The 57,671-nt window shown below is 73.3% G+C and carries 45 protein-coding genes (2 of these 45 running past the window's edge); 29 read left to right on the top strand and 16 right to left on the bottom strand.

All coding sequences use genetic code 11. From position 1 onward, the window contains the following. Window positions 1-1,413, bottom strand: partial view of an ATP-dependent helicase HrpB gene (gene hrpB / locus K2224_RS25625; RefSeq protein WP_221908854.1) — the 5' portion only. Its footprint begins 1,191 nt before the window's first position; the window shows 1,413 of its 2,604 coding nt (coding positions 1-1,413); it begins with the start codon at window positions 1,411-1,413; its stop codon lies beyond the left edge, outside the window. A gap of 67 nt (window positions 1,414-1,480) precedes the next feature. Beyond that, window positions 1,481-2,314, bottom strand: coding sequence for a class I SAM-dependent methyltransferase (locus K2224_RS25620; protein ID WP_221908853.1), 834 nt, complete (start codon window positions 2,312-2,314; stop codon window positions 1,481-1,483). Window positions 2,315-2,686: 372 nt separating this feature from the next. On the opposite strand from K2224_RS25620, the gene rpsA reads away from it, so the two are divergent. Continuing rightward, complete coding sequence (rpsA, locus tag K2224_RS25615) at window positions 2,687-4,195, top strand: 30S ribosomal protein S1 (RefSeq protein ID WP_018536792.1); 1,509 nt, start codon at window positions 2,687-2,689, stop codon at window positions 4,193-4,195. 218 nt (window positions 4,196-4,413) lie between these two features. On the opposite strand, the gene K2224_RS25610 is transcribed toward rpsA, so the two are convergent. Continuing rightward, window positions 4,414-4,887 carry a hypothetical protein gene (locus K2224_RS25610; RefSeq protein ID WP_221909982.1) on the bottom strand — a complete coding sequence of 158 codons (474 nt, stop codon included), beginning with the start codon at window positions 4,885-4,887 and terminating at the stop codon, window positions 4,414-4,416. Between the two features lie 436 nt (window positions 4,888-5,323). Here K2224_RS25610 and K2224_RS25605 point away from each other — a divergent pair, with 436 nt between their 5' ends. From K2224_RS25605 to K2224_RS25590, 4 genes are all read left to right on the top strand, one after another. After that, window positions 5,324-6,277 (top strand): PAC2 family protein, encoded by a 954-nt coding sequence (locus K2224_RS25605; RefSeq protein ID WP_221908852.1) that lies wholly within the window; start codon window positions 5,324-5,326, stop codon window positions 6,275-6,277. A 312-nt stretch (window positions 6,278-6,589) separates the two neighbouring features. After that, complete coding sequence (gene coaE / locus K2224_RS25600) at window positions 6,590-7,180, top strand: dephospho-CoA kinase (protein ID WP_221908851.1); 591 nt, start codon at window positions 6,590-6,592, stop codon at window positions 7,178-7,180. A 23-nt stretch (window positions 7,181-7,203) separates the two neighbouring features. Beyond that, complete coding sequence (locus K2224_RS25595; protein ID WP_260693199.1) at window positions 7,204-7,659, top strand: cupin domain-containing protein; 456 nt, start codon at window positions 7,204-7,206, stop codon at window positions 7,657-7,659. Between the two features lie 207 nt (window positions 7,660-7,866). After that, window positions 7,867-8,277 (top strand): tetratricopeptide repeat protein, encoded by a 411-nt coding sequence (locus K2224_RS25590; protein ID WP_221908850.1) that lies wholly within the window; start codon window positions 7,867-7,869, stop codon window positions 8,275-8,277. Between the two features lie 57 nt (window positions 8,278-8,334). Here K2224_RS25590 and K2224_RS25585 read toward each other — a convergent pair whose 3' ends face one another. Both K2224_RS25585 and K2224_RS25580 read right to left on the bottom strand, forming a co-directional pair. After that, window positions 8,335-8,640: a DUF6343 family protein gene (locus tag K2224_RS25585; RefSeq protein ID WP_221909921.1), complete on the bottom strand. Its 306-nt coding sequence runs from the start codon at window positions 8,638-8,640 to the stop codon at window positions 8,335-8,337. A 46-nt stretch (window positions 8,641-8,686) separates the two neighbouring features. Continuing rightward, window positions 8,687-10,252, bottom strand: a complete 1,566-nt coding sequence (locus K2224_RS25580) for a UvrD-helicase domain-containing protein (RefSeq protein ID WP_221908849.1) — start codon at window positions 10,250-10,252, stop codon at window positions 8,687-8,689. A gap of 623 nt (window positions 10,253-10,875) precedes the next feature. Here K2224_RS25580 and K2224_RS25575 point away from each other — a divergent pair. The 4 genes from K2224_RS25575 (at window position 10,876) to K2224_RS25560 (ending at window position 19,762) form a co-directional block, all read left to right on the top strand. Further along, window positions 10,876-13,872 (top strand): DEAD/DEAH box helicase, encoded by a 2,997-nt coding sequence (locus tag K2224_RS25575; RefSeq protein ID WP_399019644.1) that lies wholly within the window; start codon window positions 10,876-10,878, stop codon window positions 13,870-13,872. After that, window positions 13,869-15,491, top strand: coding sequence for an SWIM zinc finger family protein (locus K2224_RS25570; RefSeq protein ID WP_221908848.1), 1,623 nt, complete (start codon window positions 13,869-13,871; stop codon window positions 15,489-15,491). The genes K2224_RS25575 and K2224_RS25570 overlap by 4 nt, the downstream gene beginning before the upstream one ends. Window positions 15,492-15,505: 14 nt before the next feature. Then, the gene (locus K2224_RS25565; protein ID WP_260693190.1) at window positions 15,506-17,446 is read left to right on the top strand and encodes a helicase-associated domain-containing protein; all 1,941 of its coding nucleotides are present in this window, start codon (window positions 15,506-15,508) and stop codon (window positions 17,444-17,446) included. 132 nt (window positions 17,447-17,578) lie between these two features. After that, window positions 17,579-19,762 (top strand): NB-ARC domain-containing protein, encoded by a 2,184-nt coding sequence (locus tag K2224_RS25560; RefSeq protein WP_260693189.1) that lies wholly within the window; start codon window positions 17,579-17,581, stop codon window positions 19,760-19,762. Window positions 19,763-19,849: 87 nt separating this feature from the next. On the opposite strand, the gene K2224_RS25555 is transcribed toward K2224_RS25560, so the two are convergent. Both K2224_RS25555 and K2224_RS25550 read right to left on the bottom strand, forming a co-directional pair. Then, a complete protein-coding gene (locus K2224_RS25555; protein ID WP_221908845.1) occupies window positions 19,850-21,595 on the bottom strand; it encodes a CDP-glycerol glycerophosphotransferase family protein in 1,746 nt (581 codons plus the stop codon). A 305-nt stretch (window positions 21,596-21,900) separates the two neighbouring features. Further along, complete coding sequence (locus tag K2224_RS25550) at window positions 21,901-23,532, bottom strand: FAD-dependent monooxygenase (protein WP_221908844.1); 1,632 nt, start codon at window positions 23,530-23,532, stop codon at window positions 21,901-21,903. A 723-nt stretch (window positions 23,533-24,255) separates the two neighbouring features. On the opposite strand from K2224_RS25550, the gene K2224_RS25545 reads away from it, so the two are divergent. From K2224_RS25545 to K2224_RS25525, 5 genes are all read left to right on the top strand, one after another. Further along, window positions 24,256-25,200 carry a zinc-binding dehydrogenase gene (locus K2224_RS25545; protein WP_221908843.1) on the top strand — a complete coding sequence of 315 codons (945 nt, stop codon included), beginning with the start codon at window positions 24,256-24,258 and terminating at the stop codon, window positions 25,198-25,200. 87 nt (window positions 25,201-25,287) lie between these two features. Beyond that, a complete protein-coding gene (locus tag K2224_RS25540; protein WP_221908842.1) occupies window positions 25,288-26,169 on the top strand; it encodes an IclR family transcriptional regulator C-terminal domain-containing protein in 882 nt (293 codons plus the stop codon). Between the two features lie 106 nt (window positions 26,170-26,275). Beyond that, the gene (locus K2224_RS25535; RefSeq protein WP_221908841.1) at window positions 26,276-26,722 is read left to right on the top strand and encodes a hypothetical protein; all 447 of its coding nucleotides are present in this window, start codon (window positions 26,276-26,278) and stop codon (window positions 26,720-26,722) included. Between the two features lie 41 nt (window positions 26,723-26,763). Continuing rightward, complete coding sequence (locus K2224_RS25530; RefSeq protein WP_221908840.1) at window positions 26,764-27,405, top strand: uridine kinase; 642 nt, start codon at window positions 26,764-26,766, stop codon at window positions 27,403-27,405. A gap of 172 nt (window positions 27,406-27,577) precedes the next feature. Next, window positions 27,578-28,039 carry a type II toxin-antitoxin system PemK/MazF family toxin gene (locus K2224_RS25525; RefSeq protein WP_221908839.1) on the top strand — a complete coding sequence of 154 codons (462 nt, stop codon included), beginning with the start codon at window positions 27,578-27,580 and terminating at the stop codon, window positions 28,037-28,039. A 46-nt stretch (window positions 28,040-28,085) separates the two neighbouring features. Here the strand turns inward: K2224_RS25525 and K2224_RS25520 are convergent, their stop codons facing one another. From K2224_RS25520 to K2224_RS25510, 3 genes are all read right to left on the bottom strand, one after another. After that, window positions 28,086-28,628: a DUF1697 domain-containing protein gene (locus K2224_RS25520; protein ID WP_221908838.1), complete on the bottom strand. Its 543-nt coding sequence runs from the start codon at window positions 28,626-28,628 to the stop codon at window positions 28,086-28,088. A gap of 100 nt (window positions 28,629-28,728) precedes the next feature. Beyond that, window positions 28,729-29,328 (bottom strand): methylated-DNA--[protein]-cysteine S-methyltransferase, encoded by a 600-nt coding sequence (locus K2224_RS25515; RefSeq protein WP_221908837.1) that lies wholly within the window; start codon window positions 29,326-29,328, stop codon window positions 28,729-28,731. An 88-nt stretch (window positions 29,329-29,416) separates the two neighbouring features. Continuing rightward, on the bottom strand, window positions 29,417-30,298 hold the full coding sequence (locus tag K2224_RS25510; RefSeq protein WP_221908836.1) for a glycerophosphodiester phosphodiesterase family protein: 882 nt from the start codon (window positions 30,296-30,298) through the stop codon (window positions 29,417-29,419). Between the two features lie 503 nt (window positions 30,299-30,801). Here K2224_RS25510 and uvrB point away from each other — a divergent pair. The 3 genes from uvrB to K2224_RS25495 all read left to right on the top strand — a co-directional run bounded on the left by uvrB (window position 30,802) and on the right by K2224_RS25495 (window position 36,426). Next, complete coding sequence (gene uvrB / locus K2224_RS25505) at window positions 30,802-32,940, top strand: excinuclease ABC subunit UvrB (protein WP_221908835.1); 2,139 nt, start codon at window positions 30,802-30,804, stop codon at window positions 32,938-32,940. A 373-nt stretch (window positions 32,941-33,313) separates the two neighbouring features. Continuing rightward, entirely contained in the window at window positions 33,314-35,272 is a 1,959-nt protein-coding gene (locus K2224_RS25500) for a TerD family protein (protein WP_221908834.1), read from the top strand. A 155-nt stretch (window positions 35,273-35,427) separates the two neighbouring features. Continuing rightward, on the top strand, window positions 35,428-36,426 hold the full coding sequence (locus K2224_RS25495; RefSeq protein WP_221908833.1) for a TerC family protein: 999 nt from the start codon (window positions 35,428-35,430) through the stop codon (window positions 36,424-36,426). 60 nt (window positions 36,427-36,486) lie between these two features. On the opposite strand, the gene K2224_RS25490 is transcribed toward K2224_RS25495, so the two are convergent. The 3 genes from K2224_RS25490 to K2224_RS25480 all read right to left on the bottom strand — a co-directional run bounded on the left by K2224_RS25490 (window position 36,487) and on the right by K2224_RS25480 (window position 39,617). Beyond that, on the bottom strand, window positions 36,487-37,143 hold the full coding sequence (locus tag K2224_RS25490; protein WP_221908832.1) for an MBL fold metallo-hydrolase: 657 nt from the start codon (window positions 37,141-37,143) through the stop codon (window positions 36,487-36,489). 10 nt (window positions 37,144-37,153) lie between these two features. Next, entirely contained in the window at window positions 37,154-37,894 is a 741-nt protein-coding gene (locus K2224_RS25485; protein ID WP_221908831.1) for a maleylpyruvate isomerase family mycothiol-dependent enzyme, read from the bottom strand. Between the two features lie 172 nt (window positions 37,895-38,066). After that, entirely contained in the window at window positions 38,067-39,617 is a 1,551-nt protein-coding gene (locus K2224_RS25480; protein WP_221908830.1) for an FAD-dependent monooxygenase, read from the bottom strand. 108 nt (window positions 39,618-39,725) lie between these two features. Here K2224_RS25480 and K2224_RS25475 point away from each other — a divergent pair, with 108 nt between their 5' ends. Then, window positions 39,726-40,424, top strand: coding sequence for a TetR/AcrR family transcriptional regulator (locus K2224_RS25475; RefSeq protein WP_221909919.1), 699 nt, complete (start codon window positions 39,726-39,728; stop codon window positions 40,422-40,424). A 242-nt stretch (window positions 40,425-40,666) separates the two neighbouring features. Continuing rightward, entirely contained in the window at window positions 40,667-43,765 is a 3,099-nt protein-coding gene (gene uvrA, locus K2224_RS25470) for an excinuclease ABC subunit UvrA (protein WP_221908829.1), read from the top strand. A gap of 91 nt (window positions 43,766-43,856) precedes the next feature. On the opposite strand, the gene K2224_RS25465 is transcribed toward uvrA, so the two are convergent. Then, a complete protein-coding gene (locus K2224_RS25465) occupies window positions 43,857-44,822 on the bottom strand; it encodes a carbohydrate kinase (protein ID WP_221908828.1) in 966 nt (321 codons plus the stop codon). Continuing rightward, window positions 44,819-45,889, bottom strand: a complete 1,071-nt coding sequence (locus tag K2224_RS25460) for a LacI family DNA-binding transcriptional regulator (RefSeq protein ID WP_221908827.1) — start codon at window positions 45,887-45,889, stop codon at window positions 44,819-44,821. Before K2224_RS25460 ends, K2224_RS25465 begins: the two co-directional genes overlap by 4 nt. Before the next feature lie 197 nt (window positions 45,890-46,086). Between K2224_RS25460 and K2224_RS25455 the strand changes: the two genes are divergently transcribed. From K2224_RS25455 to K2224_RS25445, 3 genes are read left to right on the top strand one after another with little or no spacing between them, the layout of a single operon-like run. After that, window positions 46,087-47,091 carry a zinc-dependent alcohol dehydrogenase family protein gene (locus K2224_RS25455; RefSeq protein WP_221908826.1) on the top strand — a complete coding sequence of 335 codons (1,005 nt, stop codon included), beginning with the start codon at window positions 46,087-46,089 and terminating at the stop codon, window positions 47,089-47,091. A gap of 5 nt (window positions 47,092-47,096) precedes the next feature. Then, window positions 47,097-48,533, top strand: a complete 1,437-nt coding sequence (locus K2224_RS25450) for a sugar porter family MFS transporter (protein ID WP_260693175.1) — start codon at window positions 47,097-47,099, stop codon at window positions 48,531-48,533. A 14-nt stretch (window positions 48,534-48,547) separates the two neighbouring features. Then, window positions 48,548-48,961: a Rieske (2Fe-2S) protein gene (locus tag K2224_RS25445; protein WP_221908825.1), complete on the top strand. Its 414-nt coding sequence runs from the start codon at window positions 48,548-48,550 to the stop codon at window positions 48,959-48,961. A gap of 21 nt (window positions 48,962-48,982) precedes the next feature. On the opposite strand, the gene K2224_RS25440 is transcribed toward K2224_RS25445, so the two are convergent. Then, the gene (locus K2224_RS25440; protein WP_221908824.1) at window positions 48,983-49,942 is read right to left on the bottom strand and encodes a hypothetical protein; all 960 of its coding nucleotides are present in this window, start codon (window positions 49,940-49,942) and stop codon (window positions 48,983-48,985) included. Window positions 49,943-50,181: 239 nt separating this feature from the next. Between K2224_RS25440 and K2224_RS25435 the strand changes: the two genes are divergently transcribed. The 7 genes from K2224_RS25435 to gap form a co-directional block, all read left to right on the top strand. Then, a complete protein-coding gene (locus tag K2224_RS25435) occupies window positions 50,182-50,772 on the top strand; it encodes a papain-like cysteine protease family protein (RefSeq protein ID WP_221908823.1) in 591 nt (196 codons plus the stop codon). Window positions 50,773-50,776: 4 nt separating this feature from the next. Next, a complete protein-coding gene (locus tag K2224_RS25430) occupies window positions 50,777-51,667 on the top strand; it encodes a hypothetical protein (protein WP_221908822.1) in 891 nt (296 codons plus the stop codon). A 116-nt stretch (window positions 51,668-51,783) separates the two neighbouring features. Further along, window positions 51,784-53,883: an excinuclease ABC subunit UvrC gene (uvrC, locus tag K2224_RS25425; RefSeq protein ID WP_221908821.1), complete on the top strand. Its 2,100-nt coding sequence runs from the start codon at window positions 51,784-51,786 to the stop codon at window positions 53,881-53,883. Continuing rightward, window positions 53,880-54,833: an RNase adapter RapZ gene (gene rapZ / locus K2224_RS25420; RefSeq protein WP_221908820.1), complete on the top strand. Its 954-nt coding sequence runs from the start codon at window positions 53,880-53,882 to the stop codon at window positions 54,831-54,833. Before uvrC ends, rapZ begins: the two co-directional genes overlap by 4 nt. After that, complete coding sequence (yvcK, locus tag K2224_RS25415) at window positions 54,830-55,891, top strand: uridine diphosphate-N-acetylglucosamine-binding protein YvcK (RefSeq protein WP_221908819.1); 1,062 nt, start codon at window positions 54,830-54,832, stop codon at window positions 55,889-55,891. Before rapZ ends, yvcK begins: the two co-directional genes overlap by 4 nt. Continuing rightward, complete coding sequence (gene whiA, locus K2224_RS25410; protein ID WP_018536829.1) at window positions 55,882-56,871, top strand: DNA-binding protein WhiA; 990 nt, start codon at window positions 55,882-55,884, stop codon at window positions 56,869-56,871. The genes yvcK and whiA overlap by 10 nt, the downstream gene beginning before the upstream one ends. Window positions 56,872-57,121: 250 nt before the next feature. Further along, a protein-coding gene (gene gap, locus K2224_RS25405; RefSeq protein ID WP_221908818.1) for a type I glyceraldehyde-3-phosphate dehydrogenase crosses the window boundary here: on the top strand, window positions 57,122-57,671 show its 5' portion. 455 nt of this gene lie beyond the right edge of the window; only the first 550 of its 1,005 coding nucleotides appear in the window; it begins with the start codon at window positions 57,122-57,124; the stop codon falls past the right edge of the window.

Below are 57,671 nucleotides of genomic sequence, written 5' to 3'. Positions count from 1 at the left end.
CAGTGCCACCACCTCCGCGGCGCGCCGCACGCCGACCTCGGGCGCCCCGTCCAGCAGTGCGCGGGCCAGCCGCGGGTGCAGTCCCAGCCGCGCCATCCGGACGCCCCGCCCGGTCGCCCGGCCGCCGGCGTCCACCGCGCCGATCGCCGTCAGCACCTCCCGGGCCGCGGCCAGCGCCCCGGCCGGCGGCGCATCGAGCAGCGCCAGCCCGCTCGCGGACGGATCACCCCAACAGGCCGTCTGCAGGGCGAACGCGGTGAGGTCGGCGACCTTGATCTCCGGGTCCGGGAAGCGCGGCAGCCGCCCGTCCTCCCCCTCGGCCCAGCAGCGGTAGACCACCCCGGGCCCCTGCCGCCCGGCGCGCCCGGCCCGCTGCCGCGCCGCCGCCCGGGAGGCACGTACGGTCGCCAGCGCGCTGAGCCCTCGCGCATGGTCCATCCGTGGCACCCGGGCCAGCCCGCCGTCCACCACGACCCGCACGCCCGGCACGGTCAGGCTGGACTCCGCCACGGAGGTCGCCAGCACGACCCGGCGGGCCCCCGCCGCGCCGCCCGCCAGCACCGCGTCCTGCACCTCGGCCGGCGCCCGCCCGTGCACCTGCAGCACCTCGGCGTCCACCCCGGCCAGCTGCCCCGCCACCCGTGCGATCTCCCCGACCCCGGGCAGGAAACACAGCACATCGCCGGACCGCTCGCGCAGCGCCCGCCGCACCACGGCCGCGACATGCGCCAGCAGCGCCGGATCCACCCGCATCCCGTGCGGGGGCTCCACCGGCCGCTCCGGCGGCGCCCACACGACCTCCACCGGGTGCGAGACGCCCTCCGCCGCCACCACGGGCGCCGGCTCCCCGGCGCCGCCCAGCAGCCGCGCCCACCCCTCCGCATCCGTCGTCGCGGAGGCGGCGAGCAACCGCAGCTCCGGCCGCAGCGCCGCCCGTACGTCCAGCAGGAAGGCCGCGCAGGTGTCGGCGTCCAGATGCCGCTCGTGGCACTCGTCCAGCATCACGACGTCCACCCCGGCCAGCTCCGGATCGCGCTGCAGTCGCTGCAGCAGCACTCCGGTGGTCACCACCTCCACCGTCGTGCGGGGCCCGGCCCGCCGCTCCCCGCGCACCGTGAAGCCGACGCGGTCGCCCACCCGCTCACCGAGCAGCCACGCCATCCGCCGCGCCGCGGCCCGGGCCGCGATCCGGCGCGGTTCGGCGACGAGCACCCGCCGCCGCGGCCCCGCGCCGGTCAGCCCGGCCAGCTCCAGCGGCACCAGCGTCGTCTTGCCAGTGCCCGGCGGCGCGCACAGCACCGCGGTACCGGTCGTGTCGAGGGCGCTGCGCAGCGCGGGCAGCGCACTGCGGACGGGCAGTTGGGCGAGGGCGGCGCCGGGTGTACCGGCGGCCGGGGAAGGGGTGCGGCTCACCGCTCCAGTCTGCCGCCCGGGCACCGGTCCCCGGCCGCCCGCCCCGGCATGATCCGCCCCGGGAGCGCTACGCCCCGGCCGCCTCGCACACGAAGATCGCCGTCCCCGGGATCAGATGCCCCCGCAGCGGAGACCAGCCGCCCCACTCCTGGGTGTTCCACTCGGGCCACTCCGGTTCGACGAGGTCCACCAGCCGGAAGCCGGCCGCCACCACGTCGCGCACCCGGTCGCCCAGCGTCCGGTGGTGCTCCACGTACACCGCCCGGCCCTCCTCGTCCTGCTCGACGTACGGCGTGCGGTCGAAGTACGAAGCCGCCACCGACAGGCCCGCCGGCCCCGGCTCGTCGGGGAACGCCCAGCGGATCGGATGGGTCACGGAGAAGACGAACCGCCCGCCCGGCCGCAGCACCCGGCGGACCTCCCGCAGCACCCGCACCGGATCGGCCACGAACGGCAGCGCCCCGTAGGCGGAGCACGCCAGGTCGAAGCAGCCGTCGCGGAACGGCAGCGCGCCCGCGTCCGCCTCCACCAGGCCGACGGGGCCGCCGCTGTCCGCGCCGGCGAGCCGCAGCGCGTGCTGGAGCTGCCGGTGGGAGAGGTCCAGGGCCACCGGGAGTGCGCCCTGGGCCGCCAGCCAGCGGGAGCACTGCGCAGCGCCGGCACCGATCTCCAGGACCCGCCGGCCCCTCAGCTCCGCGGCCGGCCCCAGCAGCGCGGCCTCCGCCTCGTCGAGCCCCTCCGGGCCCCACACGAACCGGTCGTCCCCGAGGAAGGCGCCGTGCTCCCTCTGGTACTCGTCCGCGTTGCGGTCCCACCAGCCACGGCTGGCCCGGCTGCTCTCGGTGTCCGACGCGTCACGACGCGTCGCCTCCGGCTCGCTGTCCCTCACGTATTGGCTCATCGCGCCCGTCGTCGTAGTCTTCGCTGTGCTTGTCGCAGCGGGGGACTGCGAGGTCGTACGACCTCGCAGAACAATCGCGTGCGCCGGTTACGGGGCGTTCCGCCCCGGCTGTGCGCCTTTGGCGCATTGACCCTGTCCGGCTGCCCCCGTATGCTACAAGTTGCGCTGCGGGCCTGCGCGCCTCGGACGGAGCAGGCCGCGCTCGCATCTGTATGAATGTCCCCTCGGTTTTGAGGCGTTTCGGTTGGCTCCGGTTTTGCGGGGCTCCGGAGGGTGCGCCTTAGACGCTGTCCGGTCTGATGCAGAGGCGATACGGGCTCTCGGCGTAGCAGTACCTACGACTTCAATGTCCGTACCGGAGCCCTTTCCCACATGACGAGCAGCACCGAGACCACCGCCACCACCCCGCAGGTTGCGGTCAACGACATCGGTAACGAGGAAGCTTTCCTCGCCGCGATCGACGAGACGATCAAGTACTTCAACGACGGCGACATCGTCGACGGCGTCATCGTGAAGGTCGACCGGGACGAGGTCCTGCTCGACATCGGTTACAAGACCGAAGGCGTCATCCCGAGCCGTGAGCTCTCGATCAAGCACGACGTCGACCCCAACGAGGTCGTCGCCGTCGGTGACGAGATCGAAGCCCTTGTTCTCCAGAAGGAGGACAAGGAAGGCCGCCTGATCCTCTCGAAGAAGCGCGCCCAGTACGAGCGTGCCTGGGGCACCATCGAGAAGATCAAGGAAGAGGACGGGATCGTCACCGGTACCGTCATCGAGGTCGTCAAGGGTGGTCTCATCCTCGACATCGGCCTCCGCGGCTTCCTCCCGGCCTCCCTGGTCGAGATGCGCCGTGTCCGCGACCTTCAGCCCTACGTGGGCAAGGAGCTCGAGGCCAAGATCATCGAGCTGGACAAGAACCGCAACAACGTGGTCCTGTCCCGCCGTGCCTGGCTGGAGCAGACCCAGAGCGAGGTCCGCCAGACCTTCCTCACCACCCTCCAGAAGGGTCAGGTGCGCTCCGGCGTCGTCTCCTCCATCGTCAACTTCGGTGCCTTCGTGGACCTGGGTGGCGTCGACGGTCTCGTCCACGTCTCCGAGCTGTCCTGGAAGCACATCGACCACCCGTCCGAGGTCGTCGAGGTCGGCCAGGAGGTCACGGTCGAGGTCCTGGACGTCGACATGGACCGCGAGCGCGTCTCCCTGTCGCTCAAGGCGACCCAGGAAGACCCGTGGCAGCAGTTCGCCCGGACCCACCAGATCGGTCAGGTCGTCCCGGGTAAGGTCACCAAGCTCGTTCCGTTCGGTGCGTTCGTCCGCGTGGACGAGGGCATCGAGGGCCTGGTCCACATCTCCGAGCTGGCCGAGCGCCACGTGGAGATCCCGGAGCAGGTCGTCCAGGTCAACGACGAGATCTTCGTCAAGGTCATCGACATCGACCTGGAGCGCCGCCGCATCAGCCTCTCGCTGAAGCAGGCCAACGAGTCCTTCGGCGCCGACCCGTCGGCGGTCGAGTTCGACCCGACCCTGTACGGCATGGCCGCGTCCTACGACGACCAGGGCAACTACATCTACCCCGAGGGCTTCGACCCGGAGACCAACGACTGGCTGGAGGGCTACGAGGCCCAGCGCGAGGCGTGGGAGCAGCAGTACGCCGAGGCGCAGCAGCGCTTCGAGCAGCACCAGGCCCAGGTCATCAAGTCCCGCGAGGCCGACGAGCAGGCTGCGGCCGAGGGCGCTGCCGCTCCGGCGGCCGGCGGCCAGGGCGGCGGCAACGTCTCCGGTGGCTCGTACTCCTCGGAGTCGGCGGACAACTCCGGCGCCCTGGCGTCGGACGAGGCCCTCGCCGCGCTCCGCGAGAAGCTGGCCGGCGGCCAGAGCTGAACGGTCCCACCGTCAGCGCTAGCCGGTTGAGGTAGCTGAAGACGCGAGGCCCGCCCCCTTCGGGGGGCGGGCCTTCGTCATGCGCGGGCTGCGGTGGTGGGCTGCGGGGTGGTGGCCGGGGGCGGGCCGACCGGCGTGCTCCTGCCCCGCCGTGTCCGGTGGCTGGAGCAGCCCTGGAGCGAGGTCCGCCAGACCTTCCTCACCACCCTCCGGAAGTGTCAGGCGCGCTCGGGCGTCGTCTCGTTCATCGTCAACTTCGGGGCCTTCGTGGACCTGGGGGCGCCGGGAAGACCCGTGACAGCAGTTCGCCCGGACCTGCCAAAGCGGAAGGCCGGCGCGCCGGACCGCAGGACGAGCTGGGTGCGGGGCTCGCAGCCGTCGTTGGTGGTGCGGACACTGGGCCTGTTCTCGACGAGCACCTCGTCGGCCTTGATGCCGGCCGTGTCGGCCGTGGCGGCCCATGAGGCGTCGAAGCGGAGGCCGGGCGGACTCCTGCCGCCGAAGGCGTTGCCGATGATCGGGGCGCCGGTCGTGCCCTGCTCGATGCCGGCGTTCTCCCCGCCGACACCCGCGCCGATCATGTCGTTCAGGATTCGCCCGCCCTTGCTGGACGTGCGGCAGTGCACGCCCTCCTCGGCCAGGTCGTGGACGGCGACCGCGTCGATCACCGTGCCGCTCGCGGCGTCCGTCACGATGCTCTTCCGGCCGCCGGTGACGGTGATGCCCGGGACGGTCCGGCGCCCCGTCCAGATGGCGCCCGTACCTGCCGTCGGCTGCGGGGGCCAGGTGTGCGGCGATGGAGAAGGCGCCCAAACGTCCGGTGCGCAGTCAACTTCCTTTCTGTACATGAATATTGGGCGGGTAGGTGAATCGACGGGGCGTGGTGAAGCTGGAGATACGGACTGAGTGGTGCCATGGGTTCGCGTGGGGATGCGGGCGCCGTGCGGTGGGGGAGCGGGGCGATCGGTCGCGGAGGGCGAGGGTCCATTGACGTGAATGGTGGGTGGTGAGGAGGGGGCGGAGAAGGTGTGCGGGGCGGTGGCGGTGCGGGGACCGGGGCGGCGGGGCGGGAATGCCTGGGGCCGCTCGGGACGTTGTCACCCATGGACACGAGGAGGAGCGGTCACTGTGTTGGATCCGCAGGGGTTGTACGAATGGGAACCGAGCGGGCTGGCGGCGGTCGAGGCGATCACGGCCAGGGACTCCGCCGGTCTGGTGCTGCTGTACCACTTCGAGGGTTACATCGACGCCGGTGAGACCGGTGAGCAGATCGTGGAGCGGCTGCTGGACGGCCTGCCGCACCGGGTCGTGGCGCGCTTCGACCACGACCGGCTGGTCGACTACCGCGCCCGCCGGCCGCTGCTCACCTTCGAACGCCACCGCTGGACGGCGTACGAGGCCCCGAGCATCGAACTCCACCTGGTCGAGGACGCCACCGGAGCGCCCTTCCTGCTGCTGTCCGGACCCGAACCGGACGTGGAGTGGGAGCGGTTCGCGGCGGCGATCCGGCAGATGGTGGAGCGGCTCGGCGTCCGGCTGTCGGTCAACTTCCACGGCATCCCGATGGGCGTTCCGCACACCCGGCCCGTGGGCCTCACCCCGCACGGCAACCGCACGGACCTGATGCCGGGTCACAACAGTTTCTTCGACGAGGCTCAGGTGCCGGGCAGTGCGGAGTCCCTGGTCGAGTTCCGGCTGGCCGAGGCCGGTCACGACGTCCTGGGCGTGGCGGCGCATGTGCCGCACTACATCGCCCGGTCCGCGTACCCGGACGCCGCGCTGACCGCGCTGGAGGCCGTGACGGCCGCCACGGGCCTGGTGCTGCCCAACGCCGCGCACTCGCTGCGCACCGAGGCGCTGCGGACACAGGAGGAGATCGAGCGGCAGATCTCCGAGGGCGACGAGGAACTGGTCGCCATGGTGACCGGCCTTGAGCACCAGTACGACGCGGTGGCCGGAGCGGAGACCCGGGGCAACCTCGTTGCCGAGCCGGTGGAGCTCCCGTCGGCCGACGAGATCGGCCGGGAATTCGAACGCTTCCTGGCGGAGCGCGAGGCGGAGGGCGGCGGGGGCGCGATCTGAGGCGGGCTGGGCGGGACCGAGTGGCTTGGGGCGGTTGGTGGGGCCCCGGTTGGCGTCGGGACCGGCCGGTTTCCGGGGCCGGTCGGCTGGGTGCCGCGGTGGCTCGTCGCCGGGCTTGGTGTGCCTGCCGGGCCGGGCGCGCCCGTTGCGGCCCTCGGGATCGTCGTGCGCTTCCTTCCTTGGCCTCGTTCGTCTCGTTCGCTTTCCGTGCGTCCTTGGTCGATGAGGGGCGTGGCGCGTCTGCGGCGTCGGCCTTGTGCGGGATGCCCTCCCGGGCGCTCCGCGATGGCGTCGGGCGTATAGCGTGGGGCCATGGTGAAGGTGGGGCTGACCGGCGGGATCGGTGCCGGCAAGAGTGAAGTGTCGCGGCTGCTGGCGTCGTACGGTGCGGTGATCGTGGACGCGGACAAGATCGCACGCGAGGTCGTCGAGCCCGGAACGCCCGGACTCGCGGCGGTGGTCGAGGAGTTCGGGGAGGACGTCCTCGCCGCGGACGGCACTCTGGACCGGCCGAAGCTGGGCGCGCTGGTCTTCTCCGACCAGGAGAAGCTGAAGGCGCTCAACGCCATCGTGCACCCGCTCGTGGGCGCCCGGTCGGCCGAACTCGAGGCGTCGGCCGGACCGGACGCCGTGGTGGTCCACGATGTACCGCTCCTGACGGAGAACGGCCTGGCACCGCTCTACGACCTGGTCGTGGTCGTCGACGCGGCACCGCAGACTCAACTGGACCGGCTGGTGCGGCTGCGCGGCATGGCGGAGGACGAGGCTGGGCGTCGGATGGCGGCGCAGGCCACCCGCGAGGAGCGACTGGCCATCGCCGATCTGGTGATCGACAACGACGGTCCGCTGGAGGCGCTGGAGCCCCAGGTCCGCAAGGTCTGGGAGCGCCTGCGGGGCGTCTGAGACCGGGCGATAGCCTCACCGCCATGACAACACCCACCGAACTCGCCCCCAAGACCGCCGGTACCGGCAGCGGGCCCGATTCCGCTGCCGCGGACTCCTGTCCCGCGGCAGGCTCCGTCGACGCCGCTCCTGCCTCCTTCGTGGTGAACGTGCCCGGCCTCGCCGACACCGACCTGGAGCCGGAGCCCCTCGACCCCGAACAGATCGTCTCCGGTGACCCGGTGGTGACCGGCAAGGTGCTGTGGGAGGCGCCGGACGGCCGCCAGATCCGCGGCATCTGGCAGATCACACCGGGCGTGGTGACGGACACGGAGGCGAACGAGCTCTTCGTGGTCGTCAGCGGGCGCGCCACCATCGAGGTCGAGGGCGGCCAGGTCCTGGAGGTCGGGCCGGGCGACGCCTGCGTCCTGCGCGAGGGCGACCGCACACGCTGGACGGTGCACGAGACACTGCGCAAGGCGTACCACATCAGCCTCTAGCGACGGATGCGTCGGCCTCAGCGTGAGGGGCTGACGTCGGTGCGGGACGCGCCACCGGCAACGGGCACCCGACGGACGGGACCGTCGCACGGGGAATGCGGCACCGAACCCCAGTGTTGACGACGTGGTTGGTGCACTGCACAGATCGCGGTGCGGAGCATGGCCGTCCACGGCCTGCCCCGACGACCCCCGGAGAGGAGACGGTCCGTGCCCGAGCGCAGTCCCGAGACACATGTCATCGACTACCGTGCCGCGGAGCAACTACTGGCCGCCCGCGACCCGCGCGGCGCGATCAGGCTGCTCGATTCGGTCATCACCGCGCACCCGGAGCACACCGCGGCGCGACTGCTGCGGGCCCGCGCCTTCTTTCTCTCCGCCCAACTCCGCCCTGCGGAGCTGGAGTTCCAGATCGTCCTGGAACGCGAACCGGACAACGCCTTCGCACACTTCGCCCTCGCTCGCACACTGGAACGTGCCGGCCGTCCCGACGAGGCCCTGCGCCACTTCCGCCTGGCGGCCGCCCTGGAACCGCGCCCGGAGTTCCTCGAAGCCGCCCGTTTCGGCCCCGACCGGGGCAACGGAGGCCGTGCGGCCGGTCCGGACGACGGTGCTCCGTGACCGCGGCCACCAGCGTCCGTGAGCCCGTCACCGCCCACCGCTGGTGACGTGCTGCGGCTACGGTCTGGAGTCGCGCCGCCGACCGGAGTTGTCACGTATCTCGTTGTGTCCCCGGTCGGGCTCGTAGGGCGGTATGTTCCTGCCGGGTTGGTAGTGCGGTCCCTGGTGGATGTGCCGGATCACCATGGCCAGGTCCGCGAGGGTCACCGCGGCCAGTGCGGCACAGGCGGCCGCCCACTGCGGCCGGCCGGCCATCACGAACGCCACGGCGCCGGCAACCGTCCACAGCAGTCCCCACAGGGCCAGCCCGAATCGCATACGCAGTGGGCTGCGCGCGTGGAGAGGCTCATCACCTGTGCGCATGGCCATCCATCTCCCGTCTCCAGCATCCTCCTGATCGTCACGTCCGTCACGTGCCGTTGTGCTCCTCCCCGGCCTCCCGTGAGGGGGCCTTCCGGTGTTGCCCGTCCCGCCCCGGCGGGGCGTCGCCTTCCGGGCGGGGGTCGCCGGCCGGGTGGGCGTTGATCCAGGACAGTCCACCGATGTCGAGCCGGGACCGGGCGCGGGTCACCGCGACATAGGCCAGGCGGGCCTCGTCGAGGTCGATGGGACCCGGCAGCGGCGTGCCGTCCGCGTCGCGCTCGTCGAGATCGTCGGGGCCGGTGAAGTCGTCGGCGATGCGCACACCGGACCACTCGCGGCCCTTGGCGCGGTGGGCCGTGGACACCGTGACCTCTGCGGACGCCTCCGGCGAGAGGTGCTCCAGTGCCCGGAGCACGGCGTCCGCGCCGTGTTCGTCGATGAGCTCCACCAGGGGCAGCAGGTCGCGTCCTGCCGGGTCGAACTCGGCGTACTCACGGAGCTCGGACCAGCTCTCGAAGAGCATCAGCTCGGGGTGTGCGGTGCGCCGGCCCGCGGCGAGGTCCTGGGCGGCGCGGGCCAGGGCCCGCAGCGGCTCACCGCCGCCCGCGAGCGCGACCGTGCGGTCCGCCTCCAGCTGCCGTATCACCTCGACCATGGCGCCCACATTCGTCCGGCACAGGATCGCCTCGGCCCTGGGGAGTCGGCACAGTTCGGTCTCCTGGTGGGGCGACCCCGTGAGGCGGATGGGGGCGTCGACGATCGCCAGCCAGCGGTTGGCCTCGTCGGCGAGCGCAGGGCCGAAACGGAAGGAGCGAGAGAGGCTGAGATGGGTGCCGTCGAAGCCGGTCATCACATCGCGGGCACCGCGCCAGCCGTAGATGGCCTGCGCTGAGTCCCCGACGAGGACCAGCTGCGCGTGCTCGCGCTGTGCGGTGAGGACCTGTTCGACGACCGGGTTGGTGTCCTGTGCCTCGTCCAGGAGGAGGAAGTCCGCCGGGATGACGGGGGCGCTCAGCGCCCACATCTTGAGGTAGTGATCGTGCTCGAAGCGGACCACGCCGTGGTCGGGGTGGTGCAGATCGGCCCAGGCCCTGCGGGCGTAGGGCAGGACGAGACCGGCGAGCTGGGCGTGCAGTGGCTCGGACTCGGCTCCGCGCAGCGGCGGGACGTGATGGTGGGCGATCTCCTTGTCGGCCGACTGGCAGAAGCGGGTGACGGTGCGCAGGACGGTGTAGGAGAGGGCCTTGTTGTCGACCTTGCGCGGGCCGATGCGTAAGCACATGCCCTCTTCGATCCCGAGGGCGGCGCCGGTGCGCCAGCCCGCCCGGCGAGGGGCGTTCAGACGCGCTTGGTAGCGCCTGCCCACGGCCGTGTAGGCGAGCGCGTGGGCGGTGCCGCAGCTCACCTCGGCGGGGAAGGTGCGGGCGGCGTGGCGGGCGACAGAGCGGTTGAAGGCGAGATAGCGGCCGGCGCGGCGCTGCCGGCGCGCGGTGTGCGCCAGCATCGCCAGGGTCGTCGTCTTGCCCGTGCCGGCGCCGGCCTGGATCACGAGGTGCGCTCCGGTCGGAAAGGCTTCCGCCGCGGCGGTCTGCTCGGGGGTCAGGATGTGCATGGGGGCTCCCGTGTGTGGTGTCGTCGTTCGTGTCGGTTGGTGCCTTGGCTCGGGTCTTGGTTCGGTGTTCGTGCGGTGGGTTGCGGTGCGTTGTTGCGGTCAGGTGTCCGCTGCGGCAGGCGCCGTATGCGATTTCGTCACTGACTGTAATCGAATCGATGCAGGCGTGGGCGGAGTGCGCTCGGCCTGTGGATAACTCCGTAGCGAAGTGGCCGCGCGTCGTCCGTGAGGCTCCGGCGGCGGGGCTTTGTGCTGGTCGGACGGCCGATGCCGGAAGGTGCCGAGTTGCTGCGGGGGTGCCTGCGGGTCGGGCGGGAGGCGGCGCGCGGGCGGATTGTCAGTGGCGTCTGCTTTCCTCGACATCACGCAGAGCCGCGATGGCGCGGACGGCGCGGGAGGTCGCGGGAGAAGGGGGAGGGCGCGGAAGGAGGGGCGCGGGACCGACCGGTCGAAGAGCGCGCCGTGATCGCCTGAGATCGCCGCGGCCGTCGGAGAGCGACGGGGGAGACGACATGAGGACGACCGTAGACTCGCAGGTCGGGGACGTAGCAAAAGGTGACCGGATGCGACGGGCCCGGTGGGCGCCGTCAGCGGCGTCGAACGATCCGATGGCAGGGGACGGCATGACGAGGTGGCACGAGGCGTCGGGAGGGACGCCTCGGTCGTCCGTCACCCCTGCCGGCGGTCGGCCTGTGGCGGTGAAGAGGGCCGGCACGGCGGACGCCGGGGTCGAGGACCGGGCCGCGGAGGTGACGGGCTGTGCCGCACTCTTCCTGCCGGCCCGGACGCCGCGTGCCGGAACGGTCGCCTTCTGGCGGCCGGACGGCGGGGCGCTCCCCGACACCGCGGCCGGATCGGCCGAGGCGGGCGACGACCGGCGGTCGTGGCCGCGCGGCGAGATCACGCGACTGACCGTGGCCCGGCGCCATGGCGGCGGTGCGCGGAGCCGTATCGTGCCCGCACTGGTGCTGCCCCTGCCCGAGGCGGTTCCGGTGCTGGTCCGGGCCCGGCACGCATCGGAGGCCCACCCGGCCGCGGCCTGCTGGGGCGCGGCCACCCTGCACGCGCTGCACCTCGCCGCCCGGGGGCGACTCCTGCCGGGCCTGACCGGTGAGGACACCGACGCCTGGCGGGCCGGCCCGCTCGACCCGGACGACATCGCGCACCTCCGGGCCATCGCCGCCGCCATGCCGGCAGAGGCGTACGCGGCCCCCCTGCCCGACAGCCGGCCGCTCCGCCTGCCCGACCCGGCCGCCCTGGTGAGGGAGTTCGTGGACGCCGTCGTCGACACCCTGCCGCGCACCCCGGCCGCCGCGCTGGTGGCCGGTGCCCCGTTCGCCGCGACGGCGCCGCAGTACCTCCCGGCCGCCCGGGAGTGGGCGAGCGAGGTCGCGGCTGGTACCGATGCCGGAGTGCGGATCTCGCTCCGCCTCGACCTCTCCCCGTCCCGGCTCTTCGACACCACGGGGGAGGGCGCGGCCGAAGGCGAGGGGGCAGGGCGTACGGCCGGGGGCGGCACCGTCGAGGAGCGCCGGGCGGCGGCGGCCGTCCTCCAGGTCCACAGCCTCAGCGATCCGACGCTGATGGCCGATGCCCGCCAGCTGTGGGAAGGCGGGGCGCCCGACGCCTTCGGTGCGCGGTCCCGCGCCGATGCGCTCCTCGCGCTGCGTCGGGCCACCCGTGTCTGGCCCCCGCTCGGCCGCCTCCTGGAGCGCCCGGTACCCGACGTACTCCCGCTCGGCGAGGACGAGTTGTACGACCTGCTGGGGGAGGCGACCGCTCGCCTGGGTACCGCCGGGGTCGCCGTCCACTGGCCTCGGGAGCTGACCCGCGGCCTGACCGCGACGGCGGTGCTGCGCCCCGCGCCGGGCTCGGCCGCGGACGGCTTCGGTTTCTTCGATGCCGGTCAACTGGCGGAGTTCCGCTGGCAGTTGGCCATGGACGGTGTGCCGCTCAACGAGGCCGAGATGGACGCGCTCGCCGAGGCGCACCGCCCGATGGTCCGGCTGCGCGATCAGTGGGCCCTCGTCGACCCCGATCTGGTCCGCAAGGCACGTAAGCGCGAACTGGGCTATCTGGACCCGGCCCGGGCGCTCGCCGCGACGCTCGACGGCACCGCGGAGGTGGACGGCGAGGAGGTCGAGGTGGTGCCGCTGGGCGTGCTCGCCGACCTCAGGGGCCGGCTCACCACCCGGGAGCGCCGGCTGCCCCAGCCGCCCGGTCTCCACGCGACCCTGCGCGACTACCAACTGCGCGGCATGGCCTGGCTCGACACCATGGTCGCCACCGGAGTGGGCGGCTGCCTGGCCGACGACATGGGCCTGGGCAAGACCATCACCGTCATCGCGCTCCACCTCCACCGGCGGCCCGTCGCCCCCGTACTCGTCGTCTGCCCCGCCTCCCTGCTGGGCAACTGGCAGCGCGAGATCGAACGCTTCGCTCCCGGCACGCCCGTGCGCCGCTTCCACGGCGCCGGCCGCAGCCTCGACGGCGTGGACGGCGGCTTCGTGCTGACGACCTACGGGACGATGCGCAGCAGTGCCGCCGAACTTGCTGGCCGCACCTGGGCATGGGTCGTCGCCGACGAAGCGCAACACGTGAAGAACTCGCGTTCCTCCACGGCCAAGGCGCTGCGCGGCATCAAGGCACCCGCGCGGATCGCCCTGACCGGCACGCCCGTGGAGAACAACCTCTCCGAGCTGTGGGCGCTGCTGGACTGGACGACCCCCGGACTCCTCGGCCCGCTCAAGACGTTCCGGGCGCTGCACGCCCGGGAGGTCGAGGGCGGTGAGGACCCCAGGGCGGCGGAACGGCTGGCCGCACTGGTGCGGCCGTTCATCCTGCGCCGCCGTAAGTCCGACCCCGGCATCGCGCCCGAACTCCCGCCCAAGACCGAGACCGACCACCCGGTCCCGTTGGGGCGCGAACAGGCCGCGCTCTATCAGGCCGTGGTCCGCGAGACCCTCGCCCGGATCGAGGGCGCCGAGGGCATGGCGCGGCGCGGCCTGGTGATGAAGCTGCTCACCGCCCTGAAGCAGATCTGCAACCACCCCGCGCAGTACCTCAGAGAGGCCGCCCCGGGCCTCGCCGCGCGCTCCGGGAAGCTCGAACTGCTCGACGAACTCCTGGACGCCATCCTCGCGGAGGACAGCGCCTCGCTGGTCTTCACGCAGTACGTCGGGATGGCGCGACTGCTCGAACGCCATCTCGCGGTCCGGGGCATCCCCCACCAACTCCTGCACGGGGGCACGCCGGTGGCCGAACGGGAGAGGATGGTCGACCGCTTCCAGGAGGGCCGGACGCCGGTCTTCCTGCTGTCCCTGAAGGCGGCCGGCACGGGACTGAACCTCACCCGTGCCGGACACGTCATCCACTACGACCGCTGGTGGAATCCGGCGGTGGAGGAGCAGGCCACCGACCGTGCCTACCGCATCGGCCAGACCCAGCCCGTCCAGGTCCACCGGCTGATCACCGAGGGCACGGTGGAGGACAACATCGCCCAGCTCCTCACCGCCAAGAAGGCCCTCGCCGACGCGGTGCTCTCCGGTGGCGAGAGCGCACTCACCGAGCTGACCGACGCCGAACTAGCCGATCTCGTCTCCCTCAGGAGCGCCCGATGAGCCCCGGGCAGCGGCGTCGGGGCGCCGGCTCCGGGAACACCGTGGCGGCGGACCGACTGCTCCGCGCCGACCGTTCTCGCACCTTCCCGCCGCTGCCGCGCCCCGACGGCGCCGACGGGCCCCGTGCGGCGTCCTGGTGGGGCCGTGCCTGGCTGGAAGCACTGGAGAGCAGTGCGCTCGACGCCGCCCGCCTCGCCCGCGGCCGGACCTACGCCGGCGACGGCCATGTCGACACCATCAACGTCACCCCGGGCCGGGTGATCGCCACCGTACGGGGCAGCCGGCCTCGCCCGTACACCGCCGAGGTGCGGGTCAGAACGCTCGACGAGCAGGAGTGGGAAGCCCTGCTGGACGGCGTGGCCGCCCGCTCCGACCGGCTCACCGCGCTGCTGGGCAAGGAGTTGCCCCGTGCGCTGGCAGAGGGGGATGTGCCGCTCCTGCCGGAGCCGGGGGAGCTGGTGCCCCGGTGCTCCTGCCCGGACAGCGGCCGGCCTTGCAAGCACGCCGCCGCGCTGTGCTTCGAAGTGGCCCGGCTGCTGGACGCCGACCCCTTCGTCCTGCTGCTGCTCCGCGGCCGGGGCGAGCGGGAGCTGCTCGATGAACTGGCCCGCCGCAATGCCGGCCACGACGCCCGGGAAAGCCGGGTACGGGCCGCGCTTCTGGCGGTGGCGGCATCCGGGAGCGGAGGATCCGCTACGGTGGCGCCGGCAGCCACGCCGGTATCCATGTCGGCATCGGCATCCGTGCCAGCATCTTCTGCTCCTGCTCCTGCTCCTGCGTCTTCGCGTTCGGCGTCGGCGTCGGCGTCGGCGCGGGCCTGGGCATCCGGAGACGCCGCGGCGACGGCGTCCGCGTCGGCCTCGGTGCCGGGGGCCGTGCCCCTGGCTGCGCCCCAGCCCCGAGAGGCCGTCGACAGTGATGGCGAGGCCGTGCCCGCGGCGGCCGCACCCCGTGGCGTACTGGCTCGGGAGGCCCTCGCCGACCGGCCCCGGCGGCCGCTTCCGCCGCCCATGGCGGTGCCGCCGCGCCCGGGTCAACCGCCGGCCCTCCCGGACGCCGTCGGCCTCCCGTTCGACGCGGCGACCCTCGAACTCCTCGCCGCCGATGCCGCGGCACGTGCCCACGGCTGGCTGTCCGCGGCCGGCCCCGACGAAGACGCGGGTCCGGCCGGCCCCGGCCCGTTCGCGGCGCTGCCTCCCTGGGAGGACGCCATCCGTCTGGCCGCGACCGCCCACCCCACCGCCGGGCTGACAGCCACCACCCGTGCGCTCTACCGCGAGGTCGCGGCGGCCACCGGCCGCACTCCCGCGGACATCGCGCGTTCCGTCGCCGCCTGGCGACAGGGCGGCGCCGAAGGACTCGCCCTCCTGGAACGCACCTGGAACCCCCCGGCCGGCGACTTCGACCGGGCCCGCAGCGCCCTCCTGGCCGCCGGTCTGCCGTCGCTGCGCCCGCACGACAACCACCTCACCCACGCCGGCCGCGGCATCCAGCTGCGCTTCGGCCGCGACCACCGCTGGTATCCCTACGAATCCGAGCCCGGAGCCGACGACTGGTGGCCCACCGGCCCCGCGGACCCGGACCCCGTGGGCGCCCTGAGCACCCTGCTGGCACGATGACTAACCTCAAGGTCGTGGAAGGTCTCGACGCACTCACCCGCTCCCTCGCGCAGCGCACCCCCGAACAGCTCGCCGCACTCCTCACCCGTCATGCCGAGCCGCTCGCCCGCCGGCCCGCGCCCACCGAACTCCGTGGCCTGGCAGGCGCGTTGTGGTCCTACGAAACCCTCCACCACGTGGTGCTGCACCTCGACCACCCGCGACTGCAGGTGCTCGCCACCACCGCCCGCATCAGCCAGGAGCGCGCCGCCCGCGACGCCGCCGTCCCCGCCGCCCCCGTCCCGGGTGCCGACTACCAGTCCCTGATGGCCCACCGGCTGTCCTTCCCGCAGCTGGCCAGCGAACCGGTCTCCCGCGAGGACATCCATGCGGCGCTCGGCACCGCCGTCCCCGGAGCCGCGCGGACCGCCGCCGAAACCGCCCTCGACGCCCTTTGCGCCGACGGCCTCGCCGTCCTTGCCGGGGACGGATCCGTCGTCGTGCCGCCCCGCATCCCGCAACTCCTCGCCGCCCACGACCTGGGCCCGTTCGCACCGCACGCCCCGGCGCCCGTGCCGGACGGCGCGGCGCCGCACGACGGCTGCCCCGGCGCGTCCGCCGTGCCCGCCCCGCGGACCTCGCCGTCCGACGAATCCCAGGCGGCTGCGGCGCACCTGGTCACCACCGTCGAGCGGCTGCTCGCCTCCCTGGCCACCGAGCCCGCCACACTGCGCAAGTCCGGCGGTCTGACCGTCCGCGAGGTCAAGCGCCTGTCCAAGGCGGCCGGCGCCACCGAACCGCACACCCGGCTCCTGCTCGATCTCGCCCTGGCCGCCGGCCTGATCGCGCTGACCCGCAGCCCTTCGGGAATCACCGCGCTGCCCACCCACACCTACGACGACTGGCTGGCCCGCCCGCCCGGCGCCCGCCTCGCTCCCGTACTGGCCGCCTGGTACGCCCTGTGGGACATCCCCACCCACACCCCGTTCGGTGAGACGCCGACCGCCCTGGTCCGCGGCCACGACCGGCACGCCCCCGCACTGCGGCACGCCCTCCTCGCCGCCCTGGCCGACGTCCCGCCGGACGCCGGCTCGACGTCCCCGCCCCTGCCCCTCCCGGACTCGCCGGACGACGAGCACGCCCTCGCGCGACTGCGCCACCTGCTCCGGACAGCGGACTGGTACCGTCCGCTCGCCGTCACCGAGCAGCCGATGGCCGAGGAGCGCGCCGTCCACACCCTCCACGAGGCGGCCTGCCTCGGGCTCACCGCCCACGGCACCCTCACCCCGCTGGGCAGGGCCCTGCTCGCCGACCCGACACGCCTCGACGAGCCGCTCCGCGACCTGCTCCCGCCACCCGTCGAACGGGCTCACCTCCAGGCCGACCTGACCGCCGTCGTGCCCGGCCGCCCCGCCCCCGAACTCGCCGGGCTGCTCGGCACCGTGGCCGACCGGGAGTCCGAGGGGCACGCCGTGACCTGGCGTTTCACCCCCGGCTCGGTCCGCCGCGCACTGGATTCCGGCCACACTGCCGACACCCTCCGCGACGCGCTCGCCGCCGCCTCGGCCACCGGCACCTTGCCGCAGCCCCTGGGCTACCTCATCCAGGACATCGCCCGCACCCACGGCCGGATGCGGGTCGTGCCCGCCGCCTGCTGCGTCCGCTCGGACGACGGGGCCCTGATCGCCGAACTCGCCGCCCACCACGCCCTGCGCGAGCTGGAGCTGCGCACCCTCGCCCCGACCGTCCTGGTCAGCGCCCGCCCGCCGGCCGCCACCCTGGACGCCCTGCGCGCCGCGGGCTACGCCCCCGCCCTGGAGTCCGACACCGGCGCCGCCACCGTCGAACGGCTCCCCAGCCACCGCACCGCGGCGCCGGGCCCCACCCGCGATCCGCACGCCGCACTCGCCCTTGCCCAACGCCTCCTGGGACAGCGGCCGGAGACGCCGGAGAACGCGACAGGCGGAGCCGGCTGATCCGTCCGCGCGATCCACAGCCGTGCCGCGTTGTCAGTGGCATCAAGTAGCGTTTTTCGCGTAGGGAGTCGACCGATGGGGGGAGCCGGCATGGGGGACAACGGAGCGGACGTCGGACGCGTCCGGAACGACTTGAGTGGGACTGTACACGGCCCGGTGATCCAGGCCGGGGTGGTCCAGGGCGATCTGCACTTCGAGATGCCGCGGCGGGAGCAACCGGTGCCACGGCAGGTGCCGGCCGCGCTCCGGCAGTTCGTCGACCGCGAGCCGGTGCTGGCCGAGATCGACGGCTGGGTGGGCGACGGCGGCGGCCTGGCGGTGCTCAGCGGCCTGCCCGGAGTGGGCAAGAGCGCGACCGTACGGAGATGGGCGGCGGGGGAGCGCGGCCGCTTCCCCGGCGGCGAGTTCTACATCGACTTCGCCGAGCTGCGGGCGCAGAGGGGCGGCGACGTCTCGGCCGGGGTGAGCCACTGCCTGCGGGCACTCGGCGTCGAGGACGAGTATCTGCCGGGCACCCTGGGGGAGTTGACGGCCCTGCTGCGCAGCCGGACGGCGGACGACCGGGTGCTGATGGTGCTCGACGACGTGACCGAGCCGGCGCAGGTACGGGCGCTGATCCCGGGCGCCCCCGGCAGCGTCGTTCTCGCGACCAGCCAGTCCAGGCTCGGGGAACTGCTCGGCGAGGGCGCCCGCCTCATGTCGCTCGAACCCCTGTCGCCGGAGCACGGGCTGGAGTTGCTGCGCGGGCTGTGCGGGGAGAAGCGCATCGCCGCCGGCGACGAGGACGCGGCGCTGCGCATCGTGGCGAGCTGCGGCGGGCTGCCGGTGGCGCTGCATGTCGCCGCCGCGCGGCTGGTGATGCATCCAGGTTTGCCGGTCGCCGCGCTGGCCGATGAATTGGCCGACGACCGGCGCCGGTTGGAGGCCCTGCGCCGGGGAGAGGAGCGCCCGGTGTCCGCTGTCCTCGGAGTGGCCTACGCGGGGCTGCCCGCACCCGCCGCCCGGCTCTACCGACTGCTCGGCCTGCATCCCGGCCGCCGCTGGGACGCCGCATCGGCCGCCGCGGCAGCCGGGACGACCGTCGCCCACGCCGCCGGGCAACTCGACGTCCTGGACGCCGCGAGCCTGGTCACGATGGCCGCGGACGGGCGTTACGAATTCCACGACCTGGTGCGCCTGCACGCCCGTGAACAGGCCGTCCAGGAGGACGACGAGGTCGCACGCACCGCGGTCGTGGCCCGCGTCGTCGAGCATCTGCTCACCCGCGCCGCACAGGCCGATCTCGCCGTCATGGGCCGCCGGTTGCGCATCGGGACATATACGGATCGGCTGGGGGAGGCAGACCGTGCCACCGCGTTCGCCGACCGGCAGGAGGCGTTGGACTGGCTGGACGCCTGGCGCGCCGAGCTGCTGTCCGCCCAACAGACCGCCGCGGACCACGGATGGCACCGCCAGGTCTGGGAGCTCGCCGAGGCGCTCACCGCGCTCTTCCTCAACCGCCGGTACCTCAACGACTGGGTGAGAAGCGGTGACTTGGGCGTCCGCCACGCCGCGGCGGACGGCAATCCCGCCGCCGAGGCCCGCCTGCGCACCCTGCTGTCCCGCCCCCTGATGGACCGCGACGAGCTGCGCCGCGCCCGCCGGGAGCTGGAAACCGCCGTCGCCCGTGCCGACGAGTCCGGCCACACCCTGCTCCGCGCCTCCGCCCGCGAGTTCTACGGCCGCTACTGGGACCGCTGCGACCCGGCCCGCGCCGTGGCGACCTACGAGGAGGCGATGGTCCTCTACCGCGCCGCGGGCGACGACCGCGGCATCGCCATCGGCCGCTACTTCATGGGCCGCGCCCAGCACGCCGTCGGCAGCACAGAGGAGGCCCGGGCCACCCTGGAGGGGGCCTACGACGGGTTCATGGCCATCGACGACCGGCGGATGGGCGCCCGCGCGCTGGCCGCCATCGGGGGCGTGCTCCGCGACCTGGGGGAGACCACGGAGGCCGTGGCGGCACTGGAGGAGGCCGGCTCCATGCTGCGCGAGCGCGGAGCCGTCCACTACGAGGCGCAGGTCTGCGAGACGCTGGCCGAACTCGCCGAGCAGTGCGGTGATCACGAGCAGTGGCGGCGCCATCTGACGCGCGCCTTGGAGATATACGAGGCGGGCGGCGGCCCGCGTGCCGTGGAGTTGCGCCGCAGACTGACGGAGACCTCGGCCGGTGCGCAGGGTCGGGTCGGTACGAGCGGCGGGGAAGGCGCCGGCCACACCGATACCGGCACCCACACCGACACCGGCACGGACGCCTCCGACAGCAGCGCGGGGTAGTGCCGGCGGGGGAGCACCGGCGGGGCAGTGCCAACGGCGCGGAGCCATCGGACGTCTGCTCAGGACGGCGCTTCGCAAGCGGGCCCGTCAGAGGGCGGGGCGCGGCCCGCTCGTCCGGCGGGTGAGGCGGAGCGCCACATCCTCGGTACGGCCGCCGAGGGCAAGGGTGACGAAGCCTTCCAGGGGGTGCCCGGCGCGCAGGCAGGCGTAGACGGCGGCGGCCAGGACCGTGGCGTCGTCCAACCGGCCGGTGGCGGACACCTCGACGGTCCGGCCGTCGCACAGCCCGACCCGGCAGCCCCGGCCGGCGACGATGGCGGAGGCGAGCAGCGCGCCGGGGTAGCGGGCGAAGGTGTCGTCGATCCACCGGTCGGCGCCCACGGCGGTATCGGCGGCGGTCCGACGGACGAGGACGGAGGCGCTCTCCGGCCACTGCCGGTCCCACTCGTCGTCGGCACAGGACAGATGACGGAACGGGCCCCCGGGAGCATCGCGCCGATCGTCGGGAAAGAGGTCGGCGACGGCGGCGGGGGTGCGTTCGACGGATATCCGAAGGCCGTCGGGCCCACCGGCGCCTTCGGAGAGGGAGGTGTGGACGTAACAGGCGGTGGCCGGTTCCTTTTCCGGTTCCGGGCGGCCCTGAGGGACGGGCGGCGCCGGGGCGCGCCGCGGAGGTGGCGCGCCGGCCGGCTCGGGGAGTCCCAGCAGGCCGTAGACGGCGGTGCGCAGGAGTCCCAGGGCCCGGCCCGGTGCGGCGAAGGCGCTTTCACCGACCTTGCGCACCCGCTCCCCGGTGTCGTCGCCGTCCGTTCCGCCCAGGTCGAGCACCCGCTCGATCTGCGGGCGCAACGGTGCCTCGGGGCGTAGCCGTGGGGCGATCCGGCCCAGTTCCGCCATGGGTGTGCCGGTGACGGCCTCGTCATCGCCGAACGTGCCGAGCAGCAGCGGCGTGCCGAGCGCCGCGCCGTAGAAGGTGACCGACCCGTGGTCACCGATCAGCAGGTCGGCGGCGAGCAGGGTGGCCTGCCAGCCGGCGGTCGGCGGGATCGTCAGCAGCCCGGCGTCGTGCGCGGAGTCGAGGTGCGAACGGAGGGTGTAATCGCCGTGGGCGGAGGTGATGTTGGGGTGGGTGACCAGTGCAACCGCGTAGTCGTCCAGGGGGAGTTCGGCGAGCAGGCGGGCCGGGAGAGCGGGGTCCCGGCCCAGGACCGAGTGATCGCGCCAGGTCGAGCTGATCATGACCAGCCGCCGCCGGTCCGTGAGGCCGAGCGCCCGGCGGTAGCGGTCGCGCAGCGCCCGCCCGTCGAGCAGCGCGTCGTAGCAGGGGTCGCCGACGAGCAGGGTGCGGCCGGACGTGGCGGGGTGCGCGGCGGCGAGCTGGGCCGCCTGGTCCGGGTGGGAGATCGCGAGCCGGGCGCGTCCGCTGCGCAGCAGCGCGTCCGGGACGACACCGGCCAGTCGGTCGCGGTCGCTGCGGGAGTCGGGGACGACCTTGTGGAAGCCGACCCCGTGCGGCAGTACGAGCACCGGGCAGGTGTGGTGCCCGGTGGTGAGATCGGCGTTCTCGGTCGCCGTGATGATCAGGTCGGGGGAGACCCGGGGGAACTGGTGCCAGGGCAGCACTCGGGCGCCGACCGAGTGGAGCAGGGCGTGCACGCCGTCGTTGAAGGCCGAGCTGGGATCGAAGGCGAAGACCAGGTGGAGGCGTGGGTCGTCGCGCAGGACGGGACGGAGGACGTCGAGGACCCGGACGGTCGAGGTGACGGTGCGGGCGATGACGACGACCAGCCGTTCGCCGGGGAAGGTCTGCCAGCGCTCGGGATCGTCACCCACGGGCACCCGCAGTGGAGGCAGCAGCCCATGGGTGGTGTCAGCCGCCGCCGGGCACGCGCACCCATCTGCACAGCCGTCCCGCCCCCGACCTCCGACCCTCGCCCGCGGTTCGCGGTTCGCGGTTCGCGGTTCGCGGTTCGCGGTTCGCGGTTCGCCACCAGGTTGCGTCGTAGCGCGCGTCACCTTTTTCCGCAACCCCCTGGTGGTGACGATCGCCGGCGGCCGCGCCGCCGGCGATCGGAGATGTATACCTGGCGTCCACCGTAATTCAGGGCCGAGGCAGTGCCCGGGCCAGGGGCCGGGTCTCAGGCCCCGCCGGGCTTCCGGCGGCCGCCGTTGACCCGCCGCAGGCGCAGCGACGCGGGGCCGAAGCCGAGGGGGCGGGGCAGTCTGCGGGGCGTCTGCTCGGCTCCGGGGGCGCCCGGCGCGGCCGCGGGCGGCGGCGCCGTGAGCGCGGCGGCGGAAGGGGCGAGCGGGGACGGTAGCGCGGGCGGGGTGTCCGGGGCGTCGGGGTCCGGTGGCCGTACCGCGGACGACGGCGCTGCGGGTGCCGCTTGCGGGGTGCACGGGCGCGGTGGGTGGGCCACGGAGACGGCGGGCCTGACCACGTCCACATAGGCGCGGCAGACCGGGGGCAGTCCGGCGGCGGGGACGCGTAACCCGCTCATGGCGCCGTGCACCACACGCGTGGCCAGCGACGGCCGTGGCGCACCGGCACGCGGGGACGGCGGCAGCTCCGCGCCGGTGGCCAGCGCCCACGGTGCCTCGACGAGACGGCCGATGGCGCGCTGCACCCGACGGCCCAGCGCGGGGTCGTCCAGGCCGTGTCGCCGCAGCGCCTCGCGGAGCGCGGCGGCGCCGTGCGCGGCGAGGGACAGGCCCTGCCCGGAGTCCGGGTTGACCGAGGTCACCGCGCCGCCGAGGGCGACGAACCCGGAGGGCCAGCTGGGCAGTTGCTCGTAGCGGTGGCGGCGGCTGGAGGTGTCGCGGGTCAGCCGTACCTCGCTCAGCGGCTCGGCGTCGGCGATGAGGTCCCCGATGGCCGCGTGGATCCGGCGGGTGAACGGCACGAAGCGGTCGGCGCGTTCGGACGGCCGCTCGCCGCCGCTGCCGCCGGTGAGGGTGACCAGCCAGCGCCCGTCCTCGATCGGGACCAGCGTCGCGGTCCGCGCGGCCGGGAGCAGGGAGGCCGACGGGTTGCCGCCGCCCGCGGCGCCGACCGGACAGCAGTCCGAACGGGCGGTGAGCACCGGGGAGTTCTCGTATCCGGGCGGTGTGCGGAAGATGCGGGTGGCACAGACGATGCCGGAGTCCCGGACGTCCTCCGGGACGGCGGGCAGGCCCAGCGCCGACAGCCGGTCCGGGGTCGTGGAGGAGCGGCCGGTGGCGTCGACCACGAGGTCGGCGTCCAGGCGGTACGTTTCACCGCTGGTGGTGTCGCGGACCCACACCCCGGTGACGTGCTCGGCGGTGCCGGTCAGCCGCCCCGCCTCCGTGCCGTCGAGGACCGACACCCCGGGCAGGGCCGGCACCTGCTCGCGCACGACCCGGTCGAGCAGATCGCGGGAGCAGGCGAACACCTGCCGCGTACGCGCCCGGCGGGCGGACCGGCCGGGCGGCAGCGGCCCGACGGCCTCCGACGGCATCGCGAGCCGGTGGGCGCCCTCGGCCAACCACCGTTCGACCGTGCCGGGCAGCAGGCTCTCCACGACCCGGGCGCCGTCCGACGCCAGCAGATGGGTGTGCCGTGGCTGCGGAAGATCCGTGGGTAACGCCGGCGTCCGGGGCAGCCGCTCCCGCTCGACCACGATCACGTCGGCGTACGCGGACAGTGCCGCGGCGGCGAGCATGCCCGTGAAACCGCCGCCGAGCACCACGGCGAGGTACGGGTGCGTGAACTGGAGCCCGGCGCTGGTCGTTCGACTCGACGCGTTCATGGGCGGTCCCTTTCTCGGCGGTGGCGCGCGAATCCCGGGCCGGGCCGGGCCGCGACCAGAAAGGGCGGTGCGGCGTACGGCCGGGAGTGGCGGCGCGCGGCGGCGATGACGGCGTCGGCGGCGTCGGTGACCCTTGCGGTCAGAGACGGCAGGGAAGCAGACGCGGTTCGCAGGATGCGCAAAGGTGCCGGCGGAAGAGGCAGAGCCCGTTGCGGGTCCCGGCAGGCCGGCGCGAACGCCGGCCTGCCGCCCCCCGATTTCCCCATCATGATTCCCCCTCAGGCCGTGTCCGCCGTGCCGCGGCCCGGGCCCCGTCCTCCGCCACTCCCCGCCCGGTTCACCGGACGGGGCGGGTCGGCACCGCTGCCTCGCGCGCCGTGCTCTGCCCTTGGGGACGTGGCCGTCGGCTCTCGTCAACGGCGGACACACGTCCGGATGGTAGGCGGCGGCGATCACTTCCGGTAGCCGAAGGCGAGTGAGGGATGTGTGGGAGCCACCCGCCGTATACCGCTCGGTAGATCGATGACAAACCGGTTCATTAGGTGCGAAGCGAAGCGAACTTTTCTCGCGACACGAGAAAACTTCCGGGAATTCGGGGTACGAGGGGGGCCACCGGGCCCAGAAAGTCCGAAGGGTTGGCGCGAAATGATCGGGAGGCGGCGGTTCGCCCGGCGTCGTGCTTACCCTGAGCGGGCACCGCACCGGAGAATCTGAGGGAGAGTCGTGCGCGCGATCGTGATGCGAGAATTCGGCGGCCCGGACGTGCTCCGCCTGGAGGACGCCCGCGAGCCGACGCCCCGCGCCGGGCACGCGCTCGTCGACGTGACGCTGGCGGGTGTCAACTACGCCGATGTGCACGTCCGCGGGGACACCTACCTCGCGCCGGTCGAACTGCCGTACATACCCGGCAACGAGGTCGTCGGAACCCTCGACGGCGGCCGGCGGGTCGTCGGACTCACCCGAGGCGGCGGCTACGCGGAACGGGCCCTGCTGCACCGCCGCGTCACCTGGGACGTCCCCGACGCCGTCAGCGACGAACAGGCGGTCGCGCTGGCCCTCCAGGGCAACAGCGCCTGGCATCTGCTCTTCACCGCGCTGCGCCTCACCGAGGGCGAGAGCGTCGTCGTCCCGGCCGCGGCGGGCGGCGTCGGCACACTGGCCGTCCAGCTCGCGGCGCGGGCCGGCGCGAAGGTCATCGGCCTCGCCGGCTCCGCGGCCAAGCGCCGACTGGCCCTGGAGCTGGGCGCGCACGCGGTCGTCGACTCCACCGCCGAGGACCTCACCGAGCGCATCCTGGACGCCGCCGGCGGCCCGGTCGACACCGCGCTGGAGATGACCGGCGGCGCCACCTTCGCCCGGACCATGGCCGCCGTGGCACCGCGCGGCCGGCTCGCCGTCTACGGCTTCGCCGGCGGTGAGTTGGCGAACGTGTCCACCCGGGAGCTGATGGAGCGCTCCCTCACCGTCTCCGGCTTCTGGCTGCCCCAGCTCTACGCGGACCGGACGGCGCTGCCGACCTCCATGCGGGCGCTGTTCGACGCCGTCGCCGACGGCTCTCTCAGGACACTGACCGGCACCACCTACGCGCTCGGGGAGGCGGCGCGGGCCCACCGTGATCTCGCCGCCCGCACCCCGACCGGGAAACTCGCCCTCGACGTCACCCGGTGACACGGGTGCCCCCGGGGGCGGGGCGCCGAGCACCGCACACGCCGTGCGCCTTCGGGCGCGGATCACTGCCAGGAGAGAGAGCACACGATGGGCCAACGCACCGCAGCGTCGCAGTCCACGGCTCCGGAGGCCGCGCAGCACACCGGTCGGCCCTCCAGGAGCGCGGCCGCCGGCGGCTCCCGGACGTCCGGATCCGGTCATGCCGAGCGGGTCTTCCTCGTCCAGACCGCCTTCGCCGAGCTCGGCGGGTCCGCCCGCGGGCCCGGTGAGATCGCGGAGTTCACCGGCCTGGACGACTCCGTCGTCTACCGCATCCTGCAATCCGGCATCTACCAGCGGATCTTCGAACGGGTGGACCGCGGCCTCTACCGGCTGCGGACCTCGGCCGCCCAGCTCGCCTTCACCGCCCTCGACCACCGTCTCGACGGCGCGCAGACGGTGCTGAGCGACCTGCGCGAGGCGACCGGAAACGGGCTGGCGTTCCTCTACATGGTGGCGCCCTTCTCCGGCGCGCAGCGGCAGTGCGTCGACATGGCCGTCGGCGACTCCGACCTCGCCGAACTGGGCATGACCCCGCGCGATGTGCTGTCCGTGACCCGTTCCCTGCGCACCGGAGCCTCCGGGCGCACCATCCTCGCCTACCTCCCCGAGGTCCTCCAGCAGCGCGTACTGGCCGAGCCCGTGCCCGAGCAGGCGGGGCCCGGTGTCTACCGGGACAACGACGCGCTGCTCGCCTCCCTGGCGGAGGTCCGCGACCTCGGTCACGCGGTGGGCTACGAGGAGTGCATGGCCGGCTGGAACTCCTGTGCCGCGCCGATCATGTGGGACGGGGCCATCATGGGCGCGGTGCTGCTGCTCAAGCAGAAGACCGTGATGCCGGACGTCCCCCGGAGCGTCGTCGAGGCGACGAAGGAGGCGGCGGCCGTGCTCAGCCGCTACGGGGCGGCCCGGCCGGCCATGGAGCGCTGAGTCCGGATCGCGGCTCCGCACGGCCCGACGGCTGTGCACGAGGCGACTCGCCTCTCTACTGTGACACCACGTGCGACACCGTGCGCACGACGGCCGAGGGGGTCCGATGGAAGCAGAACTGGTGGCGCTGGCCACGACCGGGGCGACGACGCTGGTGCAGCAGATGGCGACCGAGGGCTGGGGCGCGCTCCGCCGGCGGATGGCGGCCCTGCTCGCCAGGCGCCGCGGCGCCGAGGCGGAGGCGGTCGGCCGCGAGCTGGACGAGACACGTGCCGAGGTCGTCAACGCCCAGGAGAACGGCGACGAGTTGGCGGTCGAGGACGCCGTCGCGCGATGGCGGATCGAGCTGCGGCGGCTGTTCGCCGAGGACCCGGCCGCGGCGGCCGAACTGCGCCGTCTGCTGGACGAGGTGGCGCCCCGGAACGACCAGGGTGCCACCGTGCGGGATGTCCACAACACCGTCAGCGGCGGCGTGAGCGGCATGGTGGTGCAGGCCGGCATCGTCTCCAACGTCCATCCCGGTAACCGGCCCGGTGGGCCGCACGCCCGCTGACCGCCGACGGCCGGCGCCCACCGAAGGGGCAGAATGGCCGGGTGCGGCTCGAAGCGATCACCTGGGAACGGCTCACCGACGCGCTCGCCGCGCGCATCGACGCGCTGACCGCGCACGACGGGAGCCCCTGGCTGCGGGTGGCGGTCGACGGGGCTCCCGCCGCCGCCCCCGGCGATCTCGCCGGGCGGCTCGCCGAGGCGCTGCGGCTCCGGGGGCGGGCGGTGCACAAGGCCGGCACCCACGGCTTTCTGCGGCCCGCCTCGCAGCGCCTGGAGTACGGCCGCGAGGACCCCGACTCCTACCACGACGAGTGGTTCGACCGGCGGGCCCTGTGGCGCGAGGTCTTCCAGCCGCTGGAACCGGGCGGCACCGGGCGGGTGCTCCCCGACCTGTGGGACCCGGAGGCGGACCGTGCGACCCGCAGCCCCTACGTGGAACTGCCGCCCGGCGGTGTGCTGTTGCTGCACGGTCCGCTGCTGCTCGGCCATTGGTTCCCCTTCGATCTCTCCGTGCACCTGCGGCTGTCTCCGGGGGCGCTCGCCCGCCGTACGCCGGAGGACCAGCGCTGGACGCTGCCGGCGTTCGCCCGCTACGAGGCCGAGACCCGGCCGGGGGAGACGGCGGACGTCGTCGTGCGCGCCGATGACCCCCGCCGCCCGGCCTGGAGCGGAGCTGCCGGCTGAGCCGCCCGCCGAGGGGTACTTCGCGATCTTGGACATGACGGTCCTTTCCGGGCGGTCCCGGCGACCGTCCCCCGCTGTGAAAAACCGTACGACCGACCACTGACAATCGACCGCAAACGCCCCAACGCGGGCCGCTGAGCAGCGTGTTCACCGCTGCCGATAGCGTGCGGGGATGACCGCATCGTTCGACGCAGCAGACCCGCATCCGCCCCTGCCCGGCAGCCAGGGACCCACCGCGACCGTGGAGATACCGCCGCGCGCCGTCGGCGCCGTGGCGATGACCTACGCCCCCGACCCGGACGGCGACCCGGACCCCGGCGAGATCGTCTGGACCTGGGTCCCCTTCGAGGAGAACGACGGGCGCGGCAAGGACCGGCCGGTGCTGGTGGTGGCCCGGGAGCCGGCCGGGACGCTGCTGGCAGTGCAGCTGTCGAGCAAGCGCCACAACGACGACCGCGACTGGGTGGCGATCGGCGCGGGTCCCTGGGACCGCGCGGGGCGCGACTCCTGGATCGCCGTGGACCGGGTGCTGCGGGTCCACCCTGGCGGTATGCGGCGCGAGGCGTGCGCGCTCGACCGGGGCCGTTTCCACCTCGTCGCCAACCGGCTGCGGGAACTCCACGGCTGGCGCTGACGCTCCGCGTCCGGGACGGCCGGCCGTCCCGGACGCCCCCGGCGGATCAGGCGTCGGCCAGCGCCAGCAGCTTGGTGACGGTGTTCCAGTTGCGCGCGGTGGCCGTCACCCCGAGCCGGGCACGGCCGACCGCGTCGGCGAGCCTGGAGCGCCCGATGCCCTGCGGGCACCACAGGTACAGCTCGCGGCCGAGCAGCCGGAACCGGTCCGGCGCGTACGCGGCCTCGTCGAGCGCGTCCAGCCCGGCCGTGTCGGCCGGCGGCCCGGACAGGAACGTCACATGCAGGGTCCTGGGCTCCGGCACGGCGGCCGGGAACGGGTTCCCGGCGACGGTGGCGGCCAGCTCGTCGCGGGTCCGGACGAGCACCGGCACCGTCAGGCCCAGCTCGGCCGCTATCCGCTCCTCGAACCACCGGGCGGTCTCCCGCGGCGGAACCCCCGGATCGGCGAAGACGATGTTGCCCGTCTGCAGGAGGACGGTGACGTCGGACAGTCCCAGGGAACGGGCCAGCTCCAGCTGGTGGGCCTTGGGGAAGCGGTTGTGGCCTCCGACGTTGATCCCGCGGAGCAGGGCGATCTGACGGGACATGCGCGGCCCTTCATGGACGGTGCCGGCCGACGGGGCGGAGCCGCGGCGGCGGGGACGGGAACGGACGGGACACGACCGCGGCGGAGCGGCCGGGCGGTGCTCAGAACAGGGGAGCGGGCAGCACGCCCTCCAGGGCCAGCAGCAGCCGCTTGGCCTCCAGACCGCCGCCGAAGCCGCCGATCCCGCCGTCGCTGGCCACGACCCGGTGGCAGGGCACGACCACGGGGAGCGGATTGGAGCCCATCGCCGCGCCCACCGCGCGGGCCGCGCCCGGCTCCCCGACCCGGTCGGCGAGGTCCTGATAGCCGACCACGCTGCCGTACGGGACGTCGTCGGCCAGCGCGTGCAGCACCCGGGCGTTGAACCCCCCGGACAGGGACCAGTCCAGGGGGACCGTGAAGCTCCGCAGCTCACCGGAGAAATAGCGGGCCAGCTCGGCGGCGGCCGTCGCCAGATGGGGCGTCTCCGGGATCGGCGGCCCGCCGAAGGCGCCCTCCAGACGGGCCAGCGCCCGCCGGGTCACCCGCTCGTCGGCGTGGAAGGCGACCTGCACCAGGCCCTCCCCGGTCGCCGCGAGCAGCAGCGGGCCGACCGGGCTGTCGATGCGCCTCCAGGCCCAGTCGCGGTGGGCCGGGCGGGCCGCCTCCTGGGCGGCGTCCGGCGCCGGGGCCGATTCCGGGTCGTGCTCTGCGTTCGTCACGTGACCAGCGTAGGACCGGCCACCGACAACGCGGCGGGCGGCGGACCGCCGGCCGCCGCCGGAGCCCCTCCCCGCCGCGCCGGAGAGGTCAGGAGCGGTCCCCGTCGAGCGCGTCGCGCACCACGTCGGGCTTGTTGCTGATGATCCCGTCGGCCCCCAGGCCGGCGATGCGGACCGCGCCCTTGGCGTCGTCGACGGTCCAGGTGTACACCTCCAGCCGCCGGCGGTGCGGGCCCCGGAGCCTGTGCACCGCCTCCACGTACTTCCGGGTGACAGCGATGTGCGGCGCGTTGATCTGATCGCAGTAGGCGGCGTACTTGGGCAGGTCGGCGACGGTGGGGCTGCCGAGGAAGCCCGTCTTGACCGCCGGGTCCAGGCGGTGGAACTTCCTGATCGCGTCGGCGTTGAAGCTCTGGACGATCAGACGGCGCCGGACGTGCCCGCTGTCCAGCCAGCCGTCGCGGCGGAGCTCTTTGAGCGCCTGCCGCTCGATACCGGGATAGAGCTCGGGGTTCTTCAGCTCCATCAGCAGCTTCTGGCCGTTGTCCTCGACCTCCTCCAGGTACTCCTCCAGCGTCGGCACCCGTTCACCCTTGAAGCGGGAGCCGAACCAGCTGCCGGCGTCCAGCTTCTCGACCTCCCGGAGCGTGAAGTCGCCGACGTTCCACGGGGAGCGGTCCGGGTAGATCTTCTTGGCGTTGGTCGTCCTCGCCAGCGAGGTGTCGTGGAGGACGACCAGCTGTCCGTCCTTGGTGCGCTGGACGTCGTTCTCGACCCAGGAGATGCCGAGCCGGTCGGCGGTGTCCACCGAGGCGAGCGTGTTCTCGGGCGCGTACGCCGCGGCGCCGCGATGGCCGACCACCACAGGGGGATGCCCGTGGACCGCGGCCTGGGCCCCGGAGGCGGGCAGGGCGAGCGCGGACAGGCCCATGAGGGCACCGGTGACGGCGGCGACGTGGCGGATACGCATACGGACTCCTCGTGACGTCGTGGAGGTGAGCTGACGTGAAGTGAGGTGAACGGGGCGGACGGACGGAGCCTCGCAGCCGGGCCGGAGCGGGAGCCGGACGTGCGGTGGCCGGGCGTGGAATGAGAAATGGCCGGTTTTCCGTGCGGAGCGTCGCAGTTGCAGGATGCCCGGAATGGCGGTGCAGCAGACGTACGTCCCGACGTCGTCCAACTTGCCGGAGCCGCGGCTTCCGCGCATCTTGACCGACGATGAGTCACCCGTCGCTCAGTTGACCGTTTTTACCGGGCGTGACCGGGGCATACCGCCCTGCCCGGCCCCGACGGCCCGGTCCGCCGCCCTGCTCGGCCCCGGCCGTCGCAGGCGGGCCCCCGGACGGCCGGTGGTCCGGTCGCTGCCCGACGCGGCCCGCCCGGCTCGCCCCGGTACTTTGGCGGCCCTCGGAAAGTCGCAGGTCAGGGCCGATGCGGCAGGCATTGTCAGTGGCGAGTCGTACGGTGGATCCCATGCGGCCCGTTTCCCAGATCGAACGCACGGTGGCGCCCTTCGAGGTCGTCAGCCCCTACCAGCCCAGTGGCGACCAGCCGGCGGCCATCGCCGAGCTGGACCGCCGCATCCGCGGTGGTGAGAAGGACGTCGTCCTGTTGGGCGCGACCGGCACCGGCAAGTCGGCCACCACCGCGTGGATGATCGAGAAGCTCCAGCGCCCGACGCTGGTCATGGCGCCCAACAAGACCCTCGCGGCACAGCTCGCCAACGAGTTCCGCGAGCTGCTGCCCAACAACGCCGTCGAATACTTCGTCTCCTACTACGACTACTACCAGCCGGAGGCGTACGTCCCGCAGTCCGATACGTACATCGAGAAGGACTCCTCCATCAACGAGGAGGTCGAACGCCTGCGCCACTCCGCGACCAACTCGCTCCTCACCCGGCGCGACGTGGTCGTCGTCGCCTCGGTGTCCTGCATCTACGGCCTGGGCACGCCGCAGGAGTACGTCGACCGGATGGTGCCGCTCAAAGTCGGTGACGAGATCGACCGCGACCTGCTGCTGCGCCACTTCGTCGACATCCAGTACACCCGCAACGACCTGGCGTTCACCCGGGGCACCTTCCGGGTCCGCGGCGACACCATCGAGATCTTCCCGGTCTACGAGGAGCTGGCCGTCCGGATCGAGATGTTCGGCGACGAGATCGAGGCGCTCTCCACCCTGCACCCCCTCACTGGCGAGGTGATCAGCGAGGACCAGCAGCTCTACGTCTTCCCCGCCAGCCACTACATCGCCGGCCCCGAGCGTATGGAGAAGGCCATCGCCGGGATCGAGGCGGAGCTGGCCGACCGGCTCGCCACCCTGGAGAAGCAGGGCAAGCTGCTGGAGGCCCAGCGGCTGCGCATGCGCACCACCTACGACATCGAGATGATGCGGCAGATCGGCTCCTGCTCGGGCATCGAGAACTACTCGATGCACCTGGACCACCGCGAGCCGGGCACGGCGCCCAACACCCTCCTGGACTACTTCCCGGACGACTTCCTGCTGGTCATCGACGAGTCGCACGTCACCGTCCCGCAGATCGGCGCCATGTACGAGGGCGACGCCTCCCGCAAGCGCACCCTCGTCGACCACGGCTTCCGGCTCCCGTCCGCGTTGGACAACCGGCCGCTGAAGTGGGAGGAGTTCCTGGAGCGGGTCGGCCAGACCGTCTACCTCTCCGCGACGCCCGGCCCGTACGAGCTGTCCCGCGGCGACGGCTTCGTGGAGCAGATCATCCGGCCGACCGGTCTGGTCGACCCGGAGGTGGTGGTCAAGCCCACCGACGGCCAGATCGACGACCTGGTGCACGAGATCCGCAAGCGCACCGAGAAGGACGAGCGCGTCCTGGTCACCACCCTCACCAAGAAGATGGCCGAGGACCTCACCGACTACTTCCTGGAGCTCGGCATCCAGGTCCGCTATCTGCACAGCGACGTGGACACCCTGCGCCGCGTGGAGCTGCTGCGCGAGCTGCGGTCGGGCGAGTACGACGTGCTGGTCGGCATCAACCTCCTCCGGGAGGGCCTGGACCTGCCGGAGGTCTCCCTGGTGGCGATCCTGGACGCCGACAAGGAGGGCTTCCTGCGCTCCGGCACCTCGCTGATCCAGACCATCGGCCGAGCGGCGCGCAACGTCTCCGGCCAGGTGCACATGTATGCCGACAAGGTCACCCCGGCGATGGCGAAGGCCATCGACGAGACCAACCGCCGCCGCGAGAAGCAGCTGGCGTACAACAAGGCGAACGGCATCGACCCGCAGCCGCTCCGCAAGAAGATCGGCGACATCGTCGCCACCCTCGCCCGCGAGGAGATCGACACCCAGGAGCTGCTGGGCAGCGGTTACCGCAAGCACGGCGACAAGGACGGCAAGGCCAAGGCACCGGTCCCGGCACTCGGCGGAAAGGCCGGCAAGGCGGCCAAGGGCAAGGGCGGCAAGGGCGCAGAGGTGCTGACGGACCGTCCCGCCGCCGAACTCGCCGAGACCATCGAGGAGCTGACGGAGCGGATGCGGGCGGCCGCCGCCGAGCTGCAGTTCGAGGTCGCCGCCCGCCTCCGGGACGAGGTCGGCGAGCTGAAGAAGGAGCTGCGCCAGATGAAGGAGGCCGGACTGAAGTAGGCGGCGAGGCGTCGGCGACCCATCGGCGGCCCGCTCCGGGGCACCGGGCGGGCGGGTCGTGGGGTCGCCGGGTCGGCAGCAGAACGTCACCCGGGCGTTGCGGCTGCGCCACCGGAGCGGGGCTCGGCGCGCCTTCGGACGGCCCGTGTGCGTAGGGTCGGGAGAAGCCGCCCGATCACAGGTCACCGGACCGGCCGGCCGGGAGTGGTGAGGTGGCGCCGCGTGCCGGTCGCCGGGGGCCGGGCGGGGCGTCGGCTCCGGACGTTCCGACGGGACGCCGGCCCGGTGCGGAGGGTCCGCCGGCGGCCCTGCAGCGCCCGTGGACGCGCCGCGGTACCGACGAGCGACCCGTACGACACGCAGGGGGAGAACGATGACGGCGGAGCTCGTCCGGGGGCAGACCCACCCGCTGGACCGCACCCGGGTGGAGATCCGGGTCGCGGCCGCCGTGCCCCTGTTGGCCGCGGTCGCGCTCGGCGACGAGCGGGGCAGGCTGCCGGGCGCCGAGGCCGTGGTCCGTCCGGGCGCACCCCGACGGCCGGGCGTCGAGCTGCCCTCGCGGGTGGCCGCCGAACAGCGCATCGCGGTCGATCTGGACGCGCTGCCCGGCGCCGTGCACCGGGTGAGCGTGCTGCTGGTCCTGCCGGACGAGCCCGGCGTGCGGCGCGGCTTCGGTGCCCTCGCCGCGCCGTCGGTCGCCGTGACGAGCCCCGGTGGCACCCACCTCGTCGGCTGCACCCTCACCGGCCTGGGCCCGGAAACCGCGCTGGTCGCCGTGGAGCTCTACCGGCGGCGGGGCGCCTGGCGGATCCGCGCCGTGGGCCAGGGGTACGCCGGAGGGCCGGCGGAAATGCTGCGTGACCAGGGGTTGCCGGAGGCCGCGGAACTGGCCGCGGAGATCACGGCGGCCGCTGCCCGGCAGCCGGCACCGGCCGACCCGGCGTCCGGCCCCGTCCCGGTGGCGGACCCCGCCGCTCCCGGCGAGCCCGCCACTCCGTCCTCCGGCCCCCGCATCGACTACCGCCATCCCCGGCGCCCCACCACCCCTGCGGCGGCCCGTATGCCTTCCGTGGCGCCCCCGCCCCCGCCGTCCGCCGGCCCGGTCGCCGCGCCCGATGGTCCGGCGGACCCCGCCGCGCCGGTCGCCGGCGACGCCAACGGCTGGAGCTTGGAGGAGCGGCTCTACAACCAGGTCCGGGGCCTGTTCGAGGATCTGGCCCGGTCGGTGGCGGCGTACCGCGGCGCCGCCGGCTTCGCCGCTTCCCGTCTGGAGCGGGAGCTAGACGAGGCGCTCGCCGACCCCCGTGCCCGTATGGACGGCGCCACCGAGGCCGCCCGCGCCGCAGCCCGGGAGCGGCACGCCGACCTGGTCGGCCGGGCCCGCGCCGTCCTCGACCGCGACCTCGCCCAGCTCACCGCCGTGTCGGAGGTGGTCGAGCCCGCTCTGCCGCCCGCGCTCGCGCGTTGGGACAACCCGGTGTGGCACGGCTACGAGGTGCCGCGGCAGCACCCGATGGCGGTCCGGCTGGGCGATCTGCACCTCCCGGAGGCCCCTGGCCTGCGCGTTCCGCTGCTCGTCCGGCTTCCGCTGGAGCGCGGCCTGTGGATCGACAGCGGCCCCGGCCCGTATCCTCGCGCCGGGTACGACGCCGAGCGGGAGTTCGGCCGCCGGGAGCTGGGCAGCGCGCTCACCGACGCCCCGCCCGACGAGGCCGCGCTGGCACGCCTCGCCCTGGAGACCGCCGTCGCCCTCGCCGCCCGCCTGCTGGCCGCCCATCCGCCGGGCGGGTACGCCGTCCAGGTCATCGACGCCGCCGGTTCGGCCGGGCCGGCGCTGGCCCCGTTGCGGGAGAGCGGCGCGCTGCCCGAGCCGCCGGCGGCCGGCGCCCGGGGCGTGGCCGCGGTGCTGGGGGCGCTGACCCGGCGGGTCGACCTGCTCCAGATGGCGCTGCGCCACCGCGCCACCGAGGCCCTGCCGCCGGAGCTGGACCCGGCCGAGCAGCTGGTGATCGTCCATGACTTCCCGCACGGCTTCGACGACCGCGCCCTGAACCAACTGCGCTATCTGGCCGACGAGGGCCCCGCGGTCGGGGTCCATCTGATGCTGGTGGCCGACCGCGAGCGGGCACGGGAGTACGGGCCGGTCCTGGACCCGCTGTGGCGGGCGCTGCTGCGGCTGACCCCGGTGCCCGACGACCATCTCGCCGACCCCTGGGTCGGCCATGCCTGGACGTACGAGCCCCCGCTCGCGCCCCGGCGCAGCGAGGTGGTCCGCCGGGTGATGGAGCGCGTCGCCGAGGCCCGCCGCGCCGCGGGACCGTGCCCCGGCTGACCCGTCAGTCTCCCGAAGGGGTGCCACCCACCAGCGGTTTTATCCTTCCCTTTGCCATTTCATGAATCGCCTTTACTCTTTCTGGTACGGAGGGCGTCCAAGTCCCCCGGCAGCGACGACGCTGTGAGTGCCGTACGACCCTGCCGGAGGCAGCAGTGGACGTTTCCCCCACCCTGTGGGCGCTGACCATCCTCGGTCTGTGTGCCCTGATCGCCGTCGACTTCTTCATCGGCGGACGCAAACCCCATGAGGTGTCCCTCAAGGAAGCCGGCATCTGGACCGGTGTCTGGATGGGGCTCGCCGCGCTGTTCGGGCTCGGCCTGCTGCTGTTCGGCGGCGGTGCGCCGGCCGGTGAGTTCTTCGCGGGCTTCATCACCGAGAAGTCGCTGAGCGTCGACAACCTCTTCGTCTTCGTCCTGATCATGGGCAAGTTCGCGGTCCCGGCCGTCTACCAGCAGCGGGTGCTGATGGTCGGGGTGCTGATCGCGCTGGTGCTGCGGGCCGGCTTCATCGGCGCCGGCGCGGCGATCATCGCCAACTTCTCCTGGGTGTTCTACCTCTTCGGTGCGTTCCTCATCTGGACGGCGTGGAAGCTGATCCAGGAGGCGCGGTCCGGCGACGAGGACGAAGAGTTCGAGGAGAACCGTTTCCTGAAGGCGGTCGAGCGCCGCTTCCCGTCCACCGACCAGTACCACGGCACCAGGCTGTTCGTCGTGGAGAACGGCCGGCGGCTGATGACGCCGATGCTGATCGTCATGCTGGCGATCGGCACCACCGACGTCCTGTTCGCCCTGGACTCGATCCCGGCGATCTTCGGCCTGACCCAGGACCCGTACATCGTCTTCACCGCCAACGCCTTCGCCCTGATGGGCCTGCGGCAGCTGTACTTCCTGATCGGCGGGCTGCTGAAGAAGCTGGTGCACCTCTCCTACGGCCTGTCGGTGATCCTCGGGTTCATCGGCGTGAAGCTGGTGCTGCACGCCCTGCACGAATCCGGGGTGGCCGTCCCGGAGATCAGCATTCCGGTCTCGCTGGGCGTGATCTGCGCCGTGCTGGCCATCACGACCGTGACCAGCCTGCGGGCCTCGCGGCGCCAGGCGGTCGGGGAGTCCGCCGAGGCGACCGAAGAGGCCGGGGCGGGCACCCGCGGGTGAACGGGAGGGCCCGGCGGGCGGTGTGTCGCCCGCCGGGCCCTCGGTCGGTCTCCGGTCCCCTTACCAGCCGCGGGCCCGCCACTCGGCGAGATGCGGCCGCTCGGTGCCGAGCGTGGTGTCGGAGCCATGCCCCGGATAGACCCAGGTCTCGTCGGGCAGTTCGTCGAAGAGCTTGCGCTGCACGCCGTCGAGCAGGGTGCCGAACCGCTCCGCGCTGCCCCAGGTGTTGCCGACGCCGCCGGGGAAGAGGCAGTCGCCGGTGAAGACGTGCGGGTGGCCGTGCGGGTCGTCGTAGACCAGCGCGATGCTGCCCGGGGTGTGCCCCACCAGATGGCGCGCGGTCAGGCGGACGCGGCCCACGGTCACCGTGTCGCCGTCGTCGAGCAGAACGTCCGTGGGGACGGGGATGCCCTCGGCATCGTGCCGTCCCGCGTACGTCCGCGCACCGGTGGCGTCGACCACCTCGCGCAGCGCGCCCCAGTGGTCGCCGTGCTGGTGCGTGGTGACCACCGACGCCAGGCCGCTGTCGCCGATCAACGTGAGGAGCGTGTGCGGCTCGGCGGCCGCGTCGATCAGCAGTTGCTCGTCGGTCGCACGGCACCGCAGCACATAGGCGTTGTTGTCCGTGGGGCCGACCGCGACCTTCGAGATCATCAGGTCCGTCAGCTCGTGCACGTCGGCCGGTCCGCCGACCTTCACTGCTCCGCTGTAGGTCATGACACCAACTCTAGAGCGGGGGTACGACAGGCAGCGGTCCGCCGTGGGCGTCCAGACGGGCACCGTCCGCGCGCCCGGTCAGCCAGCCGACCAGGTCGCGTGCCGAGCCGCTCACCACCACCGGGGCGGTCGCGTCGCCGTCGGCGGGGCCGCGGCGCCCGGTGTGCCACCGGCGGCCGTCGTCGTCGCGCAGCTCCAGCGCAGGCAGTTCCGGATGGCCGGCGAACTTGATCCCGGCGAGGAAATCCAGCTCGCTGTCCACGAAGGCCGGCGGCAGCTGGTCGACGCTGTAGCCCACGCCCAGGTCGACATGGTGGAGTTCGACCTCGGCCAGCCGGCGCAGCGCCAGCCGGTCGGTCCGCTCGACGACGCCGTTGCGCATCTCGACCTGGAACGCCCGGCGGTCCTCCGGGACGGCTTCCGCCGCCGCCTCGAAGCGGGCCGTGCTCTCCCGCAGGTCCTCCAGATGGGCCGCCAGCGGACGGTCGGCGCCCCGCTCGATGTCGCCGTCGCGCGCCGCGGCACTGGCGTACATCGGCGTGCGGACACCCGTCCGTGCCCAGGTCAGGAGATTGGTCAGGGCGTCGGCGTTGCGGGCCAGATGGGCCAGGACATGGCCCCGGGTCCAGCCGGCGAGCAGCGACGGCTCGCCCACCGCGGCGTCGTCGAGCTTGCCCAGGGAGATCAGCAGCCGGTCGGTGGCCTCGTGGACGGCGGCCACATCGCGCGGGAAATCAGGAGGGATGGTCATGGCCCGACGCTAGCGCCGGCCGGGCCCGTTCGGGAGGCGAACGACAGCCTTCAGGGCGGAAGCGGGGTGGTGCCGGTGGCACGCGCGGTGCGTGCCGGCGTGGAAGGGGCGGACGGGGCGACCGCCTCTTCCACGCCGTCCGCCCCCCCCGGCCCGTCCGGCGGGTCGGATCCTAAGCAGGCACCGCGGCGGGCGCCCCGAACCACCGGCCCAGCGCCGCGTCCAACTCCTCGTAGGCGCCCGGGGTTTCGGCCGCCCAGGCGGTGCAGCCGTCCGGGCGCACCAGGAGGCCGGCCAGGTCGGGCCGGTCCGGGCACGCCACCGTCAGCACGCGCACCCGGTCCTGGTGGCCGGCCGCGCGCTCGCGCAGGGCCGGGTCGTCGGCGAGGTCGAGCAACAGCCCCCGGCCGTCGTGCAGATGGTCCGCGAGCCGGTGGCCGTCGGACAGTTCCAGGTCGGGCGCGCTGCGGCCGGTCAGCGGGTGGCTGCCGGGCAGGTCGTAGCGCTGCCAGACGCCGGAGATCTTCTTGACGAAGAAGGTGGTGGCGTCGGTCGTCCCGGAGAGTTCGGCGATCACCTCGCGCAGCGCCTGGGCATGCGACTCCGGCCGCATCAGCGCCACTTGGGCCCGGGTCCACTCCAGCACCCACGCACCGATGGGGTGCCGCTCGGCGGTGTAGGTGTCGAGCAGTCCCTCCGGGGCCCGGCCGTGCACCGTGGCGGCCAGCTTCCAGCCGAGGTTCATCGCGTCGCCGATACCGAGGTTGAGGCCCTGGCCGCCGAACGGGGAGTGCACATGGGCCGCGTCACCGGCGAGCAGCACCCGGCCCCGGCGGTAGTCGGGCACCTGGCGGGCGTTGTCCGTGAAGCGGGTGGCCGTGTGCACCTTGGTGATCGTCACGTCGGGGACGCCGGAGACCCGGCGCAGCGAGGTCTGCAACTCCTCGGCGGTGATGGGGGCGTCGCGGTCCGCGGGCGGCCCGTCGAACTCCACGGTGAGGATCCGGCCGGTCATCGGCCCGTGGACGTAGGTCCCAGTGTCGGTCCACGTCCAGCCGGCCCCGAGCGCGTCGGCACCGGTCATCTCCACGATGGCCTGGTGGCCGGTGATCTCCGGAGCGGTGCCGGGGAACGGGAAGCCGGCGAGCCGGCGCACCGTGCTGCGGCCGCCGTCGCAGCCCACCAGCCAGCCGGCGCGCAGCGAGCCCTCCGAGGTGTGGACGTGGACCCCCTGGTCGTCGGCGTCCAGGCCGGTCAGGCTCACCCCGCGGCGCAGGGCCACGCCCAGCTCGGCGGCGCGCGCCGCGAGCAGCCGCTCCAGGGCCTCCTGAGGGACGAGCCCGACCTCGGCGGCCGGGCCTCTGGTGCCGAACTCCGGGTCCGACTCGTCCAGGAGGTCGCCGCGGAGCATGATGCCCGCGAAGTGCCCGGCGAACCGCGGCGCCGCCTTGACCGTGCCGGCGTCGGCCGCCTGCCGCTGCCGCATGAACGAGCTGAACTGCGCCATGGCGGCGCGCTGCACCTCGACCAGCCCGGGCAGCATGCCCCGCCGGTAGAGGGCTTCCGAGCTGGGGGTGTTGATCGCCCCCGCCTTGATCGTGGGGTCCACCTCGGTCAGCCGCTCCAGGACGACGACCGAAACGTCCGCCAGTGCCAATTCGCAGGCGAGCATCAGCCCCACCGGGCCGCCCCCTGCCACCACTACGTCTGCGTCGTGCTTCATGAAGCGAGAGTGTAGTCACTAAAAATTTATTCCCGCTACAATTTTCTCCGGAAAGCTGCGGAAGGAGAGACGGTGGCGGAAAAGAAGCCTTCGGGGGAGCGGCGGCGCATGGCGGACGAGGGGGAGCGGGGCGCGCAGCCGAGTCTGCGCGAGCGCAAGAAGCGGCTCACCCGGGAACGGATCTCCGGCGTCGCCACCCGGCTCTTCGTCGAGCGCGGCTTCGACGACGTCACCGTCGCCGAGGTGGCCCGCGCCGCCGAGGTCTCCACGATGACGGTCTTCAACTACTTCCCGCGCAAGGAGGACCTCTTCCTCGACCGGATCCCGGAGGCCGTCGAGCTGCTCGTCGGCGCGGTACGGGAGCGCGGCGCGGACGAGACGCCGCTGGCCGCGCTGCGCCGGCTCGCGCTGGACCTGCTCGCCGAGCGCCATCCGCTGGGCGGGCTGGGGGAGGGGTTCGAGTACTTCTTCCGCACGGTGCTGGAGGCGCCGTCGCTGCGGGCGCGGGCGCGCGAGGCGGTCGAGGAGGTCGAGGGCGCGCTGGCCGGGGCGCTGGCCGAGGCGGCCGGCGGCGACCCCGCGCGGCCCGACCGGGGCGCCCGGCTGGCCGCGGCGCTGATCATCGCGGGGTGGCGGACGTGCTACGTGGAGGCCGCCGCCCGGCAGCTGGCGGGTGACCCCGCGGACGAGGTCGCCGTTGACCATGAAGCAGTGATCCGGCACACCTTCGAGGCGCTGGAACGGGCGCTGCCGGACGGAGGCCCGGTCCCGGGGCGACCGCGGGGCGCCGGCCGTCGTACGGCGTAACACCTGGTCATCGCGGTGGGAAGGGTGTGGCGCCGCCACACGTTTGGGTGAAGAGGGCTTGCGAGGCCCGTAAATCGAATGCACGTGCTATAGGCTCGTGTGTGGCATCCCAAAGACAGTGCCGCGGCGGCCCCCATACCCTTGGTCGGGGGCCCCGCTCCGTCCCGCCGCCTCTGCTCGCTCACCGCGCGGCGGGCGCAGCCCGTGGCTTCCGCCCCTCTCCAAGAAAGGTGCCGACCGGCGTGGCCGACCGTCTCATCGTCCGTGGCGCTCGCGAGCACAACCTCCGCAACGTCTCGCTCGACCTCCCCCGCGACTCCCTCATCGTCTTCACGGGGCTCTCCGGGTCGGGCAAGTCCTCGCTCGCCTTCGACACGATCTTCGCCGAGGGGCAGCGGCGCTATGTCGAGTCGCTCTCCTCGTACGCCCGGCAGTTCCTCGGGCAGATGGACAAGCCCGATGTGGACTTCATCGAGGGCCTGTCCCCCGCGGTCTCGATCGACCAGAAGTCGACCTCGCGCAACCCGCGCTCCACGGTCGGCACGATCACCGAGGTCTACGACTACCTCCGCCTGCTCTTCGCCCGGATCGGCAAGCCGCACTGCCCGGAGTGCGCGCGCCCGATCGCCCGGCAGTCGCCCCAGGCCATCGTCGACAAGGTCCTGGAGCTCCCCGAGGGCAGCCGCTTCCAGGTGCTCTCGCCGCTGGTGCGCGAGCGCAAGGGCGAGTTCGTCGACCTCTTCTCCGACCTCCAGACCAAGGGCTACAGCCGGGCCCGGGTCGACGGGGAGACCGTCCAGCTCACCGACCCGCCGAAGCTGAAGAAGCAGGAGAAGCACACCATCGAGGTGGTCGTCGACCGCCTCACGGTCAAGGACAGCGCCAAGCGCCGGCTGACCGACTCCGTGGAGACCGCCCTCGGGCTCTCCGGCGGCATGGTCATCCTCGACTTCGTCGACCTCGACGCCGACGACCCGCAGCGCGAGCGGATGTACTCCGAGCACCTCTACTGCGCCTACGACGACCTCTCCTTCGAGGAGCTGGAGCCCCGCTCCTTCTCCTTCAACTCGCCCTTCGGCGCCTGCCCGGACTGCACCGGCATCGGCACCCGCATGGAGGTCGACCCCGAGCTGATCATCCCGGACGAGGAGCGCTCGCTCGACGAGGGCGCCATCCACCCCTGGTCCGGCGGCCACACCAAGGACTACTTCGGCCGTCTGGTCGGCGCGCTCGCCGACGCCCTGGGCTTCCGCACGGACATCCCCTGGGCCGGCCTGCCGCAGCGCGCCAAGAAGGCCCTGCTGTACGGCCACAAGACCCAGATCGAGGTCCGCTACCGCAACCGCTACGGCCGCCAGCGGGCCTACACCACCGCCTTCGAGGGCGTGGTGCCGTTCGTCAAGCGGCGGCACAGCGAGGCGGAGAGCGACAGCAGCCGGGAGCGCTTCGAGGGCTATATGCGCGAGGTGCCCTGCCCGACCTGCGACGGCACCCGGCTCAAGCCGATCGTGCTCGCCGTCACGGTCCAGGAGAAGTCGATCGCCGAGGTCGCGGCCATGTCGATCAGCGACTGCGCCGACTTCCTGCGCACCATGACGCTCAACGCCCGCGAGAAGACCATCGCCGAGCGGGTCCTCAAGGAGGTCAACGAGCGGCTGAAGTTCCTGGTCGACGTCGGCCTGGACTACCTCTCGCTGAACCGCGCGGCCGGCACCCTCTCCGGCGGCGAGGCCCAGCGCATCCGCCTCGCCACCCAGATCGGCTCCGGCCTGGTCGGCGTCCTCTACGTCCTCGACGAGCCGTCGATCGGCCTGCACCAGCGGGACAACCACCGGCTGATCGAGACCCTGGTGCGGCTGCGCGACATGGGCAACACCCTGATCGTGGTGGAGCACGACGAGGACACCATCAAGGTCGCCGACTGGGTCGTCGACATCGGCCCCGGTGCCGGCGAGCACGGCGGCAAGGTCGTCCACAGCGGCCCGATGAAGCAGCTGCTGGCCAACAAGGACTCGATCACCGGCCAGTACCTCGCCGGCAAGAAGGCCATCGCGACGCCGGACGTCCGCCGCACCACCGACCCGGCCCGGCAGCTGACGGTCCACGGCGCGAAGGAGAACAACCTCCGCGACATCGACGTCTCCTTCCCGCTCGGGGTGCTCTCCGCCGTCACCGGCGTCTCCGGCTCCGGCAAGTCGACGCTGGTCAACGACATCCTCTACACCCACCTCGCGCGCGAGCTGAACGGCGCCAAGTCGGTCCCCGGCCGGCACACCCGGGTCGCCGGCGACGACCTCGTCGACAAGGTCGTGCACGTCGACCAGTCGCCGATCGGCCGGACCCCGCGCTCCAACCCGGCCACCTACACCGGCGTCTTCGACCACGTCCGCAAGCTCTTCGCGGAGACGATGGAGGCCAAGGTCCGCGGCTATCTGCCGGGGCGCTTCTCCTTCAACGTCAAGGGCGGCCGCTGCGAGAACTGCTCCGGCGACGGCACCATCAAGATCGAGATGAACTTCCTCCCGGACGTCTACGTCCCGTGCGAGGTCTGCCACGGCGCGCGCTACAACCGCGAGACGCTGGAGGTGCACTACAAGGGCAAGTCCATCGCCGAGGTGCTGGACATGCCCATCGAGGAGGCACTGAGCTTCTTCGAGGCGGTGCCCACCATCGCCCGCCACCTCAGGACGCTCAACGAGGTCGGTCTCGGCTACGTCCGGCTCGGCCAGTCCGCGCCGACCCTCTCCGGCGGCGAGGCGCAGCGCGTCAAGCTGGCCAGCGAGCTCCAGAAGCGCTCCACCGGCAGCACCGTCTACGTCCTCGACGAGCCCACCACCGGGCTGCACTTCGAGGACATCAGCAAGCTCATCAAGGTGCTGTCCGGCCTGGTCGACAAGGGCAACACGGTCATCGTCATCGAGCACAACCTCGATGTGATCAAGACCGCGGACTGGGTCATCGACATGGGCCCCGAGGGCGGCAGCGGCGGTGGCATGGTCGTCGCCGAGGGCACCCCGGAGCAGGTCGCGGGCATCCCGGCCAGCCACACCGGCAAGTTCCTGCGGGACATCCTCGGCGAGCGGGTCAGCGACGCGGCGCCGGTCGACGGCGGGCCCCGGAAGCCGGCCGCCCGGAAGACCGCGGCGAAGAAGGCGGTGGCCGCCGCCAAGTCCGCCGGGAAGACGACGGTGACGGCCTCGACCGCGGCGAAGAAGACCGCCGCCAAGAAGACCACGGCCAAGAAGACCACGGCCAAGGCCGCGGCGACGGCGGCCGAGAAGGCACCGGCCAAGAAGACCGCCGCCAAGAAGACGGCGACGCGGGCCCGCCGGGCCTCCTGACGCCGCACCGGCCGCAGTCGCACCGCACAGCGGGGGCGGAGCCTCGGGGGAGAGGCTCCGCCCCCGCTGTCGTGCCCGGGGATCCGGCGGCTCAGGCGGCCAGTTCCGCGGCGAACGGCGGCTCGGCGCCCGCCCGGGAGCAGGTGACGGCGGCCGCCCGGGCGGCGAAGCGGAGGATGTCCTCCCAGTCGTCGTCGGTGAGCCTGTCGACCGCCGCGTACGACAGCGCGCCATGGGCGTCCAGCCGGTGCAGCAGCGCCGCGTTGACGGTGTCACCGGCGCCGATGGTGTCGACGACGGCGACGTGCTCCCCGGGCACCGCCACCTCGCCGCCGCCCCGCGTCAGCACCGTCAGCCCATCGCCGCCGTGGGTGAGGACGACCGCCGCGGGGCCGGCGGCCAGCCACTCCCGGGCCGCCGCGCACACCGCCGCCCGACCGGCCCCGCCCGGCTGCGGGGCCGCCCCGGCCAGCCACAGCGCGTCCTCCTCGGACAGCTTCAGCAGCGCCAGCTCCGGCAGCCACGAGCGGAAACGGGCCCGGTAGGCGTCCGGATCGGCGATCAGCCCGGGACGGATGTTGGGGTCGAGCGCGGTGAACACCCCGCGCCGGGCCTCCCGGCGCAGCAGCGCCTCGTACGCCCCGGCGCCCGGCTCCAGCACCAGCGAGCAGGTGCCCAGCGAGAGCGCCCGCACCGCCTCGGGCAGCGCCGGGGGCAGGGTGAAGAGCCGGTCGGCCGTGCCCTCCACGTAGAAGCCGTAGCCCGCCGAGCCGTCCGGGCTGATATCCGCCACCGCCAGGGTGGTCGGCTCCGGCCCGCGCTGCACCAGCGAGGTGTCCACCCCGCCGTCGCGCAGCCCGCGCAGCAGCGCCGCGCCGAAGGTGTCGGTCGAGACCCGGGAGCAGAACGCGGCGGGCGAACCCAGCCGCCCCAGCGCCACCGCGGTGTTGTACGGCCCGCCGCCGCGCCGCGGCAGCAGCGCCGGCAACGAGCCGTCCGGGGAGGGCTGTTGACTGGGGACGAGGTCGATCAGCGCCTCGCCGGCGACGACGATCACGGGGTGCGGGTCCTTTCCTCCGCCGGCCGGGTCCGGCCGGTCATCGGTTGCCGGGGCCGGTCCGAAGCGGTCTCGGGGCAGCCGCACGAGGTGCGGTGCACGAAGGCGCAGGGCAGCCGGACGGTGCGCGGCGGCCGGCCCGGCGCGTCCAGTCGCTCCAGCAGCAGCCGGACCGCGGTGGCGCCCAGTTCCCTGCTGGGCTGGGCGATCGCGGTCAGCCGCGGGGTGAAGAGGTCGGCCCAGGAGAAGTCGTCGAAGCAGGCCAGCGCGATGTCCCGGGGCACCTCCAGGCCGAGGTCGCGCAGCGCCCGGAGCGCGCCGATGGTCATCGCGTTGTTGGCGGTGATGATCGCGGTGGGCCGCTCCGGCGCGGCGAGCAGATGGCGGGTGGCGTCCTGGGCGCCCTCCGCCTCGGAGTTGCCGCCGGCCAGCAGTTCGGGCGCGAACGGCAGTCCGCGGGCGCGCAGCCCCGCGCGGTAGCCCTCGACCCGCTCGGTGGTGGTGCTGAGACCGGGCAGGCCCGCGATCAGCCCGATCCGGGTGTGCCCCGCGCCGGCCAGGTGCTCGACGAGCCGGCGGACCGGGCCGGTGCTCTCCGCGCAGACCTGGTCGAAGCCGTCGCCCACCAGCCGGTCGAGGAAGACCGTGGGCACCTGGCGCTTCGTCAAGTAGTCGACCATCTCGGCCGGTTCGGCCGACGGCGCGACGATCATGCCGTCCACCCGGCGCTCGTGCAGCAGCTGGACGACCTTGCGTTCGTGCCGCGGATCGTCGTGCGGGTCGGCGATCAGCAGGCTGTAGCCGGCCTCCAGGGCGCCGGCCTCGACGCCCTGGAGGATCTCGGTGAAGTACGGGTTGCTGATCGCCGAGACGGCCAGGCCGATGGAGCGGGTGCGGGAGGTGACCAGCGAGCGGGCGAGGGTGTTGTGGGTGTAGCCGAGCTCCTCGATGGCGGCCAGCACCGCGGCCCGGGTGTCCGGGCGCACCGGCCGGGTCTCGTTCACCACGTGCGACACCGTGGCCACGGAGACGCCCGCGCGCCGTGCCACATCCACCATCGTCGTCATCCGGCTCTTTCCTCCCCGACGCCCCGGCGCGCCGTGCCCGGCTGCCGGCCGACGGCCGCTCCCGTCCGTTCGCCGCAGTCCATCACAGTACGTGGGCGGCGGACCAAACGTAAACGCTTGCGTAAGCGTTTACGTGTCGGCGGTTCTTCTGTAGTGTCCCCGCCATCGAATCCGCACGACGTCGTGAGGAGGCGCCGATGCGCGCTCTCGTGGTCACCGCACCGGGCTCCCGGGGCACCGCTGTCACCGAACTGCCCGACCCCCGCCCGGAGCCCGACGAGGTGGTGGTGCGCGTCACCTCCTGCGGTCTGTGCGGCACCGACCTGCACGTCCTCGGCGGCGAACTGCCGGTGGTCCGCTATCCGCTGGTCCCGGGGCACGAGCTGACCGGCGAGATCGTCGCGGTGGGCGGCGCGGTGCGGGACCGGGCGGTCGGCGAGCGGGTCGCGGTCGACCCCAACATGCCGTGCGGCGCCTGCCATTACTGCCGGATCGGCCGCGGCAACCTCTGCGAGGACTACACCGCGATCGGCGTCACCCGGGCCGGCGGCTTCGCCGAACTGGTCGCCGTCCCGGCCCGCTGCTGCCACGTCCTGCCCGCGCACCTGTCGGAGGCCGCCGCCGGCCTCGTCGAGCCGCTGTCCTGCGCGGTGCACGGCCTCGACCGGCTCCCGCGCCGCCCCGGCGAGCACTACCTGATCTACGGGGCGGGCACCATGGGCCTGATGATGGCCGCGCTGGTGCGGACCGCCGGCGCCGCATCGGTCTCCGTGGTGGACCTCAACGAGGAACGGCTGGCGTTCGCCCGGTCCTTCGGCGTGGACGCGGCGGTGACCGACGCCGACGCCCTCGACCGGGCCCCCGGCTTCGAGGTGGTGATCGACGCGACCGGGGTGGTCGCGGCCATCGAGGACGGGCTGGGCCGGGTGCGCCGCGGTGGCACCTTCCTCCAGTTCGGGGTCGCCGACCCCAAGCGCGCGGCGTCCTTCTCGCCGTACCGCGTCTACAGCCAGGAGATCGACATCATCGGCTCGATGGCGGTGCACAACAGCTTCCAGCCGGCCATCGACCTGCTGGCCGCCGGCCTCGATCTGGACCCGCTGGTCTCCGACGTCCACGGGCTGGACGACTTCGACGAGGCGGTGGCCCGCTTCCGGGCCGGTACCGGTCGCAAGATCCACATCGCCCCGCAGAAGGGCTGAGCGCCATGCCCGCATCCGCCAAGGCCGTGCCCGTATCGATCAAAAACGCGCTGATCTGGGTCTTCGGCGCCCTCGGGGGCATCCTCTGGGGCTACGACACCGGTGTCATCTCCGGCGCCATGCTCTTCCTCAAGCGCGATATCGCGCTCACCCCGCTCCTGGAGGGCCTGGTCGTCTCCGGCCTCCTCGTAGGGGCGATGCTCGGCGCCGGCCTCTCGGGGCGGCTCTCCGACTCCTGGGGGCGCCGCCGGCTGATCCTGATCGCGTCCGGGGTCTTCGTCCTCGGTACCCTCGGCGCGGCCTGCGCCACCGGGGCCGCCGCGCTGATCGCGTTCCGCTTCGTGATCGGGGTGGGCGTGGGCATCGCCTCCGTCGTCGTCCCGCTCTACCTCACCGAGCTCGCGCCCAAGCACCTGCGCGGCGGGCTCACCTCGCTGATGCAGCTGCTGGTGACCGTCGGCATCTTCGTCGCCTACGTCACCGACTACCTGCTCGCCGGCTCCGGGGCCTGGCGCTGGATGATCGGCCTGGGCGTGGTCCCGGCCGCGGTGCTGGCGCTGGGCATCGTCACCCAGCCGGAGAGCCCGCGCTGGCTGGTGAGCAAGGGCCGGGGCGGACAGGCCCGCGAGGTGCTGACCCGGCTCCGCGGGGACGCCGCGGCGGCGGGCGAGGAGCTGGCCGAGATCGAGCGGACCGAGCGCGCCGAACGGGAGGCGAGCGAGCCGCTGAGCCTGCGGCGGCTGCTGTCGCCGCAACTGCGGCCGGTGTTCACGGTCGGGATGCTGCTGGTGTTCTTCCAGAACTTCGTCGGCATCAACACGATCATCTACTACGCACCGACCCTGCTCACCGACATCGGGTTCGGGTCCCGGGGCGCCATTCTCGCCAACGTCGGCATCGGCCTGCTCAACATGGTGATGACGCTGCCGGCGATGCGGCTGATCGACCGCAGGGGCCGCAGGCCGCTGCTGCGGATCGGGGCGCTGGGCATGTGCGCGGCGATGGTGGTGCTGGCCGCCACCAACCTCTCCGGGCTCGGCTACGGCGCGCTGCTCTCCACCCTCACCCTGCTCGGGATCGCGCTCTACATCGCCTCGTTCGCTGTCTCCTGGGGGCCGGTGCAGTGGGTGATGCTGCCGGAGCTGTTCCCGATGCGGATCCGGGCCGCCGCGGTCGGCCTGTGCGTGCTGTTCAACTGGCTTTTCAACATGATCGTGGCCCTGGTCTTCCCCTCGCTGCTGCACGCCTGGGGCGCCGGGGCGAACTTCCTCTTCTTCGCCGGGACGACGCTGCTGGCGTACCTCTTCGTCCAGCGGCTGCTGCCGGAGACCAAGGGCCGCAGCCTGGAGGAGATCGAGGCGGAGCTGCTGCGGGGCGGGGTGGACCGCCGTCCGGGCGAGCGGGCCGCCCCGGTATCGTCTGGGGCCGACGCCGCCCACTGACCAGGAGGTACCCCATGAGCGTGTCCCCGGACCGCCGGACCGTGCTGCGCGGGGCCGCGCTCGCCGGTATGGCCTGTTTCGGTGCCGCCGCGTGTGCCGCGGGCGAGCAGGGCGCCGCCAAGCGGCCGTCCTCGGACGCCCCGGTCGAGCTGGGCCCGGCCACCGAGGTGCCGGTCGGCGGCGCCAAGCTCTACGCCGCGCAGCGGCTGCTGGTCTCGCAGCCCGCCAAGGGCGAGTTCAAGTGCTTCAGCGCCGTGTGCACGCACATGGGCGGGACGCTGAACAAGATCGAGAAGGGGCAGGCCGTCTGCCCGCTGCACGGCAGCCACTTCGAGGTGGCCACCGGCAAGGTCGCCCAGGGCCCGGCGAGCACCCCCCTGGAGGAGGTCCCGGTCAAGGTCGCGGGCGGCAAGCTGGTCGCGGGCTGAGCCGCCGCCCCGCCGCCGCGTTCACCCCCAGTCCCAGGCGATCCCCAGGATTCCGGGCCGCACCCCCTGCTCGACCACGTGCACCGCGTGGTGCCGGCCGCTCAGCGTCAGCTCCTGCCGGCCGGTGCGCGGGGCGCCGGCCGACGCCTGGGCGAAGCGGCGGCAGCGCACCGGCAGCGCCGCCTCGTCGAACCGCACCTGGAGGACGTACTGGCCGCCGGCGAAGCTGAAGCCGCGCACGTACTCGGAGCTGGGACCGCCGCTGCCGTCCTCGAAGGCGTAGCCGAAGACATGGGTGTCGCCGGCCCGCAGCCGGGTGTCGAAGAGCAGCTCGGCGACGACCACGCCGCTGGTCCCGTCCCCGCGCACCCGCCCCAGCCGGCAGTTCTCGCCCGCCCGCACCCGCACGCGGGACGGGTCGCAGCCCGTGTCGCCCCGGTGGATGGCGATATAGCGGTCCACGCCGTCCCGGTGGGCGCGCACCACCTGCAGCGACTCCCGTTCGCTCAGCTCGCGCCCGGCCCCGATCCGTACCCGTTCGTGGTGGCCGACCGTGTGCACCCCGCCGTCCGCGGGGGTCTCCAGCTCGGCGAAGAGCTGCTGGAGGCAGTCGGCCGGCGCCACCAGCGAGCGGTACGAGCGGGCCGGCGGCCGCTCGACCTCCGGGCGGGGGCCGCCCTCGGGCACCAGGAGCCGGTGCAGCGACCGGTCGGGCAGGCCGAGGACGTCCTCCAGGGCGCGGACCGCGCGCAGCGACTCGGGGCGCTGGGGGCGCCGGGCGCCCTGCTGCCAGTAGCTCAGACTGGTGACCCCGATGGTGATGCCGCGCTGGGCGAGCTTGTGCTGGACGCGGGTGAGCGCCAGCCCGCGGGCGGTGAGGGCGCTGCGCAGGGCGAGATGGAACGGGCCGGTGCGCAGCAGCTGCGCCAACTCGGCCGAAACGGGAGGGCTCTGCGTGATGTCGGGAGTGTTCTGTGCCATTGCCTCAATCCTCCGGCGCGCGCGGTGAATGTTCACAACCGGAACGCACGGCGCACGCGCTCCCTGCTCGTTCACTGCAGGACGCCGGGCACCGGACGTTCACATCCGGGCCCGCTCGTCCACACCCCCATGTCACCTCGCATTGAAGCGTGTTGACCTGCCTGCGACAACACCCGATGCTCCTCAACAGCATCCGGATGCGCTCCTCTCTCCCCCTCACCCCACACGGGAGGAACGCCATGTCCCACTCTCCGTCCGTGCGGCGCGGGCGCCGCAGATGGCTGTCGGCCGCCGTGTTCGCCGCCGTGGCCCTGACCGGGCTCCCCGGCACCGCCACGGCCGCTCCGCAGGCCGCCAACCGCCTCGACATCAGCATGCAGGCCCAGCAGAAGACCAACTGGTGCTGGGCCGGTTCCGGCAACACCATCGCGACCTGGTTCGGCCGGAACTACAGCCAGAACCAGTTCTGCAACGCCGCGTTCGATCGTCAACAGGGCTCCACCTGCCCCAACAACCAGGCCACGCTGGGCAATGTGCAGAACGCATTCGACTGGATGGGCATCAATCCTGGCTCGTATGTGACCGGTTGGCTCCGCTACAGCACCGTCCAGAACGAGATCAACGCCAACCGCCCCATCGAGACCCGAATCGAGTGGGCGTCCGGTGGCGGCCACATGCACGTCCTCTACGGTTTCGACACCTCCCGCAACTGGTTGTACTGGGGCGACCCCTGGCCCTCCAACAACCGGTACAACTGGGGCGACTTCGACTACTACGTGAACGGCAGCTCCTTCTCCTGGACCCACTCCCTCTACCGGATAGGAGCCTGAGGCCATGCCGAAGCGCATCGTCGTCCGCGCCGCCGCCACGGGCACCCTCGCCGCCGCCCTCCTCGGCCTCGCCCCGCACGCCGCCCTGGCCGCCGCGCCGGCCCCGCCCGCCCCGCCGCGCGACGGCCTGACCGCCGCCCACGACGCGGCCACCGCCCCGGCGACCCTGGACACCCTGGCCCGCTTCTTCGCCGCCGCCCCGGCCAAGGACGGGGCCCGCGCCGGCCTGACCGCACCGTCCCGCACCGCCCCGCAGGTCGAGGGCGCCACCGTCCCGGTCTACGTCCTCTCGCCCGACTTCGTCCGCGGCCGGGCCGACGCCCCGGTGGCCCGGCTGGAGTTCATGGCCACCAGGGCCGTCGCCGCCGACGGCCGCACGGCGTCCGTGTGGACCGCCCGCCAGGGCGCCTCCTGGAAAGTCGTCAACATCGCCAGCGGCGACGACGAGACCCGCTACGCCGCGGCCGGCGCCGGCCGCGGCGGCACGGTCTTCCACGAGCCGCAGATCGACGCCTGGTACGTCCAGCGCGGCGACCGCATCGAACCCCTGGACGCCGCCGCCCGCAAGGCCGTCGGCGCCCACGGCACCACCGTCGCCGCCTACCAGAAGCGGGTCGCCGCCGCGTACGGCGACAAGCTCCCGGGCTCCGCGTACGACAAGCGCGGCGAGGCCGGCGGCTTCGGCCCCGGCGGTGCGCCGGCCGGCCCCGGCGCCAGCCGCGCGCCGCACCCGCTCGCCGCGGACGAGGCCGATGCGGCCGACATGGCCGCGGCGGAGACGGCGGCCGGCGACACCTTCCCGGTGACCGCCGCCTCCACCGTCGCGGGCGCGGCAGCAGTGCTCGCCCTGGGCCTGTCGGCCGTCGCGGCCGCGCGCCGGCGCCGCGCCCGCTGACCGCACCCCGCCCGCACCACCGGAGCCCGTCCCTCCGCCCGCACGCCGGGGCGCTGAGGGGGCGGGCTCCGCCGCCCCGGGCCGGATTGTCGGTGGCGGTCAGTAGGGTGGTGGGCATGGCAGACCCCAGTAGCTACCGACCCAAGCCGGGACAGATCCCCGACTCGCCGGGGGTCTATAAATTCCGCGACGAGCACGGCCGGGTCATCTACGTAGGCAAGGCCAAGAGCCTGCGCCAGCGCCTGGCGAACTACTTCCAGGACCTGGCCGGGCTGCACCCGCGCACCCGCACGATGGTGACCACCGCCGCCTCGGTGGAATGGACCGTGGTCTCCACCGAGGTCGAGGCGCTCCAGCTCGAATACAGCTGGATCAAGGAGTTCGACCCGCGGTTCAACGTCAAGTACCGCGACGACAAGAGCTATCCGTACCTCGCGGTGACCCTGGGCGAGGAGTTCCCCCGCGTCCAGGTGATGCGCGGCGCCAAGAAGAAGGGCGTGCGCTACTTCGGTCCGTACGCCCACGCCTGGGCCATCCGCGAGACCGTCGACCTGCTGCTGCGGGTCTTCCCCGTGCGGACGTGCTCCGCCGGCGTCTTCAAGCGTTCCGCCCAGATCGGCCGCCCCTGCCTGCTCGGCTACATCGGCAAGTGCTCGGCCCCCTGCGTCGGCCGGATCTCCCCCGAGGACCACCGCGAACTCGCCGAGGAGTTCTGCGACTTCATGGCCGGCCGCACCGGCGCCCACATCCGCCGCCTGGAGCGCGGGATGCAGGAGGCGGCCGAGGAGATGGAGTACGAGCGCGCCGCCCGCCTGCGGGACGACATAGGCGCCCTCAGACGGGCCATGGAGAAGAGTGCGGTGGTGCTCGCGGACGCCACCGACGCCGACCTGATCGCCCTCGCCGAGGACGAACTCGAGGCCGCCGTCCAGATCTTCCACGTCCGCGGCGGCCGGGTGCGCGGCCAGCGCGGCTGGGTCACCGACAAGGTCGAGGCGGTCACCACCGGCGATCTCGTCGAGCACGCCCTCCAGCAGCTCTACGGCGAGGAGCAGGGGGACGCGGTCCCCCGGGAGGTGCTGGTCCCGGCGCTGCCCGACCCGCTCGAACCGGTCGCCCAGTGGCTCACCCAGCGCCGCGGCTCCCAGGTCTCGTTGCGCATCCCGCAGCGCGGCGACAAGAAGGACCTGATGGCCACCGTCGCGCGCAACGCCCAGCAGGCGCTCGCCCTGCACAAGACCCGGCGCGCCTCCGACCTGACCACCCGCTCCCGCGCGCTGGAGGAGATCGCCCAGGCCCTCGACCTGGACACGGTCCCGCTGCGCATCGAGTGCTTCGACATCTCGCACCTCCAGGGCGAGGACGTCGTCGCCTCCATGGTGGTGTTCGAGGACGGGCTGGCCCGGAAGAGCGAATACCGCCGCTTCCAGATCAAGGGCTTCGCCGGCCAGGACGATGTCCGCGCCATGCACGAGGTCATCGGCCGCCGCTTCAAGCGCTATCTCCAGGAGAAGCAGAAGTCGGGGGAGTGGACGGAGGAGCCCCCGGAGGACACAGCGGGGGAGGCGGTCATGGAGGCGGCCGTGGAGCCGGGCGCCGAGGCGGGCTCGGCCGCCGCGCCGGCCGAGCCCGGCCCGGCCGCGGCCCTCACCGACGACGAGGGCCGCCCCAGGCGCTTCGCCTACCCTCCCCAGCTCGTGGTCGTCGACGGCGGCGCCCCCCAGGTCGCGGCCGCCCGCCGCGCCATGGACGAGCTGGGCATCGACGACGTCGCGGTCTGCGGCCTGGCCAAGCGCCTGGAGGAGGTCTGGCTGCCCGGCGAGGACGACCCGGTGGTGCTGCCCCGCAGCAGCGAGGGGCTCTACCTCCTCCAGCGGGTCCGCGACGAGGCGCACCGCTTCGCGATCACCTACCAGCGCAGCAAGCGCGGCAAGCGGCTGAAGTCCTCCCCGCTGGACGCCGTCGCCGGGCTCGGCGAGACCCGCCGCCAGGCCCTGCTGAAGCACTTCGGCTCGCTGAAGAAGCTGCGGGCGGCCACGGTCGAGGAGATCTGCCAGGTCCCGGGCGTCGGCCGGAAGACCGCCGAGACGGTCGCCGCGGCGCTGGCCGCCGCGGCCCCGTCCGCCCCCGCGGTGAACACCGCCACAGGAGAGATCATTGAGGATGACGAGGCCCCACCGGCCGCGTTGTCAGCAGAACGGGGGCAGGACCGATGAGCACACCGCACGAGACGCAGGAAACCGAGAGAGACGGTGCACAGGTGAGTACGGGCACGATGCGCGAAGCCGATCAGGGCGAGAGCGCCGCGATCCCCGAGCTGGTGATCATCTCCGGCATGTCCGGCGCCGGCCGCAGCACGGCGGCGAAGTGCCTGGAGGACCTCGGCTGGTTCGTCGTCGACAACATCCCGCCCGAGCTCATCCCGCCGATGGTCGAGCTCGGCGCCCGCTCCCAGGGCAACGTCGCCAAGATCGCCGTGGTCGTCGACGTCCGCGGCCGCCGTTTCTTCGCCAACCTCAAGGCGTCCCTGGCCACCCTCGACGCACAGAACGTCAAGCGCCGCATCGTCTTCCTGGAGTCCTCCGACGAGGCCCTGGTGCGCCGCTTCGAGTCCGTCCGCCGCCCGCACCCGCTCCAGGGCGACGGCCGGATCGTCGACGGCATCGCCGCCGAGCGCGACCTGCTGCGCGAACTGCGCGGCGACGCCGACCTGGTCATCGACACCTCCAGCCTCAACGTCCACGAACTCCGCGCCAAGCTCGACGCCCAGTTCGCCGGCGAGGAGGCCCCGGAGCTGCGCGCCACGGTCATGTCGTTCGGCTTCAAGTACGGCCTCCCGGTCGACGCGGACATGGTCATCGACTGCCGCTTCATCCCCAACCCGCACTGGGTCCCCGAACTCCGGCCCTTCACGGGCCTGAACGACGAGGTCTCCGACTACGTCTTCAAGCAGCCCGGCACCAAGGAGTTCCTGGACGGCTACACCGACCTGCTGCGCCTGGTCGCGGCGGGCTACCGCCGCGAGGGCAAGCGCTATGTGACGATCGCGGTCGGCTGCACCGGCGGCAAGCACCGCAGCGTCGCGATGTCCGAGAAGCTGGCCCGCCGGCTGACCTCCGACGGTGTGGAAACGGTCGTGGTGCACCGGGACATGGGGCGCGAGTGACCTCCCGTACACCGCGGCTCCGCCGGGTCCGCCGCTTCGTCCCCAGCGGCCGCGCGACGAAGGGCGCCACCCCCAAGGTGGTGGCGCTCGGCGGCGGCATGGGCCTGTCCGCCTCGCTCGCCGCGCTGCGCCGCATCACCCGCGACCTGACCGCCGTGGTCACCGTCGCCGACGACGGCGGCTCCAGCGGCCGGCTCCGCGACGAACTGGGCGTGCTGCCCCCCGGCGACCTGCGCAAGGCGCTGGCCGCGCTGTGCGGCGACGACGACTGGGGCCAGACCTGGGCCCGGGTGATCCAGCACCGCTTCCAGAGCGAGGGCGAGCTGCACGACCACGCGGTGGGCAATCTGCTGATCGTCGCGCTGTGGGAGCAGCTCGGCGACCACGTCCAGGCCCTCGACCTGGTCGGCCGGCTGCTGGGCGCGCACGGCCGGGTGCTGCCCATGTCGGCGGTGCCGCTGGAGCTCCAGGCCCAGGTCAAGGGGCTGGAACCAGAGCACCCGGACGCGATCGGCACGGTCCGAGGCCAGGCCACGGTCGCCCTCACCCGCGGCGAGGTGCAGTCCGTCCACGTCGTCCCCGAGGACCCGCCGGCCGTCCCCGAGGCGGTGGCCGCCGTCCGTGACGCCGACTGGGTGGTGCTCGGCCCCGGTTCGTGGTTCTCCTCGGTCATCCCGCATCTGCTCGTCCCCGAGCTGCGCGTGGCCCTGGAGGAGACCCAGGCCCGGAAGGTCCTCTCGCTCAACCTCGCACCCCAGCCGGGCGAAACCGAGGGCTTCTCCCCGCAGCGTCATTTGGAGGTTTTGGCCCGACACGCCCCTAAACTCGCCTTCGACGTGGTGCTGGCCGACGAGGCCGCGGTGCCCGACATCGACGGTCTGACGGTTGCCGCCAAGCAGCTGGTGGGCAGCGAGGTCGAGCTGGCCGCGGTCGCCCGACGCGGAGACGACGCCCGGCCCGGTGCCGGTGGAGCCCCCGACCGGCACGATCCGGAACTGCTGGCAGCCGCGTACGACCGTATTTTTCGGATGCATGGAAGGATCGGCCCATGGCGATGACGGCTGCGGTGAAGGATGAGATCTCCCGGCTCCCCGTCACCCGGACCTGCTGCCGGAAGTCGGAGGTCTCGTCGATCCTGCGGTTCGCGGGTGGTCTGCACCTGGTCAGCGGCCGCATCGTGATCGAGGCGGAGCTCGACACGGGCATCGCCGCCCGCCGGCTCCGCAAGGACATCCTGGAGATCTTCGGGCACTCCTCCGACCTGGTGGTGATGGCCCCCGGCGGCCTGCGGCGCGGCAGCCGCTACGTCGTCCGCGTGGTGGCCGGCGGCGACCAGCTCGCCCGGCAGACCGGCCTGGTCGACGGCCGCGGCCGTCCCATCCGCGGACTGCCACCACAGGTGGTCTCCGGCGCGACCTGCGACGCCGAGGCCGCCTGGCGCGGCGCCTTCCTGGCCCACGGCTCGCTGACCGAGCCCGGCCGTTCGTCCTCCCTGGAGGTCACCTGCCCCGGCCCCGAGGCCGCCCTCGCCCTGGTCGGCGCGGCCCGCCGTCTCGGCATCGGCGCCAAGGCCCGCGAGGTCCGCAGCGTCGACCGCGTGGTCGTCCGTGACGGTGACGCCATCGGCGCCCTGCTGACGCGGCTCGGCGCCCATGAGTCGGTGCTGGCATGGGAGGAGCGGCGGATGCGCCGCGAGGTCCGGGCCACCGCCAACCGCCTCGCCAACTTCGACGACGCCAACCTCCGCCGCTCCGCGCGGGCCGCGGTCGCCGCCGGCGCCCGGGTCCAGCGCGCCCTGGAGATCCTCGGCGAGGAGGTCCCCGAGCACCTCGCCGCGGCCGGCCGGCTGCGCATGGAGCACAAGCAGGCGTCCCTGGAGGAGCTGGGCGCGCTGGCCGATCCGCCGCTGACCAAGGACGCGGTCGCCGGCCGCATCCGGCGCCTGCTGGCGATGGCCGACAAGCGCGCCCAGGACCTCGGCATCCCGGGCACCGAGTCCAACCTCACCGAGGAGCTCGCGGACGGCATGGTCAGCTGACGCGGCCGCCGCTTTCCGCGCGCCCCCGGCACCCGTCATCGGGTGCCGGGGGCGCCTGCGTGCGGGCCGCCGGAAGGGGCCGGAACGGACCGTGCGTCAGAGGGGCTCGAAGCCGCTCACCTGAGCATCTTTCGGCGCCGATGTCAATGTCACGTACGTCTCGTTGAGGGGGTAGGGTCGGAGGCGGTCGGGGACAGCCCATACAGCTCGCCGGTATCCAAAACCGGCGTACCAACGAGGAGATCGGTTCGTGACGATCCGCGTAGGCATCAACGGATTCGGCCGCATTGGTCGCAACTACTTCCGCGCGCTCCTGGAGCAGGGTGCGGACATCGAGATCGTCGGTGTCAACGACCTGACCGATAACGCCACCCTGGTCCACCTGCTGAAGTACGACACCATCCTGGGTCGCCTGAAGCAGGACGTCAGCCACACCGACGACACCATCACGGTCGGCGACCAGACCTTCAAGACGATGGCCGAGCGCGACCCCGCCAAGCTCCCCTGGGGCGAGCTGGGCGCCGACATCGTCATCGAGTCGACCGGCATCTTCACCAAGCGCGAGGACGCCGCCAAGCACCTCGCCGCCGGCGCCAAGAAGGTGCTCATCTCCGCGCCCGCCAAGGGCGAGGACATCACCATCGTGATGGGCGTCAACCAGGACAAGTACGACGCGGCCAACCACCACGTCATCTCCAACGCCTCCTGCACCACCAACTGTGTGGCGCCGATGGCGAAGGTCCTCGACGAGAGCTTCGGCATCGTCAAGGGCATGATGACCACGGTCCACGCGTACACCA

Source organism: Streptomyces sp. BHT-5-2 (genome assembly GCF_019774615.1).
GTDB lineage: Bacteria > Actinomycetota > Actinomycetes > Streptomycetales > Streptomycetaceae > Streptomyces.
This window is presented reverse-complemented; position numbering and strand designations above follow the sequence as displayed.

Coding starts and splice junctions, on each gene's coding strand:
- K2224_RS25620 (WP_221908853.1), bottom strand. CDS start 2,314: ATGAGCCAATACGTGAGGGACAGCGAGCCGGAGGCGACGCGTCGTGAC.
- rpsA (WP_018536792.1), top strand. CDS start 2,687: ATGACGAGCAGCACCGAGACCACCGCCACCACCCCGCAGGTTGCGGTC.
- coaE (WP_221908851.1), top strand. CDS start 6,590: ATGGTGAAGGTGGGGCTGACCGGCGGGATCGGTGCCGGCAAGAGTGAA.
- K2224_RS25595 (WP_260693199.1), top strand. CDS start 7,204: ATGACAACACCCACCGAACTCGCCCCCAAGACCGCCGGTACCGGCAGC.
- K2224_RS25585 (WP_221909921.1), bottom strand. CDS start 8,640: ATGCGCACAGGTGATGAGCCTCTCCACGCGCGCAGCCCACTGCGTATG.
- K2224_RS25580 (WP_221908849.1), bottom strand. CDS start 10,252: ATGCACATCCTGACCCCCGAGCAGACCGCCGCGGCGGAAGCCTTTCCG.
- K2224_RS25575 (WP_399019644.1), top strand. CDS start 10,876: ATGACGAGGTGGCACGAGGCGTCGGGAGGGACGCCTCGGTCGTCCGTC.
- K2224_RS25570 (WP_221908848.1), top strand. CDS start 13,869: ATGAGCCCCGGGCAGCGGCGTCGGGGCGCCGGCTCCGGGAACACCGTG.
- K2224_RS25550 (WP_221908844.1), bottom strand. CDS start 23,532: ATGAACGCGTCGAGTCGAACGACCAGCGCCGGGCTCCAGTTCACGCAC.
- K2224_RS25540 (WP_221908842.1), top strand. CDS start 25,288: ATGGGCCAACGCACCGCAGCGTCGCAGTCCACGGCTCCGGAGGCCGCG.
- K2224_RS25535 (WP_221908841.1), top strand. CDS start 26,276: ATGGAAGCAGAACTGGTGGCGCTGGCCACGACCGGGGCGACGACGCTG.
- K2224_RS25525 (WP_221908839.1), top strand. CDS start 27,578: ATGACCGCATCGTTCGACGCAGCAGACCCGCATCCGCCCCTGCCCGGC.
- K2224_RS25520 (WP_221908838.1), bottom strand. CDS start 28,628: ATGTCCCGTCAGATCGCCCTGCTCCGCGGGATCAACGTCGGAGGCCAC.
- K2224_RS25510 (WP_221908836.1), bottom strand. CDS start 30,298: ATGCGTATCCGCCACGTCGCCGCCGTCACCGGTGCCCTCATGGGCCTG.
- uvrB (WP_221908835.1), top strand. CDS start 30,802: ATGCGGCCCGTTTCCCAGATCGAACGCACGGTGGCGCCCTTCGAGGTC.
- K2224_RS25500 (WP_221908834.1), top strand. CDS start 33,314: ATGACGGCGGAGCTCGTCCGGGGGCAGACCCACCCGCTGGACCGCACC.
- K2224_RS25490 (WP_221908832.1), bottom strand. CDS start 37,143: ATGACCTACAGCGGAGCAGTGAAGGTCGGCGGACCGGCCGACGTGCAC.
- K2224_RS25485 (WP_221908831.1), bottom strand. CDS start 37,894: ATGACCATCCCTCCTGATTTCCCGCGCGATGTGGCCGCCGTCCACGAG.
- K2224_RS25480 (WP_221908830.1), bottom strand. CDS start 39,617: ATGAAGCACGACGCAGACGTAGTGGTGGCAGGGGGCGGCCCGGTGGGG.
- K2224_RS25475 (WP_221909919.1), top strand. CDS start 39,726: ATGGCGGACGAGGGGGAGCGGGGCGCGCAGCCGAGTCTGCGCGAGCGC.
- K2224_RS25460 (WP_221908827.1), bottom strand. CDS start 45,889: ATGACGACGATGGTGGATGTGGCACGGCGCGCGGGCGTCTCCGTGGCC.
- K2224_RS25455 (WP_221908826.1), top strand. CDS start 46,087: ATGCGCGCTCTCGTGGTCACCGCACCGGGCTCCCGGGGCACCGCTGTC.
- K2224_RS25450 (WP_260693175.1), top strand. CDS start 47,097: ATGCCCGCATCCGCCAAGGCCGTGCCCGTATCGATCAAAAACGCGCTG.
- K2224_RS25445 (WP_221908825.1), top strand. CDS start 48,548: ATGAGCGTGTCCCCGGACCGCCGGACCGTGCTGCGCGGGGCCGCGCTC.
- K2224_RS25440 (WP_221908824.1), bottom strand. CDS start 49,942: ATGGCACAGAACACTCCCGACATCACGCAGAGCCCTCCCGTTTCGGCC.
- K2224_RS25435 (WP_221908823.1), top strand. CDS start 50,182: ATGTCCCACTCTCCGTCCGTGCGGCGCGGGCGCCGCAGATGGCTGTCG.
- K2224_RS25430 (WP_221908822.1), top strand. CDS start 50,777: ATGCCGAAGCGCATCGTCGTCCGCGCCGCCGCCACGGGCACCCTCGCC.
- uvrC (WP_221908821.1), top strand. CDS start 51,784: ATGGCAGACCCCAGTAGCTACCGACCCAAGCCGGGACAGATCCCCGAC.
- rapZ (WP_221908820.1), top strand. CDS start 53,880: ATGAGCACACCGCACGAGACGCAGGAAACCGAGAGAGACGGTGCACAG.
- whiA (WP_018536829.1), top strand. CDS start 55,882: ATGGCGATGACGGCTGCGGTGAAGGATGAGATCTCCCGGCTCCCCGTC.